The 56062-nt window shown below is 62.6% G+C and carries 52 protein-coding genes, 1 tRNA gene, 1 pseudogene and 2 CRISPR repeat arrays (2 of these 56 only partly in view); of the genes and pseudogenes, 27 read left to right on the forward strand and 27 right to left on the reverse strand.

The features are described from left to right. Window positions 1-755, forward strand: partial view of a LysR family transcriptional regulator gene (locus HFC70_RS18985; protein ID WP_168474863.1) — the 3' portion only. 163 nt of this gene lie to the left of the window's left edge; the window shows 755 of its 918 coding nt (coding positions 164-918); its start codon lies beyond the left edge, outside the window; the stop codon is at window positions 753-755. Window positions 756-921: 166 nt separating this feature from the next. Beyond that, entirely contained in the window at window positions 922-2328 is a 1407-nt protein-coding gene (locus HFC70_RS18990) for an MATE family efflux transporter (RefSeq protein WP_168474864.1), read from the forward strand. Window positions 2329-2374: 46 nt separating this feature from the next. On the opposite strand, the gene HFC70_RS18995 is transcribed toward HFC70_RS18990, so the two are convergent. Then, window positions 2375-3109: a hypothetical protein gene (locus tag HFC70_RS18995; protein WP_168474865.1), complete on the reverse strand. Its 735-nt coding sequence runs from the start codon at window positions 3107-3109 to the stop codon at window positions 2375-2377. Window positions 3110-3193: 84 nt separating this feature from the next. Next, window positions 3194-4402 carry a glutamine-hydrolyzing carbamoyl-phosphate synthase small subunit gene (gene carA / locus HFC70_RS19000; protein WP_168474866.1) on the reverse strand — a complete coding sequence of 403 codons (1209 nt, stop codon included), beginning with the start codon at window positions 4400-4402 and terminating at the stop codon, window positions 3194-3196. A gap of 326 nt (window positions 4403-4728) precedes the next feature. On the opposite strand from carA, the gene HFC70_RS19005 reads away from it, so the two are divergent. Continuing rightward, window positions 4729-5178: a GatB/YqeY domain-containing protein gene (locus HFC70_RS19005; RefSeq protein ID WP_210259344.1), complete on the forward strand. Its 450-nt coding sequence runs from the start codon at window positions 4729-4731 to the stop codon at window positions 5176-5178. A gap of 58 nt (window positions 5179-5236) precedes the next feature. Here HFC70_RS19005 and HFC70_RS19010 read toward each other — a convergent pair whose 3' ends face one another. Together HFC70_RS19010 and HFC70_RS19015 are read right to left on the reverse strand one after the other, a co-directional pair. After that, window positions 5237-5566 carry a BrnA antitoxin family protein gene (locus tag HFC70_RS19010; RefSeq protein WP_168474867.1) on the reverse strand — a complete coding sequence of 110 codons (330 nt, stop codon included), beginning with the start codon at window positions 5564-5566 and terminating at the stop codon, window positions 5237-5239. After that, entirely contained in the window at window positions 5532-5816 is a 285-nt protein-coding gene (locus tag HFC70_RS19015; protein WP_368669737.1) for a BrnT family toxin, read from the reverse strand. The genes HFC70_RS19010 and HFC70_RS19015 overlap by 35 nt, the downstream gene beginning before the upstream one ends. A 168-nt stretch (window positions 5817-5984) precedes the next feature. Between HFC70_RS19015 and dnaG the strand changes: the two genes are divergently transcribed. Both dnaG and rpoD read left to right on the forward strand, forming a co-directional pair. Beyond that, window positions 5985-7985 (forward strand): DNA primase, encoded by a 2001-nt coding sequence (gene dnaG / locus HFC70_RS19020; protein ID WP_168474929.1) that lies wholly within the window; start codon window positions 5985-5987, stop codon window positions 7983-7985. A gap of 584 nt (window positions 7986-8569) precedes the next feature. Beyond that, window positions 8570-10618 (forward strand): RNA polymerase sigma factor RpoD, encoded by a 2049-nt coding sequence (rpoD, locus tag HFC70_RS19025; protein WP_168474869.1) that lies wholly within the window; start codon window positions 8570-8572, stop codon window positions 10616-10618. A gap of 87 nt (window positions 10619-10705) precedes the next feature. On the opposite strand, the gene HFC70_RS19030 is transcribed toward rpoD, so the two are convergent. After that, complete coding sequence (locus HFC70_RS19030; RefSeq protein WP_168474870.1) at window positions 10706-10945, reverse strand: DUF2798 domain-containing protein; 240 nt, start codon at window positions 10943-10945, stop codon at window positions 10706-10708. Between the two features lie 296 nt (window positions 10946-11241). Here HFC70_RS19030 and HFC70_RS19035 point away from each other — a divergent pair, with 296 nt between their 5' ends. Then, window positions 11242-12363 carry a DUF930 domain-containing protein gene (locus HFC70_RS19035; RefSeq protein ID WP_168474871.1) on the forward strand — a complete coding sequence of 374 codons (1122 nt, stop codon included), beginning with the start codon at window positions 11242-11244 and terminating at the stop codon, window positions 12361-12363. Between the two features lie 283 nt (window positions 12364-12646). On the opposite strand, the gene HFC70_RS19045 is transcribed toward HFC70_RS19035, so the two are convergent. Together HFC70_RS19045 and HFC70_RS19050 are read right to left on the reverse strand one after the other, a co-directional pair. Then, the gene (locus HFC70_RS19045; RefSeq protein WP_168474872.1) at window positions 12647-13795 is read right to left on the reverse strand and encodes an amidohydrolase; all 1149 of its coding nucleotides are present in this window, start codon (window positions 13793-13795) and stop codon (window positions 12647-12649) included. 88 nt (window positions 13796-13883) lie between these two features. Beyond that, the gene (locus HFC70_RS19050) at window positions 13884-14486 is read right to left on the reverse strand and encodes a LysE/ArgO family amino acid transporter (protein ID WP_168474873.1); all 603 of its coding nucleotides are present in this window, start codon (window positions 14484-14486) and stop codon (window positions 13884-13886) included. A gap of 113 nt (window positions 14487-14599) precedes the next feature. On the opposite strand from HFC70_RS19050, the gene HFC70_RS19055 reads away from it, so the two are divergent. Next, window positions 14600-15493: a LysR family transcriptional regulator ArgP gene (locus tag HFC70_RS19055; RefSeq protein ID WP_168474874.1), complete on the forward strand. Its 894-nt coding sequence runs from the start codon at window positions 14600-14602 to the stop codon at window positions 15491-15493. 82 nt (window positions 15494-15575) lie between these two features. Continuing rightward, a complete protein-coding gene (locus HFC70_RS19060) occupies window positions 15576-15953 on the forward strand; it encodes a nuclear transport factor 2 family protein (RefSeq protein ID WP_246735866.1) in 378 nt (125 codons plus the stop codon). A gap of 19 nt (window positions 15954-15972) precedes the next feature. On the opposite strand, the gene HFC70_RS19065 is transcribed toward HFC70_RS19060, so the two are convergent. Continuing rightward, window positions 15973-16446, reverse strand: a complete 474-nt coding sequence (locus tag HFC70_RS19065; RefSeq protein ID WP_168474875.1) for a heme-degrading domain-containing protein — start codon at window positions 16444-16446, stop codon at window positions 15973-15975. 212 nt (window positions 16447-16658) lie between these two features. Here HFC70_RS19065 and HFC70_RS19070 point away from each other — a divergent pair, with 212 nt between their 5' ends. Continuing rightward, a complete protein-coding gene (locus HFC70_RS19070; protein ID WP_168474876.1) occupies window positions 16659-17084 on the forward strand; it encodes a secondary thiamine-phosphate synthase enzyme YjbQ in 426 nt (141 codons plus the stop codon). A gap of 145 nt (window positions 17085-17229) precedes the next feature. Continuing rightward, window positions 17230-17622 carry a hypothetical protein gene (locus tag HFC70_RS19075; RefSeq protein WP_168474877.1) on the forward strand — a complete coding sequence of 131 codons (393 nt, stop codon included), beginning with the start codon at window positions 17230-17232 and terminating at the stop codon, window positions 17620-17622. A 144-nt stretch (window positions 17623-17766) separates the two neighbouring features. Here HFC70_RS19075 and HFC70_RS19080 read toward each other — a convergent pair whose 3' ends face one another. After that, window positions 17767-18504: an SIMPL domain-containing protein gene (locus HFC70_RS19080; RefSeq protein ID WP_168474878.1), complete on the reverse strand. Its 738-nt coding sequence runs from the start codon at window positions 18502-18504 to the stop codon at window positions 17767-17769. 156 nt (window positions 18505-18660) lie between these two features. Here HFC70_RS19080 and HFC70_RS19085 point away from each other — a divergent pair. Next, window positions 18661-18736: transfer RNA gene (locus HFC70_RS19085), tRNA-Ile, on the forward strand. A 200-nt stretch (window positions 18737-18936) separates the two neighbouring features. Here the strand turns inward: HFC70_RS19085 and xerC are convergent. From xerC to HFC70_RS19100, 3 genes and pseudogenes are all read right to left on the reverse strand, one after another. Further along, window positions 18937-19914 (reverse strand): annotated as a pseudogene (xerC, locus tag HFC70_RS27300) (tyrosine recombinase XerC); the annotation flags it as partial. Continuing rightward, window positions 19880-20146 carry an AlpA family transcriptional regulator gene (locus HFC70_RS19095; protein ID WP_168474879.1) on the reverse strand — a complete coding sequence of 89 codons (267 nt, stop codon included), beginning with the start codon at window positions 20144-20146 and terminating at the stop codon, window positions 19880-19882. The gene HFC70_RS19095 and the pseudogene xerC, both read right to left, overlap by 35 nt. Window positions 20147-20156: 10 nt before the next feature. After that, window positions 20157-20375, reverse strand: coding sequence for a helix-turn-helix domain-containing protein (locus HFC70_RS19100; RefSeq protein ID WP_168474880.1), 219 nt, complete (start codon window positions 20373-20375; stop codon window positions 20157-20159). Between the two features lie 65 nt (window positions 20376-20440). On the opposite strand from HFC70_RS19100, the gene HFC70_RS19105 reads away from it, so the two are divergent. Together HFC70_RS19105 and HFC70_RS19110 are read left to right on the forward strand one after the other, a co-directional pair. Then, window positions 20441-20884 carry a helix-turn-helix domain-containing protein gene (locus HFC70_RS19105; protein ID WP_246735868.1) on the forward strand — a complete coding sequence of 148 codons (444 nt, stop codon included), beginning with the start codon at window positions 20441-20443 and terminating at the stop codon, window positions 20882-20884. Continuing rightward, window positions 20881-21234 carry a hypothetical protein gene (locus HFC70_RS19110; RefSeq protein ID WP_168474881.1) on the forward strand — a complete coding sequence of 118 codons (354 nt, stop codon included), beginning with the start codon at window positions 20881-20883 and terminating at the stop codon, window positions 21232-21234. The genes HFC70_RS19105 and HFC70_RS19110 overlap by 4 nt, the downstream gene beginning before the upstream one ends. Window positions 21235-21308: 74 nt before the next feature. Here HFC70_RS19110 and HFC70_RS19115 read toward each other — a convergent pair whose 3' ends face one another. Next, window positions 21309-21548: a helix-turn-helix domain-containing protein gene (locus HFC70_RS19115; protein ID WP_168474882.1), complete on the reverse strand. Its 240-nt coding sequence runs from the start codon at window positions 21546-21548 to the stop codon at window positions 21309-21311. A 456-nt stretch (window positions 21549-22004) separates the two neighbouring features. Here HFC70_RS19115 and HFC70_RS19120 point away from each other — a divergent pair, with 456 nt between their 5' ends. From HFC70_RS19120 to cas2e, 10 genes are all read left to right on the forward strand, one after another. Then, the gene (locus HFC70_RS19120) at window positions 22005-23327 is read left to right on the forward strand and encodes a type II toxin-antitoxin system HipA family toxin (RefSeq protein WP_168474883.1); all 1323 of its coding nucleotides are present in this window, start codon (window positions 22005-22007) and stop codon (window positions 23325-23327) included. 19 nt (window positions 23328-23346) lie between these two features. Then, complete coding sequence (locus tag HFC70_RS19125) at window positions 23347-23634, forward strand: helix-turn-helix transcriptional regulator (RefSeq protein ID WP_168474884.1); 288 nt, start codon at window positions 23347-23349, stop codon at window positions 23632-23634. Between the two features lie 1197 nt (window positions 23635-24831). Then, window positions 24832-27573 carry a CRISPR-associated helicase Cas3' gene (gene cas3 / locus HFC70_RS19130; protein ID WP_168474885.1) on the forward strand — a complete coding sequence of 914 codons (2742 nt, stop codon included), beginning with the start codon at window positions 24832-24834 and terminating at the stop codon, window positions 27571-27573. 126 nt (window positions 27574-27699) lie between these two features. Further along, a CRISPR array of direct repeats spans window positions 27700-29436; the repeat unit is 29 nt; unit sequence GTGTTCCCCGCATGCGCGGGGATGAACCG. Between the two features lie 365 nt (window positions 29437-29801). Continuing rightward, a complete protein-coding gene (gene casA / locus HFC70_RS19135) occupies window positions 29802-31487 on the forward strand; it encodes a type I-E CRISPR-associated protein Cse1/CasA (protein WP_168474886.1) in 1686 nt (561 codons plus the stop codon). Further along, entirely contained in the window at window positions 31484-32071 is a 588-nt protein-coding gene (gene casB, locus HFC70_RS19140) for a type I-E CRISPR-associated protein Cse2/CasB (protein WP_168474887.1), read from the forward strand. Before casA ends, casB begins: the two co-directional genes overlap by 4 nt. Then, window positions 32068-33132 (forward strand): type I-E CRISPR-associated protein Cas7/Cse4/CasC, encoded by a 1065-nt coding sequence (cas7e, locus tag HFC70_RS19145; protein WP_168474888.1) that lies wholly within the window; start codon window positions 32068-32070, stop codon window positions 33130-33132. Before casB ends, cas7e begins: the two co-directional genes overlap by 4 nt. 4 nt (window positions 33133-33136) lie before the next feature. Next, complete coding sequence (cas5e, locus tag HFC70_RS19150) at window positions 33137-33883, forward strand: type I-E CRISPR-associated protein Cas5/CasD (protein WP_168474889.1); 747 nt, start codon at window positions 33137-33139, stop codon at window positions 33881-33883. Next, window positions 33880-34659, forward strand: a complete 780-nt coding sequence (gene cas6e / locus HFC70_RS19155; RefSeq protein WP_168474890.1) for a type I-E CRISPR-associated protein Cas6/Cse3/CasE — start codon at window positions 33880-33882, stop codon at window positions 34657-34659. Before cas5e ends, cas6e begins: the two co-directional genes overlap by 4 nt. A gap of 3 nt (window positions 34660-34662) precedes the next feature. After that, window positions 34663-35625: a type I-E CRISPR-associated endonuclease Cas1e gene (gene cas1e, locus HFC70_RS19160; RefSeq protein WP_168474891.1), complete on the forward strand. Its 963-nt coding sequence runs from the start codon at window positions 34663-34665 to the stop codon at window positions 35623-35625. Further along, complete coding sequence (gene cas2e, locus HFC70_RS19165) at window positions 35622-35903, forward strand: type I-E CRISPR-associated endoribonuclease Cas2e (protein ID WP_168474892.1); 282 nt, start codon at window positions 35622-35624, stop codon at window positions 35901-35903. The genes cas1e and cas2e overlap by 4 nt, the downstream gene beginning before the upstream one ends. Before the next feature lie 141 nt (window positions 35904-36044). After that, window positions 36045-37965: a CRISPR direct-repeat array (repeat unit 29 nt; unit sequence GTGTTCCCCGCAGGCGCGGGGATGAACCG). A 124-nt stretch (window positions 37966-38089) separates the two neighbouring features. Here the strand turns inward: cas2e and HFC70_RS19170 are convergent. Further along, window positions 38090-38851, reverse strand: coding sequence for a helix-turn-helix domain-containing protein (locus HFC70_RS19170; RefSeq protein ID WP_168474893.1), 762 nt, complete (start codon window positions 38849-38851; stop codon window positions 38090-38092). Window positions 38852-39041: 190 nt separating this feature from the next. Between HFC70_RS19170 and HFC70_RS19175 the strand changes: the two genes are divergently transcribed. Beyond that, a complete protein-coding gene (locus HFC70_RS19175) occupies window positions 39042-40220 on the forward strand; it encodes a hypothetical protein (RefSeq protein ID WP_246735869.1) in 1179 nt (392 codons plus the stop codon). 88 nt (window positions 40221-40308) lie between these two features. Here HFC70_RS19175 and HFC70_RS19180 read toward each other — a convergent pair whose 3' ends face one another. From HFC70_RS19180 to HFC70_RS19200, 5 genes are all read right to left on the reverse strand, one after another. Further along, entirely contained in the window at window positions 40309-41835 is a 1527-nt protein-coding gene (locus HFC70_RS19180; RefSeq protein WP_168474894.1) for an ABC-F family ATP-binding cassette domain-containing protein, read from the reverse strand. Window positions 41836-42295: 460 nt separating this feature from the next. Beyond that, complete coding sequence (locus HFC70_RS19185; protein WP_168474895.1) at window positions 42296-42466, reverse strand: hypothetical protein; 171 nt, start codon at window positions 42464-42466, stop codon at window positions 42296-42298. Between the two features lie 152 nt (window positions 42467-42618). Continuing rightward, window positions 42619-44136, reverse strand: coding sequence for a tripartite tricarboxylate transporter permease (locus HFC70_RS19190; RefSeq protein ID WP_168474896.1), 1518 nt, complete (start codon window positions 44134-44136; stop codon window positions 42619-42621). A 12-nt stretch (window positions 44137-44148) separates the two neighbouring features. After that, entirely contained in the window at window positions 44149-44640 is a 492-nt protein-coding gene (locus tag HFC70_RS19195; protein WP_168474897.1) for a tripartite tricarboxylate transporter TctB family protein, read from the reverse strand. Next, the gene (locus tag HFC70_RS19200) at window positions 44637-45581 is read right to left on the reverse strand and encodes a tripartite tricarboxylate transporter substrate binding protein (protein ID WP_168474898.1); all 945 of its coding nucleotides are present in this window, start codon (window positions 45579-45581) and stop codon (window positions 44637-44639) included. The genes HFC70_RS19195 and HFC70_RS19200 overlap by 4 nt, the downstream gene beginning before the upstream one ends. Between HFC70_RS19200 and HFC70_RS19205 the strand changes: the two genes are divergently transcribed. Next, window positions 45568-45795, forward strand: coding sequence for a hypothetical protein (locus HFC70_RS19205; protein WP_168474899.1), 228 nt, complete (start codon window positions 45568-45570; stop codon window positions 45793-45795). The two genes, HFC70_RS19200 and HFC70_RS19205, sit on opposite strands and share 14 nt — an antisense overlap. Window positions 45796-45801: 6 nt before the next feature. Here HFC70_RS19205 and HFC70_RS19210 read toward each other — a convergent pair whose 3' ends face one another. Further along, the gene (locus tag HFC70_RS19210; protein WP_246735878.1) at window positions 45802-46263 is read right to left on the reverse strand and encodes a GNAT family N-acetyltransferase; all 462 of its coding nucleotides are present in this window, start codon (window positions 46261-46263) and stop codon (window positions 45802-45804) included. A gap of 129 nt (window positions 46264-46392) precedes the next feature. After that, the gene (locus tag HFC70_RS19215) at window positions 46393-47241 is read right to left on the reverse strand and encodes a sulfite exporter TauE/SafE family protein (RefSeq protein ID WP_168474901.1); all 849 of its coding nucleotides are present in this window, start codon (window positions 47239-47241) and stop codon (window positions 46393-46395) included. 400 nt (window positions 47242-47641) lie between these two features. Here HFC70_RS19215 and HFC70_RS19220 point away from each other — a divergent pair, with 400 nt between their 5' ends. Further along, the gene (locus HFC70_RS19220; RefSeq protein ID WP_168474902.1) at window positions 47642-48925 is read left to right on the forward strand and encodes an FAD-binding oxidoreductase; all 1284 of its coding nucleotides are present in this window, start codon (window positions 47642-47644) and stop codon (window positions 48923-48925) included. A 152-nt stretch (window positions 48926-49077) separates the two neighbouring features. After that, window positions 49078-50247, forward strand: a complete 1170-nt coding sequence (locus HFC70_RS19225; RefSeq protein ID WP_168474903.1) for a pyridoxal phosphate-dependent aminotransferase — start codon at window positions 49078-49080, stop codon at window positions 50245-50247. 58 nt (window positions 50248-50305) lie between these two features. On the opposite strand, the gene HFC70_RS19230 is transcribed toward HFC70_RS19225, so the two are convergent. The 6 genes from HFC70_RS19230 to HFC70_RS19255 form a co-directional block, all read right to left on the reverse strand. Further along, complete coding sequence (locus HFC70_RS19230; protein WP_168474904.1) at window positions 50306-50995, reverse strand: GntR family transcriptional regulator; 690 nt, start codon at window positions 50993-50995, stop codon at window positions 50306-50308. A gap of 122 nt (window positions 50996-51117) precedes the next feature. Then, window positions 51118-51924, reverse strand: coding sequence for an ABC transporter permease (locus tag HFC70_RS19235; RefSeq protein ID WP_210259335.1), 807 nt, complete (start codon window positions 51922-51924; stop codon window positions 51118-51120). 13 nt (window positions 51925-51937) lie between these two features. Further along, on the reverse strand, window positions 51938-52873 hold the full coding sequence (locus HFC70_RS19240; RefSeq protein WP_210259336.1) for an ABC transporter permease: 936 nt from the start codon (window positions 52871-52873) through the stop codon (window positions 51938-51940). A gap of 30 nt (window positions 52874-52903) precedes the next feature. Further along, window positions 52904-54019, reverse strand: a complete 1116-nt coding sequence (locus tag HFC70_RS19245) for an ABC transporter ATP-binding protein (protein WP_246735870.1) — start codon at window positions 54017-54019, stop codon at window positions 52904-52906. Window positions 54020-54092: 73 nt separating this feature from the next. Next, a complete protein-coding gene (locus HFC70_RS19250) occupies window positions 54093-55271 on the reverse strand; it encodes a PotD/PotF family extracellular solute-binding protein (RefSeq protein WP_246735871.1) in 1179 nt (392 codons plus the stop codon). Between the two features lie 72 nt (window positions 55272-55343). Beyond that, on the reverse strand, window positions 55344-56062 hold the end of the coding sequence (locus HFC70_RS19255) for a primary-amine oxidase (RefSeq protein ID WP_168474906.1). The gene runs 1267 nt beyond the window's last position; the window shows 719 of its 1986 coding nt (coding positions 1268-1986); its start codon lies off the right edge, out of view; it ends in the stop codon at window positions 55344-55346.

The following is a 56062-nucleotide window of genomic DNA, read 5'->3' on the forward strand; positions in this document are numbered from 1 at the left end:
CCCGCAGCGTCACCCTGACCGATGCCGGAGCCAAGCTGCTGGAGCGCCTGACGCCAGCGCTGGGCGAGATCGAGACGGCGCTGAGCGACATCAACAGTTTTCGCGATCGCCCCGCCGGGCGATTGCGGCTCAATGTGCCCGGTATCGTGGCGCGCTGCGTGCTGCCGGATATCGCCTGCCGTTTTCTGGCGCTCTATCCCGATATCAGCCTGGAGGTCGCGACGCAGGATGCGCTTGTGGATGTCCTTGGCGAGGGCTTCGACGCCGGCATTCGCTACGAGGAGATGCTGCAACCCGACATGATCGCCTTGCCGATCGGTCCACGCCAGCAGACCTATGTCGGCGTGGCCGCCCCCTCCTATCTTGAGCGCTACGGGGAACCTCTTCACCCACGCGACCTCCTGCATCACCGCGCTATCCTGCATCGTTTTGCCAGCGGCCGGGTCGTCTCCTGGCGATTCGAGCGCGACGGGGAGGTATTTGCCATCAACCCGCCGGCCGTGCTGATCGCCGACACCGTCGACATGGAATTGGCCGTGGCCAAGGCAGGACATGGCATCATCTTCAGCTTCGAGGATTTCGTGCGCGACGCGTTGCGTTCCGGCGAGTTGGTGAAGATCCTGCCCGAGTGGGAAGACACGTTTTCCGGTCCGTTCCTCTACTATCACAGCCGCAAATATCTGCCGGCGCCGCTGCGCGCTTTTGTCGACTTTGTGCGCCAGGATCGGCCGGATCGGGTAGAAAAGGCCGTTTGACCGCCGATCTGCCTCAAGTTTCATCAGTTTTGGTGAAGTGTCGACCAATTCTTTTGCAGGGTTGCCATTTCTGCTTGCGGCGCCCCGTGGTTTCTCCTAATCCGGTGTCATGCGCCGCTCGCCAGTATCGTCTGGAAGCGGCTTTTTTCGTCCTGGAACCGCTGCCATGTCCGCTTACGCGCCAACCCGTCCGAGTTTTACGGCCACCCATAGCTGGGGCGCCCATATCTGGGCGACGCTGACCCTCGGCATTCCGTTGATCGGCGCGCAACTGGCGCAGCTCGGCATTCACACGACGGATGTGGTGATCATCGGCCAGCTTGGTGCCACGCCTCTGGCCGCCATGGTTCTGGCCGGGCAGTTCTTCTTCACCATCTTCATCTTCGGCTCGGGCTTCTCGATTGCCGTGGTGCCGATGGTGGCGCAGGCCTTTGGCCGCCATGACGTGGTCTCGGTTCGCCGCTCGATCCGCATGGGCATGTGGGTGTCGATCGCCTACTGGATGCTGACGGCGCCGCTGTTCTACAATGCCGAGGCGATCCTTCTGGCGCTCGGGCAGGTGCCCGAAGTGGCAGGGCTCGCGGCGGACTATGTGGCGATCGTGCAGTTCGGTCTGCTGCCGGCCCTGCTGTTTGCCGTGCTGCGTTCGCTGGTCAGCGCCATTGGCCGGGCCGGGGTCATTCTCTATGTCACGGTGGCGACGCTGCTGCTCAACGCGCTTCTCGCCTATGCGCTGGTGCTCGGCCATTTCGGCCTGCCGGCGCTCGGCATGACGGGGGCGGCGATCGTCGCCGTCATCGTGCAATGGGCGAGCTTCCTGTTCATGGTCTTCTATATCCAGACCCGCGCGGATACGCGACGCTACGAGCTTTTCGTGCGCTTCTGGCGGCCGGACTGGCATGCCTTTCGCGAGGTCATCCATCTCGGTCTGCCGATCAGCATCACTGTCCTGGCCGAGGTCAGCCTGTTCACAGCTGCCTCGCTGCTGATGGGGCGGATCGGCACGATCGAGCTCGCCGCCCATGGCATTGCGCTGCAGCTGGCCTCGATCGCCTTCATGATCCCGCTCGGCCTGTCGCAGACGGCAACCGTGCGGATCGGCATCGCCCATGGGCGCGGCGATTACGGCGAGTTGATCCGCGCAGCGATCACGGTCCTGAGCATTGCCAGCCTCGTCTCCTTGAGCGGCGGCATCCTGTTCTTCTTCATTCCGGAACTGCTCAGCAGCGCTTTCATCGACACCTCGACCGCCGATGCGGCGGCGGTTCTGGCTTATGCCGGACCGCTGGTGGCGATTGCCGGCGTGTTCCAGCTGGTCGACGGGCTGCAGGCGATTGCCAGCGGATTGCTGCGCGGCCTGAAAGACGCCCGCGTGCCGATGCTGCTGGCGCTGGTGTCCTATTGGCCGGTCGGTTTCTTCCTCGCCTGGTTCCTGGCCTTTCCGATGCAGATGGGCGGCATCGGCATCTGGATCGGCTTCCTGATCGGACTGACGAGTGCATCCATGCTTCTCTGCGCCCGCTTTTTCCTGCGTATCAGGCACGAAATGCGGGCATCGGCAGCGTCACTCTAATTGGCTGGTTGCGGCCCGTCCCAACCGAGTGCCGGGTGCACGGCGTTCATCGGACCGCCGCCCTATAGATGACCGTTCGGTAGGCGTAATTTGATAGATACGTATCCGATGGTGCCCATCCTTCGCCAATGACTTCGCCTTTTATGTCGGCGGCGGTCTGAATGTCCACCGGCTCTCCCACCATGATAGGGAAATAGGGAACGTCGGGTTTTCGGCAGCCGACGGTGATCGGGTATTTGGTCGACCGACGTGCAAAGTCGTCCGCGCGCAGCTTGGCGAGGTCAAAGCTTCGCTCCGATCCGACGATCACAGCGAAGGTCGGATTCTGTAGCTGATTGTTGAAATAGGATTTTGCCGCCGCGTTGAACTGTCGCACAAAACTGCCCTCGTCGCAGATCAGGCCGGGAGGGTCGTTTGCCGCGTAGGCGGAGGAGATGATGCCGAAACCTAATGTCGATCCGTTCGTCGCAGGTCGCTCTGCGCGGACGTCGCTCGCCATGCTCGAAGGAATTCGTTCCGGCGCCGAAGCGGTCGATACCAGCGCTGGAAAGGCGGCGCAAAACACCAGAATGCGCCCGGGCTCCACCTCCTTCGCAAACACGCCGGAAATGCCACCCAGCATGATCGTGACGAAAGAAACCAGGGCGTAGAAAACGATTTCACCCTGATTTGCTGTCAGCACCAGCGCCTTGACGACTGCATTGTCAGGGCCGACGAATTTCACGCATATCACAGCCAGACCGGCCAGCAATCCCCATAGGAAACGGTGGAAAATCGTCATGTCGACCCCCGCTAAACATCACGGAGGCCATTCTATACTGGGGAGTGGCGAATTTAAACCCAAAAGTTGTATTCGGCTCCGCGTTCACGCCCGTTCTGACAGAGCCGGTTCGCCCTTGGTGTCGCGCACCAGATTGATGAAGCGGCGGAACAGGTAGTGGCTGTCCTGGGGGCCGGGCGAGGCTTCCGGGTGGTGCTGCACGGAGAAGACCGGCTTGCCGACCAGGCGCAGGCCGCAGTTGGAGCCGTCGAACAACGAAATGTGAGTCTCTTCAACGCCTTCCGGCAGGGACTTGGAATCCACCGCGAAGCCGTGGTTCATCGAGACGATCTCGACCTTGCCGGTGGTGAAATCCTTGACCGGATGGTTGGCGCCGTGATGGCCCTGGTGCATCTTCTCGGTCTTGCCACCAAGCGCCAGACCGAGCATCTGGTGACCGAGGCAGATGCCGAACAGCGGCAGGTTGCTGTCGATCAGCTTCCGGATTACCGGAACGGCATAGATACCGGTTGCGGCCGGATCGCCCGGACCGTTCGACAGGAAGACGCCGTCCGGGTTGAGGGCGAGAATGTCCTCGGCGGTCGTGGTGGCCGGCACAACGGTGACCTTGCAGCCAAGGCCGGTGAACAGGCGCAGGATATTGCGCTTCACGCCGTAGTCGATGCAGACGACATGGTATTTCGCGTCGCTGGCGTCGAGATCGTGATAGTCTTCGTTCCAGACCCAGGGTTCCTGGGTCCAGGTCGAGGACTGGCCGGACGAGGCGACCTTGGCGAGATCGAGACCTTCCAGCCCGCTCCAGGCCTTGGCTTCCGCCTTCAGCACGTCGATGTCGAAGACGCCGGTCGGATCATGGGCGATGACGGCATTGGGTGCGCCATGCTCGCGGATCCAGGCGGTCAGCGCCCGTGTGTCGATGCCACACAGACCGATGACGCCGCGGGCCTTCAGCCAGGCATCGAGATGCTTGACGGCACGGTAGTTGGACGGCTCCGTGATATCGGCCTTGAAGATCACGCCGACCGCGCCGTGGCGGGCCGCCGGCGTCAGGTCTTCGATATCGTCCTCGTTGGTGCCGACATTGCCGATATGCGGAAAGGTGAAGGTGACGATCTGGCCGAGATAGGAAGGGTCGGTGAGGATTTCCTGGTAGCCGGTCAGCGCCGTGTTGAAGCAGACTTCGGCCTGCACCTTGCCGGTGGCGCCGATGCCCTGGCCTTCGATGACGGTGCCGTCGGCCAGAACGAGCAGGGCGGTTGGCTTGCGGGTGGTCCATGGGGATGTGGCGGTCATGTCTTTTCCTTTTCCAGCCTGCCGCACCGGTCTTGCAAGACCGGGTGCCAAGGGCCATCTAAGTGCGTAAATCAGGGCGCGCGAAAGCGTTCGCGCAAATGGCCTCGATTGCGAATTCCGTGCAGGTGCCGGAAAATAGACAAAGCGGATCGCGCGGTCAATCGCTCCTTGTGGAAACTGTGGAATTTAATCCCATTGATTTCAATGGGTTGTCTAATTGATTTGATTGTCGGGCGATCGCTGGTTAATAGATCGTGACAATAGACAAGGAAAAGCCACAATTCAAACGGGTTCGGGACCGGCTTTCCGAGGAGAAAATGATGATGATGCGCGACAAGCTCGCCAATGTGATGAAAGACTCGCTGAAGGCCAAGGACGTGCGGCGTGTCTCGACGGTGCGGCTGATCCAGGCTGCGATCAAGGACCGAGATATCGCCAATCGTGGCAATGGCAAGGATCCGGTCAGCGATGACGAGATCATGCAGATCTTCGTCAAGATGATCAAACAGCGGGACGAATCCGCCAAGATCTACGAAGAGAATGCCCGGCCCGAGCTGGCAGCCCAGGAGCGCGAGGAAATCGCGATCATCAAGAGCTTCATGCCTGAGCAGTTGCCGGAGGAAAAGGTGCGGGCGCTCTGTGCCTCGGTGATCGACGAGACCGGTGCCCAGGGCCTGCGGGACATGGGCAAGTGCATCAATACGCTGAAGGAACGCTATTCCGGCCAGATGGATTTCGCGAAAGCCTCCAGCGTGGTCAAGGATCTGCTCAAGTAAGCTTGCCTTAGCTGCAACCGGAATGATGAAACGCCGCCTTCGGGCGGCGTTTTGCGTGTCAGCCCTTGGACTGTTTCTGTTCGGTCATGAAATGGCGCAGCACGGCATTGATGCGGGTCTGGTAGCCTTTGCCGGTCGCCTGGAAGAAATCGACGATATCCTCGTCGAGCCGGATCGATATGGCTTTCTTCTTCTGCGGGATGACCAGAACCGCCTTGGACCAGTCGATGTCCATGAAGTCCTGCCAATCGGGATCGTCGCGCATGGCGCGTTCGATATCCGCGTCGGTCAGGGCATCGACACGGGCCCAGTCGGTGCGGTCCTCGCCACGGGCGACCATCTCTCTGATTTCTTCAGCCGTATATCTGACGATATTCTCTTTGCTCATGCTTGCGTGCGGCCCGGGCCGAGATGATCCGACATGTCTCGCCGCGCATGGTGTAGACCACGGCGATGAGCTTATGGGTGTCGGGGCAAATGGCTAAAGTTCGGGTCTCTCCTTCTCGGTCAGATCTCACTTGCACATGCGGTTTCAGCAGGGCTGCGGCGGCAGCAACGAAGTCGATATTGTGCTTTTGCAGATTGCTTTGGCGCTTGGTATCGTCCCACTCAAAGGTCGGGAAGCTGGGAAACGGCACGGCCTCCATCCTGCGTCACGTGCCCCTGCTGCTGCAAACCGCCTTGCGTAGAAATGTATATACACTTGTCATTTTCGTCAAGGCTGTGAATAGTGGGCATGGTTTTGCAAAGACATGGCGCTCGCGGCGGCGGCAGCCTATATGGGTCTATTAATCCCTGAGGACATGATGCGCTTTTCCAATGCCTTTCTCGATGAGATCCGCGACCGCGTGCCGATTTCGGCCGTGCTGGCGAGCCGTGTCTCGTGGGATCGCAAGAAAACCAATGTGTCGCGCGGCGATTACTGGGCCTGCTGCCCGTTTCATGGCGAGAAAAGTCCGAGCTTTCACTGCGAAGATCGAAAGGGGCGCTATCATTGCTTCGGCTGCGGCGTGTCGGGCGATCATTTCCGCTTTCTGACCGATCTCGAAGGCCTGAGCTTTCCCGAGGCCGTGCAGCGCGTCGCCGATATGGCGGGCATCGCCATGCCCAAGGCCGATCCGCAGGAGGAGCGGCGCGAGAAGGAACGCACCACGCTCCAGGACGTCATGGAACTGGCGACGCTGTTCTTCCAGGACCAGTTGCAGACCGCCAATGGCGCCAAGGCGCGGGCTTACCTGCGCGAGCGTGGCCTTGCGGGCCGGACGATCGAGACCTTCCGTCTCGGTTATGCGCCGGAGAGCCGCAATGCCTTGAAGGAGCATCTGGCTGCCAAGGGCATCCCGAAGGACCAGATCGAGGCCTGCGGCCTGGTCGTGCACGGACCGGAGATCCCTGTTTCCTACGACCGGTTCCGCGACCGGATCATGTTCCCGATCCTGTCGTCGCGCGAAAAGGTGATCGCCTTTGGCGGCCGGGCCATGTCGCCGGATGCGCCGGCCAAATATCTCAATTCGAACGAGACGGAGCTTTTTCACAAGGGCAGCGTGCTTTATAATTTTGCCCGCGCCCGGCGCTCTATGGGCGGGGCCGGTGGTAATGAGACGATCATCGCCGTCGAAGGCTATATGGACGTCATCGCGCTCTATCAGGCCGGCGTCGAGAATGCGGTCGCGCCGCTCGGCACGGCCTTGACCGAGAGCCAGCTGGACCTGTTGTGGAAGCTGACGCCGCAGCCGGTGCTGTGCTTCGACGGCGACGGGGCTGGCCAGCGTGCCGCCTTTAGGGCGGTCGATCTGGCGCTGCCGCATCTCAAACCCGGCCGCTCGGTGCGTTTTGCCATGCTGCCGGACGGCAAGGACCCGGACGACCTGGTGCGCCACGAGGGGCGGGCGCCGTTCGACCGGGTGCTCGCAGACGCCCGTTCGCTGGACGACATGGTCTGGACGCGCGAGATCAGCCAGGGCCGGTTCGAGACACCGGAAAAGCGCGCTGAGCTGGAGGCCAAGCTGAAGCAGGTGGTGGCGGTGATCACTGATGAAAGCGTGCGCCGGCATTATTCGCAGAATGTCCGCGATCGGCTTTATGCGTTTTTCAAGCCGGAAAGCGCGCAGCGCCCGGACCGCGGCAATTTCGAGCGGGGCGGCAACAATGGCGGCGGGCGCGGCGGCAATGGGCATGGCCGGGCGCCTGGACCGAAGGCGGCCGGGCGCGGCAGCATTTCCGACCGGCTGGCGCGGTCGGGCATGGTCAAGCGCCACCACGACCAGATGAGCCTGCGTGAAAGCGTGCTGGCGCTGACCATCGTCAACCATCCGCAACTGCTGCAGGAGGAGTATGACGAGGTGTCGGCCATCGATTACGAAAGCCGCGATCTGCAGCGATTGTGGTCGGCGGTGCTGACGGCGGCGGCCGAAGCCGGCACGCAGCTGTCGCGCGAGCGGCTCCATGAACGGCTGATCGAACAGGATTTCGAGCCGTTGCTGAAGGCTCTGGACCAGCAGATCCGCAATGCGCGGCTGTGGACCGCGACGACGGTGGCGGCGCCCGAGGATGCGCGCGAGGGATATCGCCAGGCGCTGTCGCTGCACAAGCGCGCCAAGGCGCTGCGTCGCCAGCGCATGGAACTGGAGCGCGAGGTGGCCGAGGCGACGGAGGCGGAGGACGGTGACCGGGTTGGCGGCCTGATTGCAGCCCTTCAACAGGTACAGCTCGAGATCACCCGGATGGAAAACCAGGAAGCGATCATCGATGGCTTTGGCGTGATGTCGGGCCGGGTGAAGGGTGTTGCAACCGGTCACAATTCTTAAGGTCGTGGCTTTTCGTAAGGTAGTGGCTTTATCGGTCGGTTGCCGCAAGGTTTTTAGATGCGTCATACCATGCCACGCGGTGGCGGGGTGACGCCGATGAGACGGATCGGCAAACGCGCCGCAGAAATGCAGGACGGCAAGCCAGACGATGCAGCGTACACTGGCCGATCGATGCGGAATCTGCCCTTCGGGCGTCCGGCGTGATCGTCCTGCCCCTTGTTTGCCGGGCGCGACGGCCTACATTTGCACTCAACGCCGCGGATGCGAACGGAGCCTCGAAGGGTTTTTCCGGATTTTAACAGGCATTTATGCTGGAAAAGCTTGACGCCGGGAAAAATTGTGGGAATCACCATTGCAAGCAAAGAAAGATGACGAGCGCCGCGCTAGGCTGTACTAGCATGTCCGGTCATCAATATGCGCAAGGGTGCCGCAGTCTGCGGGAGCCAACGTGGTTAAGCGGGAATTAAACATCATTCCGTTAGGTCATTAACAGTGATTCGCAGCGGGCAGGGGGGCGGCAACCCAGACCCGGTTCGCCCAGCATTGTGCGAAAAATTGAAGCGCCAGGGAAAGCGACGAAATACATGGCAACCAAAGTCAAAGAAAACGAAGAAGCCGAGAACGAACGCGACGGCGCTACGGACGGTCCGCTTCTCGATCTTTCGGATGACGCTGTCAAGAAGATGATCAAGGCCGCCAAGAAGCGCGGCTATGTGACCATGGACGAGCTGAATTCGGTTCTGCCGTCGGAGGAAGTCACCTCCGAGCAGATAGAAGATACGATGGCCATGCTCTCCGACATGGGCATCAATGTCATCGAGGACGAGGACGCCGACGAACCGGCAAGCCCCGACGACGACGACAGCGACAGTGAGAGCGAAAGCGAGGGCGGCGAACTTGCGCCTTCCGCCGGCACTGCGCTGGCCGCTGCCAAGAAGAAAGAGCCGACCGACCGTACCGACGATCCTGTGCGCATGTATCTGCGCGAAATGGGTTCTGTGGAACTCTTGTCGCGCGAAGGCGAAATCGCCATTGCCAAGCGCATCGAGGCCGGCCGCGAGACGATGATCGCCGGGCTCTGCGAAAGCCCGCTGACGTTCCAGGCGCTGATCATCTGGCGCGACGAACTCAACGAAGGCACGACGCTGCTGCGTGAGATCATCGATCTCGAGACCACCTATTCCGGCCCTGAAGCCAAGGCTGCGCCACAGTTCCAGAGTCCGGAGAAGATCGAGGCTGACCGCAAGCTGGCCGAAGAGAAGGAAAAGACCCGCCGCGCCCGCTCCAGCGAAGACGATGTTACCAATGTCGGCGGTGACGGCGCGCCTCCGGAAGAAGAGGAAGAGGACGAAGACGAGTCCAACCTGTCGCTGGCGGCCATGGAAGCGGAACTGCGCCCGCAGGTCATGGAAACGCTCGACACCATTGCCGACACCTACAAGAAGCTGCGCAAGCTGCAGGACCAGCAGGTCGAGGCGCGTCTGGCCTGTACCGGCACGCTGTCGTCCGGCCAGGAGCGTCGCTACAAGGAGCTGAAGGATCAGCTGATCACGGCGGTCAAGTCGCTGTCGCTCAACCAGAACCGCATCGACAGCCTTGTCGAGCAGCTCTACGACATTTCCAAGCGCCTGATGCAGAACGAGGGCCGTCTGCTGCGTCTGGCCGAATCCTACGGCGTCAAGCGCGACAGCTTCCTGGAGCAGTATCAGGGCGCCGAACTCGACCCGAACTGGATGAAGTCGATCGGCAATCTGGCCGCCCGCGGCTGGAAGGATTTCGCCCGTGAGGAAAATGCGACGATCCGCGATATCCGCCAGGAGATCCAGAATCTCGCCACCGAGACCGGCATTTCCATCGCCGAATTCCGCCGCATCGTGTCGATGGTGCAGAAGGGCGAGCGCGAAGCGCGCATCGCCAAGAAGGAAATGGTCGAGGCCAACCTGCGTCTCGTGATTTCCATCGCCAAGAAGTATACCAACCGCGGCCTGCAGTTCCTCGATCTCATCCAGGAAGGCAATATCGGCCTGATGAAGGCGGTCGACAAGTTCGAGTATCGTCGCGGCTACAAGTTCTCGACCTATGCCACCTGGTGGATCCGTCAGGCGATCACCCGCTCGATCGCCGACCAGGCCCGCACGATCCGTATTCCGGTGCACATGATCGAGACGATCAACAAGATCGTCCGCACATCGCGCCAGATGCTGCACGAGATCGGCCGCGAGCCGACGCCGGAAGAACTGGCCGAAAAGCTCGCCATGCCGCTTGAAAAGGTCCGCAAGGTCCTGAAGATCGCCAAGGAGCCGATCTCGCTCGAAACCCCCGTGGGCGACGAAGAGGATAGCCATCTCGGCGATTTCATCGAGGACAAGAACGCGCTGCTGCCGATCGACGCCGCCATTCAGGCGAACCTGCGCGAGACGACGACCCGCGTTCTGGCATCGCTGACACCGCGCGAAGAACGCGTGCTGCGCATGCGCTTCGGCATCGGCATGAACACCGACCATACGCTCGAGGAAGTCGGCCAGCAGTTCTCGGTCACCCGCGAACGTATCCGCCAGATCGAAGCCAAGGCGCTCCGGAAGCTGAAGCATCCGAGCCGTTCGAGGAAGCTCCGGAGCTTCCTCGACAGCTGAGGCATTCGCAGGCAATCGGATCAGAATAGCAAAACCCGGTCGGATCGCTCCGACCGGGTTTTGTTTTGGCTCCGTTCCTGCCGTGGATCAGTTCGGTCTGACCATGGACATCACCACGCGCCGTGAGATGGGCAGGGCGCAAAGGAGGGTCGGGAAGGCGATCAGCCAGGAAAGAATCCAGGCGGACATCCAATTGCCCAGAAAACGAGGCCCTATGCCCAGATTCGTGATGGTGGCAACGGCCGAGACCACGAAGGTCATGATGATGGACAGGACCAATGGCATGAGAAGGCCCGCCGCGCGTGCGGGAAGTCGTTTGATCTTCATATCAATTCTCGTGTTGAGAAGGAGCGGCACTGTGAAGGACATGGCACCTCGCATCTGCATGCGTGACACCTTCGTCCAGTGACGGTCCGAAGGTTACGGTGCGTTGCTTCTCGTTAGACGCTTACGGCCGATGGAAGATCGACATTTTGTTGAATAGCGCAGCATTTCAGGATTGGCAAGTCGGTCGGCACGTCTCTGTCGACGGCATGTCGGCAGGCCGTGTCGGGCCGGAATTGCCGTCTTCGGTGATGGAATTGCTGTGGTGCGGGCGGGCGCCTGCGTGTATGGACTGAGGAATGCAGCAGGAAACGGGACGACTGAAAAAGACCATATCGTGGGGCGTGTTTGCCTCGCTTTTGCTGCATGCCGTGCTCTTTGCAGCCTTTCTCGTGCATTTTTCGCCTGCACAGCCGGAGCCGCCTGCCGAGGAAAGTGTCGCGGTCGAGCTGGTGCCGCCGCCGGAAGAGCCGGTGGTCGAGGAACCGGAGCCCGAGGCGCCGCCGGAGCCGAAGGCCGAGGAACCTGTGAAGCCGGAGGAGGCCGAAACCCCCGAACTGCCGCCTCCGCCGCCGGAAGAAAAGCCCGAGGAGAAACCGCCTGCGGAACAACCGCCGGAGCCGCCGCCTGCCGAACCGCCCCCTGCCGAACCGCCGCCGGTGGAGGAGCCCGCGGCCGAGGAGCCGCCACCAGCCCCTGCGCCCGCCGAAGAAGAACCGCCGGCGGGCAATGAGGACGAGGGACGGTTACGAGTGCTCGATCCTGTCGTGCAGTTCGGCGAGAAGGACACCGGTCCGCGCCAGTCCGAAGAGGGCGAAGTCGTGACGGATGCCGGAACGCCGCCGCCCGATGCCCCCGAATTGCCTGAGGTGCCCGAGGCGGAGCCGGCTGCCGCCACGCCGATGCCCGACGATATCGCCTTGCCGGAGGTGGAGTTGGGAGCCAACAGCTCGCAGGAGCCCGGACCCGAGGCACTGTCGGATGCCGCAAAGACCGAGATCATCGCCGCCGTGCCGAAGGAGAAACCCTCCGACACGCCGCCGGTGGAGGCGCCACCTGCCCTGACCGAGGCGAAGACGCTGTTTTCGCGCAAGGACAGAGACGATCCCGTGGCGATGCGGGACATGACCAATCTGTCGCGTTCGGCGCGTGCCGACCGGCTGTGCCTGACCGAATTGCGCGAGCAGTTGCGCCACGCCTCTCCGCCCTACGATCCCGAGCTGTTGCCGTCCTTCGGCCTGAAGGAGGGCACTGTCCTCGACATTCCCACGGCAGCCTTTCGCGCCGATGGGCAATGGTACAACCTGAGTTTCCGCTGCGAGGTCGACGAGGAGGTCACCAAGGTCATGACCTTTGGCTTCAACGTCGGCACCGCGGTGCCGCGCCGCGACTGGAAGAGCCGCGGTTTTCCGTCCTTCTGACGACGATCGGGCCTAGAGCGTTTCCTGGTTAGATTGAAGCATTCTGCCGGAGCAGGTTTTCGTCAGGGCAAAGGCGATTGGCGAAGGGCATACCCGAAGGTACGTCCGAGCCGATCGCCTTTGATCCTGGCGGGAAGATGCCCGGCCCTTCGGGTTGGCTGAAACGGGCCGCCTGATCGCCCGGCCGGCTTGGCCGTAGGGCGTGGCTACGACGCGCGCCGGCCGGGCGATCATCCGACTCCGTTTGAGCCAACAGAATGCTTCAATCTAGCCAGGAAACGCTCTATCCCAACATATCCCGAACGACGCGCATGAACACCCGGGCGCCGATGTCGATCAGCGCGTCGGGGAAGTCGTAGTCGGGGTTGTGCAGGTTGGGGTGGCGCTCGCCGGCGCCGAGGAAGAACATGGCGGCCGGCGCGAAGCTGCGGAACCGGCCGAAATCTTCCGACGCCCGCATCGGCAGGTTGCCCTTGTCATGGGAGATACCTTCCGCATCCAGCGCGCGCCGCAGATGCTCGACGGCTTCGGGTGCGTTTTCGCAATGCAGGAAGATGTCGTGATAGGTCCAGGCGAAGGCCAGCCCGTGGCGTTCGGCGGTATTGCGTACCAGCGTTTCGGCGCGGTGGCAGAGCTCGGCCATGCGGTCGTCGGTCAGGGTTCGAAGTGTCACCCAGATCTCGCCATCGGCCGGCGCGATGCCGAAGGCGGCCTCGCCAAGGGCGGCATGGGTAACGGTCGCCATGGTGAAATCGGCGGCCGGCGGCGCGCTGTGTCCAAGGGCTGTCAGGGCCGGCATCAGCTCGGCCATGGCCTGCATCGGCGACAGGCCGTGTTCCGGCGACGAGGCATGGGCCGTCTTGCCGGAGAGCGTGATCTTCAGGCCGCGCGAGGCGCAATTGACCGGGCCGTCGGTCAGCGCCACATGGCCGAGCGGCAGGCCGGGCAGATTGTGCAGCGAGATCGAGAGGTCCGGCGTGATCCCGGCAAAACGCGGATCGGCGATGACGGCGGCGGCGCCCGAGCCGTCCTCTTCGGCCGGCTGGAACATCAAGACGACACGGCCGCGCTTCGGCCGCTGGCGCGACAGGCCGAGGCCGACGGCGGTGAGGATGGTCGTATGGCCGTCATGGCCGCAGAGGTGACCCTTGCCGGGCACGGTCGACCGGTGGGCGATCTCGGTCTTTTCCTCGATCGGCAGGGCGTCGAGCTCCGAGCGGATCAAAAGCGTCGGGCCGGGTTCCGCCCCCTCGAACACAGCCGCCAGTCCATGGCCGCCGAGACCGGTCAGCACCTTGTCGGGCTTCATCGGCCGAACAAAGGCATGGACGCGAGCGGCGGTCTTCTGCTCCTCGCCGGATATCTCGGGATGGCGGTGCAGATCGTGGCGAAAGTCGATCAGGTCGACCATATCCTGGTTCGTCAGAAACATAAGCGATGTCCGGTTGCGGGCCCTGAGGGGATCAGACTTAACATAACTCCGGTTCGGCGAAACAGCTTTGGCGTTTTTTGTCGGGCTTCTATGCCCAGACCAGTCGCCCGGCAATGGTCCACATCACCACTGCGATCAAGCCGTCGAGCAGCCGCCAGGATTGCGGGCGGGCAAAGAGCGGCCGGGCCAGGCGGGCGCCATAGCCGAGCGAGAAGAAGAACAGGAACGAGGCGCAGGCTGCGCCAATGCCGAAGGCCCATTCGCGGCCGGGATATTGGGTCGAAATGGCGCCGAGCAGCATGACCGTGTCGAGATAGACATGCGGGTTCAGCCAGGTAAGAGCGGCGCAGGTGGCAAGAGTGGACGTCAGGCTCTGGGCCTGCATTTCGGCAGGCTCCAGTCCGGAACTGCCGGCGAAGGCGGCGCGCAGGCTTCGGAGGCCATAGAGCAGCAGAAAGGTGGCGCCGCCATAGCGCAGCACCGGCTCCAGCCACGGCAGAACCGTTGCCGTGCCGCGAAAGCCGCTGACGCCGACCGCAATCAGCATGGCATCGGAGGCAGCGCAGACCAGGCAGACCCAGAACACATGCTCGCGCTTCAGCCCCTGGCGCAGCACGAAGGCGTTCTGGGCGCCAATGGCGACAATCAGGCTCAAGCCCAGGAAAAATCCGGCGATAGCGGCGGTCGGCATGCTTCATCTCCTTGGCCGGCACCGGAAACAGGGCGGGCGTCGGCATTTGACTAGCAGGAGCATAAGGATTAGAGAAATTAACTTACCTTCATCCAGATTAGAAAAAATCATCCATGCTGGACAATGCGCAGATTGCCGCCGTGGCCGCCGTCATCCGGACGGGAGGTTTCGACAAGGCCGCCCAGCAATTGAGCCTGACGCCTTCGGCGATTTCGCAGCGGGTCAAGCTGATCGAGGAGCGGCTTGGCGCCGTGCTGATCGTGCGCGGCCAGCCCTGCGTGGCGACGGAGGCTGGGCAACGGCTGTTCCGCCATGCCGAGGAGGTGGGTCTGCTTGAGCAGGCGCTGCGCTCGGACCTCGGCATTGCCGATGCGCGCGGGCCATGGCCGAGCCTGCGCATTGCGGTCAATGCCGACAGTCTCGCCACGTGGTTCGTTGCGGCGATCGCTGCCACGGAGGGTTGCCTGTTCGACCTCGTGCTGGATGACCAGGACCACAGCGCCGACTGGCTGCGGCGCGGCGAGGTGCGGGCCGCCGTCAGCGGCGACGGTGACGCCGTCCAGGGTTGCGACTGCCGCCCGCTTGGCGCACTTCGCTACATCGCCACCGCCAGCCCGGACTATATGCGCCGCTGGTTTGCCGGTGGCGTGACGCGCGACGGGCTTTCAGTCGCGCCGTCGCTCACCTTCAACAACAAGGACCGGCTGCAGGAGCGCTGGATCGAGCGGCATTTTGGCGGCGGCGTCGCGCCGCCGACTCATTGGCTGCCATCGGCCCACGGCTTTGTGGACGCCACCCTTGCCGGGATAGGCTGGGGCATGAATCCGCAAACGCTGGTGCAGCCGTGGATCGACGCGGGGCGGCTGGTACCGCTGGTGGCCGACAGCCCGTTCGATGTGCCGCTCTTTTGGCACTGGAGCCGCTCGGTGCAGACCGCGATGAAGACGGTGACGCCGGCCGTCTGCGCGGCGGCGGCTGCCGTGCTCCGGCCGCTGCCGCCGCCTTGATGTCGTCAGCGGCGGTCCCGGCCTTGCCGCTGCCGGGCTGAGCCCTACCTTAACGCTTGGCCTGGGGCCGGAGGAGATCAATATGACCGACAGTGCAATGACCACGCAGATCACAGCCGCTCTGGAGGCGCTCAACCAGCGCGACATGGAAAGCTTCATGGCACTGGTCGACGAAGATGCGGCGCTCGACATGCCGGATGGCAGCCGGGTGATCGGCGCGCAATCGCTGCGCGATACGCTATCGGCCTATCTCCTGCGCCATGACCTGCGCTTTGCCGATGCGGTGATCATGGTCGACGCGGCGGGCCTGCGCGGCGGCGCCGACCTGACCGTCAAGGGTAAGACCTCCGATGCCGATGGCTCGGCGACCAAGGCCGTTTCCCTGCCGGCCGTGATCGTCTTCGAGCGCGAGGCGGAAGATTTTTCGCGCATCAGCCTCTATCTCTCGACGCTGCTCTGATCCGGTCGTCGCCTGGCGCTCAGTTTTCGGCCAGGTAATCCTCGATGACGGTGACGATCATCTGATGGTCCTCATGGGAGGCAAGGCCCGACACGGTGATGGCGGCGACCACGCCGACGCCGGCGACGCGGGCCGGAAAGCTGCCGCCATGGCTGGCATAGTCCAGCGGATCGAGGCCGATCTCCGGCCCGATGCTGCGACCCTTCAGCCGCAGCGATTCGCCAACCCGCATCGACGACTTGTGGAAGCGCAGGGTGACATTGCTCTTGCGCCGCGCCCAATGATCGTTGTCGGGCGAGGAGCCGGGCAGGGCGGCATGAAACAGCAGCCGGTCGGCCGTGCGAATGTTGATGACCACAGGCGCGTGCTGATCCGTGGCCACCTCCACCAGTCGCTCGCCGATCTCGAGCGCGGTGTCCTCGTCGAAGGAGGAGAAGACCAGCGTCTCCTCCTGGCCGATCAATGTTTCCATGGAAATGGTGGTAGCGGTCATGGGGCATGTCCTCCCTTGGGTTAGGGCGACCCTATCCGTCTCCGGCGGCGGAGAGAAGCGCTTGTTTTGCGAAGGTAGTATCTCGCATCGACCCGGCAGGGCTTGCCGCCGCGCCGGCACAGACTACATGCTTGCCGTGTGTGCCATTGTCGAGCCGGGCCGGATGCATCGACATCCGCGACCGCCCGGCCAGATTTTTTGGGAGAGGCTTGATGCCGCAAACCGTCCTGTCGATCGAGACCCGTGGCCAGGGGCTCTATGAATTCACCGAGGCGGCCCGGCGTTTCGTGCGCGCCAACAGCGCTGACGGCGAGGGACTGCTGACGGTGTTCGTGCGGCACACGTCCTGCTCGCTGCTGATCCAGGAGAATGCCGATCCGGATGTGCGCCGCGACCTCGACGCCTTCTTTGCACGGCTGGTGCCGCCGGCCGATCAGGCGTCGATGGCATGGATTTCGCACCGCGACGAGGGACCGGACGATATGCCGGCGCATATCAAGGCGGCGCTGACCGCGACATCGATCGGCATCCCGGTGACGGCGGGCGCGCCCGTTCTCGGCACCTGGCAGGGGCTCTATCTGTTCGAGCACCGCGACCGGCCGCACCGCCGCGAGATCGTCCTGCATCTGGGGTCATGAACCGCGTCCGGGGACGAGCCGTCGCCGGTGAACGGTGGCTGAATGGCGAGTTCGGAAGCCGTTCAGGTCGCCGGCGTTAACCTCTTTTCAATCGCTGATGTCGGCGGGACTTCCCAACCCAACGGATCACTTGAGGAGAGAGACCATGACCAGCATGATTGCAAAAGCCGGCATCGCCGCCCTGATCGCCCTTGGCGCGATCTCCGCCACGGCCAGTTCTGCGGCCGCCGGGCCGGATATCGGCTTCGGCATCTATATCGGCGGTCCAGGCTATGACGATGGCGCCTACTATGATGACGGCCCGCGCTATGGCCACGGCCCGCGCCATCACCGCCGGCACGAGGAGTGGAGAGCCCCGCCGCGTCGCGTCGGCTGCGCGCCGTTCCGCGCTGTGGAAAAGGCCCGCTGGAGCGGGTTGCACCGCGCCCATGTGCAGGACGTGACGCCGCGTCGCGTGGTGATCGGCGGCTATCGCCACTACGGCTTCGACCGCATGGTGTTTGCCAATGCGCCCGGCTGCCCGATCATTCGGTATTGATTGTAACCTGGTTGGCCGGCGCCGCATGTCGGCGCGGCGGACTGGTCCTGCCGGATTGGCCGCTGCTGGATTTTTTCGGCGGCTTCAGGACATGTAGATCTCCCGCCCGCGCCTGGAAAAGACGCGGGCGGGCTGCGTTTCGGCCTATTGATCGATGGCGAAGGTGACGTTGACGGTCACCGAATAGCTGTTCTCGCCGCTGGCCACCGGGGCGGCATCGGCCATTTCCTTGGACATGGCGGCGCGATAGAGCGTCTGCGGCATGGGGCGAGAATAGTTCTCGCTGATCTCGATGATCCGGCCGAGCCGCACGCCGGCGGCTTCCGTCAGGGTGCGGGCCTTGGCCAGCGCATCGGCGACGGCCTCCTTGCGGGCCTCGGAAATGGCCGCCTCCGGCTCGTCATTGGTAAAGGCGATGTCGCCGCCCTGGTTGACGCCGAGCTTGACCGAGCGGTCGATCAGCGCGCCGAGCTTGGAGAGATCGCGCAGCCGCACCGTCAGGGTGTTCTGGACGGTGTAGCCGATGATCTCAGGCCCCGTCTCGCTGTTCTCCCCGTCCGGCACCGGGCGATATTGCGGCATGACGGCAAAATTCGAGGTCTGCAGGTCGCGTTCGGCAAGACCATCGGCCTTCAGATCGGCCAGGACCTTGGCCATGGCGGCATTGTTGGCCGACAGCGCTTCTGCTGCGGCCGGTGCCTGGCTGACGACGCCAAGGCTGAGCACCGCCATATCGGGCGCCAGCGTGGCCTCGCCTTCGCCTGAGACGATGATGGTCGCCTCGCGCGGCTTGGTATCCTCGGCGATCGCTGGCAGCGGGGCGAAAGCGGCGGTTGCAGCCAGCGCCAGCAGCGCGAAGACGGGGCGGTTGTGAAGATGCATGCGTGTGGTCCTCCGGTGAGATTGTCCCTTCGGATACCCTCTTGGCGTTTGATTGTGTAGCGAATACGGCAACGGCTTGTGGGTTTTGACAAATTGGGCTAGAGCGAACCTCGCGACGCGGGTGCCATTGCCCGAACGCATGCCGTTCACACGGCCGGGCCTGTAGCTCAATGGTTAGAGCCGGCGGCTCATAACCGCTTGGTTGGGGGTTCGAGTCCCTCCGGGCCCACCATTTCTGTCTTCGGACGTTGTTTTTCCATCATTTTTTCCTCGATTTGTCTCACCGGAATTGCGGTTCGACGAAAGTGGGACATTTTTGCGGGCCACATAGGTCTTGCGGCGCTCGAAACCGGCATCGATGATGCGCTTGGACTGGGCGGCTTTGGTGTAGTGCTGCGCCATCTTGGAATCAGACCAGCCAAAGATCGCCATCAATTGATGTTCGGTCGCGCCGGCCTCGGCGAGGATCGTCGCGGACGCCTTTCGGAGGCCATGCGACGAGCATTCCGGCAAATCAGCATCATTGCACCACTGTCGCATCTTGTTGCCGAAGCCGTTCCCGCTGAACGCCTTGCCATATTCGGTGATAAGGAAGGTCGGCTTATCGTGCGTAATAGCGTCCAACGCCTCGCGAAGCTCGTCCGTGACCGGCAGGCTAAGCGACTGCGCATATTTGCCGGAACCCTTCTCCGGCATGAATTCGATACGGTCGCCGACCAGGTTCCGCCAGCCGAGTTTGACGAGGTCGGAGCGTCTGACGCCCAAATTCAGCATCAGGTCCATTGCAAGCCGGGCCATGGAGCCCAGCGGATAGGCTGCACGATAGCGCGCCAGCTCCGCTTCGCTCCAGGTGTGGAAGCCGGGCGACTTATGAATTTTGGTGACGCCGTTCGCGGGATTGAACGTCGCCAGTTCGGCGCTGATAGCCCAATTGAAGAGCGCCTTCAGATACTTTACCAGTTTGTCAGCCGCGCCCGGCGTGCCGCTGCGCTTCATCTGACTAGCTTCAATGTCGGATTTGCGAATCTTCTTGAAGGGCAGCTCGCCCACATTGCTGCAATAGCGATTGAGAACGCTCTTCTTGTCTTTCTGCGTGGCCGGAGACTGGCTTTGAAACGCCTTGGACCGATAATAGGTCTCGACAAGCCAGCAAACGGAGCCGGGCTCCAGTCTTGAAATAGGGACCGTCTTTTCACCACGATCGCCAGCCAGCACGCGATGATATTCCTCGGTAAATGCCTGGGTGACGCTGCCCGCCTCGTCCAGATAGGTAGACGTCATACGATATTTCGGCATGCCTGGCAGGCGGAGATAGAATCGCTCGTTGCCGTGCCGATCGATATCCCGTGAGCAGTATTTGAAGGGGACGCGCCGATCACCCGACCGCGTAATCAAACGGGTTTTCGCCATCGTCTTCTTCTCCGCTCAAGCCCTGTTCTTTGATGTCGTACCAGGACGCGCGGATTTCCTCGGCATCCCAACGGCGCAACGCGCCGATCTTCACGCCTTTCGGCATAAGGCCACGGCGAACCCAGTCGTCAAAGGTGCCCGTCGAGACGTCGAGAAGTTCCGCCGCTCGGACGCGGCTGACCGCGAATTTGTAGAGCGGTCGTGGGGTTAGCGCTTCAGCTTGCTGCTTCATGTGCTGCTCCTCAGGCTCTGGAGGCGCTATCAGCAAACGCCAAAGCCTTCTGCTTGGGCTCGACCATATTCGCCGCAAGATACTCATCAACGGCGTTTTCTGGCAGGAACAAGCTACCTCCGATCCGCACATGCCGGATTTCCTGCTTCGCAATCAGATTGCGAATGCGTGCAACCGGCCATCCAGAGCGGTCAGCGAGTTGTTTGGGGGACAAGAGTTGCGCCTGCATTGGAAATTCACCTCCAACTGATGATAGAATGATATGAACCCGAAAGAATCACATCAAGCTCAAAAATGCAACGCGATTATCAGAAAAATAATAACTCAGCGCAAGACACGCTGCTCATTCAGATGGGCAAACGTTTGGCGATGATCCGGGAAAACTCGGGATTGAAGCAGATCCCGTTTGCGGAAGCGCTTGAGGTCTCCCAGGGCGGCTACAATACCTATGAGCGAGGCCAGCGAGAGATACCCGTTCGCGTGCTGCGCGCGCTCTACACGAAGTTCAACGTCAATCCAGTCTGGATGATGACCGGGGAAGGCCGTCCCTACAATCGAGACACGGTCGATCTCTATCACGAGGTCACGAACCAAGTTGATGCCTTTATCGTGCGGGAAAACTGTCAGGTGGAACCGGACAAGCGCTTGAAGCTCATCCGGTTCCTGATCGACTACGCCGAACAACACGGCGAATTCACAGAGGAAATTGCAGAGAAATATCTGAGGTCAGCGATATGAGTAAATCGAGCTTTGAACAGAAAATCGAACAGGGTTTTTACACGATCGGGCGCCAGCGCGATCAATTGGCATCCGAAAAGCGAAAGTTGGCAAGGCAATTGCGCTATGCCCAGCATTCGGCCCGGCTTACGAGCCTTTCAAAGCAATACGATTTCGGGATGGTCTTCTTCGCAGCGATGGGGGCCGTTTCGCTCATATTGTTCGATGCAAACAGCGGCTCCGATGCTTGGTTGACGCCCGTGCTAGCCGTTTCAATGATGCTGCTTGGAGGCGCTATTGCCTTTAGAGGCAGGAAGATGCTCAATCGAATCCGGTATTTCCAAGAGCGCTTCGGCAACTGGCAATTTTGAACGGATGCACATTTTTTCACCCGATACGGTTGCCATTTTCCCGCGTCCTACCGGGGCTGATTATGAAGCAGCAATCAGAGTTTGGGTTTTTCTGCTTCCCGCATGATAGCACCGGGATCAGCGCCGATTGCTCTCGCGATTTCGATAAATTCAGCAGCATCCAGTCGACGCTCTGACGTTTCAATTTTGGAAACAAAAGTCTGGCGCTGACCAATGCGTCGCCCAACGTCAGCCTGAGTAAGGCCGGCACTCTTCCTTGCCGAGATCAATAGCTCGACAATGCGATGATAAATCTCAGGTGAAAATGAAGGCAAGGTGGGCGCCAGTCCAACAATAGGTGGCACCTCTAATAAAACCGACTTTCGGATACCCCAAAATCGGGTATTATGCTCTTAGATGTTTCGAGCCCGCCTTTCTATCTCGTGGAACCACACCGAAGGCGGCTAAGAAAGAGGAGAGTTTGGTGTCGGATAACGATCGTTCCCCTAGTTGCTGCTCGACGCTTGTCGCTAACAGTGTGGATTTCAGGACGGTGGACGATGTTACGGAGTTGGCCAGATCAATCTTTGGAAGTGAGGCCGCAACAGCGATCGCCTTTTGCGGGATTGATGCTTACCTCAACGATGAGGAGCTAAATTTTCGTACGTATGTGAGAGTATTCCGCAGGTTGCAAAACTAGGTGGCATGCCTTCGGTGAAAAAATTGCCCCATTATAATGGATTGAAAATTGGGATTATTGGTGTTAATTGATCCATTGAAAGGGTCGATTAATGCGCCTAACGCTCCAAATCCATTTTGATGATGAGTGGCATCACGCTGCGACGCTAGAACTTAAGAACGACGCGGCCGGCTTCCAGGGCGCATCGATCGTCGACTACGATCTTGACTACTTCGTCACTGTGGCATCGGCGGAGTTTGCGGCTGGAAAGACGGTTCGTGACCATCGCGCCTTGTCAGTCCGCTATCCCGTTGATCTCGAAAATCGATATAGCCGCAGCTGGCCGCCGTTCCTCTTGGATCTCATGCCACAGGGACATGCAAGACGGAAGCTTGCCGAGCACCTCGGGCTCGCTGAAGGATCGCGCGCTTCTGATCTCCCGCTGCTTCTGCGATCGGCGACGGGCGGCATAGGCAACACCCGCATCAAAGAAGCGGCAGAGGCCGAAACGGAACGGCTGCGCGGGGTTGAGCGCCAAGGGGTTACAGAGGCGGAAATCCTTGAGCGGTCGGATCGCTTCATGGAAGTCGCCGATCGCTTTGGAATGCTCGCCTCCGGCTCAAGCGGCTTGCAAGGCGAATGGCCGAAGGTCTCGATGACCCAGGCGAATGACGGGCTCTATTATCCTGACAGTTTCGTGACCGATGGTGAGGCCGTGCGCCATGTCATCGTCAAGCTGGTACGCAGCAACGAGCCTGTGGACCGCCTAATTCTCGAAGGCGAATCCCTCTATTCGCGTATCGCTCAAGAGATCGGTCTGAATGTCAGCGAGCCTTCGACCTATGCCGAAGGCGTCCTGATGATTCCCCGTTTCGACCGGAAGAAGAAAGAAAGCGGCGGAACCGTCCGGCTGGGCCAGGAAAGCCTCGTGTCCGCGATAGGCGTTGCCGATTTCGGCCATGTCGGGACACATGAGGTCTATATCGACGTTTTGCGCCAGTATTCGGCGGATCCACTCTCGGACATAGTCGAATACCTAAAGCGCGACATCGCCAATCTGGCGCTCGGCAATCCCGACAACCACGGCCGAAATTCAGCTCTCAGCAAGCATCAGGACGGGACGACCCGACTGTCTCCACTCTTCGATTTCGCGCCTATGCGGCTCGCCAAGGAAGGGATCGTTCGCTCCACACGATGGGCCATCATGCGTGACGGTGGTCGCGATCATCTTCCCGACTGGAAGCAGATTTGCGCTACACTGATGCCTGATCCTGCAGAGCAGAAAGCGCTTATAGCTGCGCTTTCTGCGTATGCGGAACACGTACGTCGAGCGCCGGATATAGCGAAAGACATGGGCGCATCTTCGGAAATTCTGGAGCGTGCCATGGCGCGCTGCATTGAGATTGCAGACAGCGTCTCGTCGGCGTGTGCGTAATATGGAACGGAACTGACATATGGCACGCTGGAAAAAGCCTACCAAAGAGGAAATTCTGGAGAACCGTCGAAACCTGTCGGAGCGAGCGCGCACTGGCGATTTGCAGTTACCTGGAGCCGTCGTGGAAATCCGTAGAAGCTTCGGGATGACACAAGAAGAGTTTGCGAAGACGCTTGCACTGACGCGACGGCAAGTGGCTGAAATCGAAGCCGGCACGGCGAACCCGACGCTTGAGACGTTGGATAAGATCGGGCGGCTATTTGGTTTCGGGGTTGGCTTTGTTCCTCGGATCAGAGGACCTCGATAGCGCGCGCAGAATAGCTGAACGAATTGCGCGAGCGTGTTAGGCCCCGGTTGAACCCCAGAGATATAGCGACGAGCTATCGTTACAAAATTCGTCAATCAACCTCTTCGCCTCTAAACTCAATTACCCGCATTTCGACGTTGCGATTAAAGGTTTTGGAAAATGTGTCTCGTTCCACTGTTTCTTCGTCGCGCGATGAGCAGATAGCCTTTGTCGGAGATCATGCTCCAATGCTGCAATGGGGACGCCCTGGGCAGAGACATGTTGATCTGAATACCATACCGTCTAACAGCTTTTGGCCGCCGGACTAAAGGCCTTCCCGGTCGACACCGGTGGACACTTGGCTCAGCCTTCTACGAGCTGGCACAGAAGGTAACCGGGTCCATTATCCCGGCCGTTCCGAAGGAGCGATCTAAGGGGGCGCACTTATACGTCGCTAACGCGACGTCCTTGCTTGAACCGTCTAGTGGCCATCCCCTCCGCCGAAACAAGCGTTCTTGTGCGAAATCGGGAAGGAACTCCGCCGTTGCCGTCTCACGTTTTTCCGCCAGCATTGTCGGCCGTGGTTCCGGCGGTAGCGCCGTGATGTTGGCGGCCCACCGGCACTGCGCGAAAATGGAGTATGAGCGGGAAGACCGCACGATCGACTACGCGCAAATAGGGCTTTGGATCTGAGGCGTCCGGTCCCATATGACAAGACGTTGAGAAACGATGCTGGCAAGATCTGTTTATATACTTTGGGCAGGAAGCGCTGACGACAGAAGCGTGAAGACTGAATTGGGCGACCTTGCCGCGGAGAGATTTGGTGAATGCACCTGTTGCCAATTGTGGGGGGAGGCCGGTCGGCGTTCCTGAATATTACCGGCGACATGAGCGCGACTTAGAGGAGCGAGGTCAATCCGCCTGAATACCAAGCGCACCGTAAAGGTGTTCAAGCATGCCGAAGCCCTGGGCAGACGAAAAGCCAGGGACTCAGGCTCTTCCCAAGGTGATCTGTGAGAGCGGTTCAGAGAAACGGCAAACCCAAATTAGCTCACGTTTCACTAGCCTATTGGGATCTGCGATCCTCATCATAAATATGTTCTCGTCAGTATGAACCTGCGCAGGTATTCATATGGTTGCGAGTGTCAAAGGCCTATCCTTGACGTCTTGTGGTTTTCAGTCGGAAAGCAGCTGACGGTTGTGTGAGGAATGGTCGAGATGGCAACGCATAGTTTGTTCTGGGCCAAGACGCGTCTCTGCACACCGTTTGCGGATGGGCCGCATGCGCCTTACAAACCAGTCGGCCACCATCTGTTGGATGTGGCGGCGGTGGCGGGTCGGTATCTGGTGCTCAATCCGGGGCGGTTGCGGCGCGAAAGCGCGATATCAGGGCTTTTGCCGGACCAGCACGTCCTGTTGTGCACGGCGCTGGCCGCATTGCACGACCTTGGCAAGATTTCCCCGTGGTTTCAGGCGCAGTCGCCGTTATGCTGGCCGGCCGCCGCACTCGGCGCCATGCCTGCTGCTGGTCGGCCGATCAGCCATTGGCAGGCGACTGCGGTGCTTTTCGGCGATGTGCAAATACGCCGGACGCTGCAGACGAAGCTGCCGGAATTCGCGCTTGGCGACCAGATGATCGCGGCCGTCGCCGGCCACCATGGCAAGGCGCCGGATAGCAACTATCTCGGCGGCAATGCAGGTTTCCATCGCGCAGCTATCGGCGAGCCGTGTGTTGCCATAGCCGACGCGCTTTGCGAGGAGATCTTGAAACTTTTGCTGCCTGCGCCGATCAATGAGCCGGCCGCGCTGCAGATCGAGACGTTTTCCTTCAGCCTCAATGGCCTGATCACGCTGGCCGACTGGGTTGGCTCGGACAGTGAAGCTTTTCCCTTTGAAGATCCTGCTATGCCGCTTGCGGACTATTGGCTGCTGGCTCTGACACGGGCGGATGCGGCGCTGCGGTCGAAGGGCCTTGTGCCGGCCAAACCGATGGCGACTCCGGTTCTCTCCCATCTGTCGCCGCGCGCAGGAAATAATCCGAGGCCGATGCAGAGGAAGGCGGCCGAACTGGTGATCGGTGATCGGCCGCAGCTGATCCTGATCGAAGACGGTACAGGGTCCGGCAAGACAGAGGCCGCTCTGCTGCTTGCGGCGCGGATGATGGCGGCCGGGCAGGGCGAAGGGGTCTATGTGGCGCTGCCGACCATGGCGACCGCCAATGCCATGCATGAGCGGCTGGACGCCGCTTTGGCGGGATTGTTCGACGAAACAGGAGGACGATCGACCTCGCTCGTGCTGGCCCATGGCAAGGCTAGCCTGGCCATGGCGCTTGATAGCCTTGCTGCCGGTGGAGACGCTGGCCAGGGGCGGGAGGAAGCGGTCTCGCAGCGTTTCAACGCCTGGATCGGCGACAGTCGCAAGAAGGCGTTTTTTGCCGATGCCGGGGCAGGCACCATCGACCAGGCCTTTCTGGCTATCCTGCCGAAAAAACACCTGACTCTTCGCCAATATGCGCTGGCCGGGCGAATCCTCATTGTCGATGAGGCCCATGCCTGTGATGCCTATATGGGTGAAGAGCTGAAGACGCTGGTAGAGATGCAGGCGCGGTTCGGCGGCTCCGTCATAATCCTTTCGGCGACGCTGGGTGAAATGATGCGCCGCCAGTTGATTTTAGCATTTGCGCGCGGCAGGGGGATAAAAAACCGCCATATCGGGCCGCTTGAGCGCTGGGCTCCCTCACAGGCCTATCCGCTGCTGACCCGCTATGCCGGGGGCGAGCGGATCGAAGAGATGCCGGTGGAGGCGCTCGCTTCGCTGTCGCGTCGCGTCGGCATCGCGCGGCTCCCGGATCGCGAGGCGAGCCTTGCGCTGGCACTTGAGGCGGCCAAGCGTGGCGCCTGCGTGGCCATCATCTGCAATGCGGTCGATTCGGCGATTGCTGTCCATGCGGCGCTGGCATTAGCCGGCCACCCGGCTGACCGGTTGACGCTGTTTCATGCCCGCTTCGCTGTTGGCGACCGTATGGCGATCGAGGAGAGGGTGTTGCAGCTGTTCGGGCCTAAGAGCGGGCTTGAGAGGCGCGCCGGCCAAATCCTGGTTGCCACCCAAGTGGTCGAGCAAAGCCTCGACCTGGATTTCGACGTTATGATTTCCGATCTGGCGCCCGTCGACCTGATGATCCAGCGCGCCGGGCGCTTGTGGCGCCACAGCCGAGACGGGCGTCTGGTTCCCGCACCCGTCCTGCACGTCGTCTCGCCCGAGCCCTTGATGGCGACCGATGCCGATTGGCTCAAGGAGACGCTCGGACCGGCGGCCTATACCTATGATCTGCCCGGTGTGCTCTGGCGCACGGCGCGTGACCTCTTTGCCCGCGGACGGCTGGACACGCCGGAAGACCTGCGGCGGTTGGTCGAGGCGGCCTATCGGCCGGAGGGTGATGACCTGCCGGATGGCCTTCTCAAGGCCCATGATGCATCGCTTGGCAAAGGCCTGGCCGAAAAATTCCAGGGCCAGCACAACACGATCGATCCACGTGCGGGTTATGCCGGGATGCGCGAGGTGTCCGCTGACGAGGAGATCGGCACGCGGCTCCGCGAGAAAAGCGTCACGCTGCGGCTGGGGAAGAAGGCCGGCTCGACGCTTGCGCCACTCGTCTGCCGGCAGGGGGCCTCTGAAGCGATGAACTGGGCGCTGAGCGAAATTTCCGTCCGCCACCGATGGCTGGCTGGCAAAGGCAACTCCGACCACTCCGCTCTGCCGGCCTCCGCCGATCCGGCGGCTGTTGATGCCGTGCGCGCAGCTTGGCCGGAATGGGAGCGGTGTATGCCGCTTTACGTGGTCGGCGAGGATGGCGGGTTGATGACCGTTGGACAGGATGGGCTGGACTATGATGCGCAAACCGGCTTGAGGTGGCTGGAGGAACATCAGGCGCCGGGGGATGGTCATCGAACCGCCAACTAAAGGCCGGCGAACAGCCCCATTAGCCGCCCGATAAGAGCCTACTGAGGCAGTAAAACAGGGGGCCGAAAAATTGGTGGACAAACCCATGGGGAAATTGTTCAACGGATTCATTGGTTTCCAGGAAGAGTGTTCCCCGCATGCGCGGGGATGAACCGCGATGTGCAGAGCAATATCCGGCAGGAGATTTGTGTTCCCCGCATGCGCGGGGATGAACCGCCTGCTTTAGCCACCGGCGGCCCTGCCCATTTGTGTTCCCCGCATGCGCGGGGATGAACCGGTCAATCGGGATATCCGCATACTTGACGACGAGTGTTCCCCGCATGCGCGGGGATGAACCGCTTGCAAGCGTGGTCGGTGACCGTGATGGACGGTGTTCCCCGCATGCGCGGGGATGAACCGGTCAGCAGATAGACGGCACCGATCTCGAATTGGTGTTCCCCGCATGCGCGGGGATGAACCGCAACCGGATAAACAGGCACGCCGTCACGTAGCGTGTTCCCCGCATGCGCGGGGATGAACCGCCGACGCGGTGTTCATCGACGCGGGCTATGGCGTGTTCCCCGCATGCGCGGGGATGAACCGAAAACAGGCGAACCATCGTGGGTGTGGCGCCGGTGTTCCCCGCATGCGCGGGGATGAACCGCGCTGGGAGATCCTGGCCGACAACCGCAACAGGTGTTCCCCGCATGCGCGGGGATGAACCCCGCTAGGCGTGCGCCCGACCATCGCCTCAGCGGTGTTCCCCGCATGCGCGGGGATGAACCGCGCTACCCGGCACCTTAAGCTGCAGAACCGTCGTGTTCCCCGCATGCGCGGGGATGAACCGCGTGCCGGTGCAGATCAGCCCCAGATGCCAGTGTGTTCCCCGCATGCGCGGGGATGAACCGTTGGCGTTCATGCTGCGCCGCCCATTGCAAAAGTGTTCCCCGCATGCGCGGGGATGAACCGGCAGGCACAGCCGTGTGCAGGCGACAGCGACTGTGTTCCCCGCATGCGCGGGGATGAACCGGCGCAACGTCGCGCGCCAAGATCATTGACAGCGTGTTCCCCGCATGCGCGGGGATGAACCGTTTCCGGGCCGGTCTTGCAAGTGACGGTCAGCGTGTTCCCCGCATGCGCGGGGATGAACCGGTTCAATCCGTCAACATCGCTGAATTGCACGTGTGTTCCCCGCATGCGCGGGGATGAACCGAAATGAAATGACCGACAAACTTTCACCAACAAGTGTTCCCCGCATGCGCGGGGATGAACCGGGAAACACTCATGTTTGTTGTCTACACCGTCAGTGTTCCCCGCATGCGCGGGGATGAACCGGGGTAGGCCGTGGCCACTTTCATCAACCAGCCGTGTTCCCCGCATGCGCGGGGATGAACCGCCGCCAGACCCTGAGGACGGGAAGTCACCAAAGTGTTCCCCGCATGCGCGGGGATGAACCGGACGCATCCATCTCGATCACAGTCGATGCGTCGTGTTCCCCGCATGCGCGGGGATGAACCGTCGGAAGACAAAGGCCGCAGCCTAAGCGAAGCGTGTTCCCCGCATGCGCGGGGATGAACCGGCATAGAGGCAGCGGTCAAAGTGGCCGACCGCGTGTTCCCCGCATGCGCGGGGATGAACCGACCGATAACTTTCTGGAACTTTGCATAATCGCGTGTTCCCCGCATGCGCGGGGATGAACCGCTCACGACGAGAATATTCTTCTGCGCCTTGCCGTGTTCCCCGCATGCGCGGGGATGAACCGGGTGGGCCTGCGCGTCCTGTGTTTGACACCACGTGTTCCCCGCATGCGCGGGGATGAACCGGATCATCAGGTCCAGTAATGTCGCTCCTCGTCGTGTTCCCCGCATGCGCGGGGATGAACCACCGCGATGGATGCCGGGCATAGCGATGGTCAAATGTTCCCGGCGTGCGCCGGGACAAGCTCATTGTGAAGCCACTCTTTTCGTGGCAGGTCTGGTGTTCCCCACATACGCGGGGATGAACCGATGTGACCGTACACGTCCGCAAGCGATCCGAGGTGTTCCCCCATGTGCGGGGATGGGCCGTTTGTTAGCCGAAGGCGTTGACCTTGGCCGTGGCGTTACCCGCAAACGCGGGTGCTAAATTTGTAAGCCGTAGGCTAAAAAGGCCCCTTGACACCTCGCAACCCAGGCGGATAGTCTTTGCGGGTATTCAATTAAAACTATAGTATTAGCATCAATACTGAACACTTCGGGGGGGGTGTCTTCATGTCCGATGAGTCGTGCGCTTTTAATCTTATCGCCGATGCTTTCTTTCCGGTCGCCACCGTGTCCGGCGCCCGGCGCTGGCTGACATTTTCCGAGTTGCGGCAGGAGGAGGGCGATTATCCCGTCGCTTTCGACTGGCCGCGCGGCGATCTGAATATCGCGGCCTTCGAATTTGCCGTTGGTGTGCTGGCGCTGGCCTACCAGCCGGAGGACAATGCCGACTGGACGGCGATCTGGCGCGGGCGCAGCGATATCGATCTTGACGAACGGCTGGCGGCGCTCGCCTTCGCCTTCAACCTGACCGGCGATGTTGAGGGCATGGGGCCACGCTTTCTGCAGGATTTCGGCGCCATCGATGGCGAGGCCAATGATATCGAGGCGCTGTTCATCGATACGCCCGGCGTCAACGGCCAGAAGAAGAATGCCGACCTCTTGACCCATCGCGGCCGGTTTCCGGCGCTGGGACTGAAGGCGGCGGCGATCGCGCTCTATGCGTTGCAGCAGTTTGCGCCGTCGGGCGGCAACGGGCATCGCACATCGTTGCGCGGCGGCGGACCGATGACGACGCTGGTCTGGCTCGACAGTTTGGACTCTTCGATTCCTGCACCGCTGTGGCGGGTGTTGCTGGCCAATTTACCGTTGTCGAGCAAAGGGGCTGGCTATCTTGATGATACGTCACTTGAACGTGCACTACCTTGGTTGGCCGCGATAATCACCCCACCAGGGAAAGAGGCACCAATGGTTCCTCAGATGGATGATAGGGTGCATGCGCTGCAAGCGTTTTTCGGCATGCCGCGCCGAATCAGGCTGGATATCGCTGGCCATGGTACTTGCCCTTTGACGGGTGAGGCTGGGCCCTTGGTCACTGGATTTTTCCGTAGCGTCTGGGGCGTGAACTATGACTCAAATGCTTGGCGCCATCCCCTTACGCCGTATAGGCAGAAGGAACCAGGGCCTACCTATTCTGTAAAGGTGAAAACCAGCCGCTTTGGTTATCGCGACTGGGTGGGCGCCGTGATAGGGCGTAGGCAGAAGCTTAATGCGTTTCCAGCTGAGCCGGTGGCCTCGCTCCTTATCCGCTCCGAAGCCTTTCGGCAGAGTGGCTTCAAAGCCTCCCGCATAGTTGCCGCCGGTTGGGCGGTGAGTAGTGCGGAAGCGAATTGCTTCCTGCAATCCGCACAGCCGCTGCATCTGGCCGAGGATGCCGCCACAGCCGACGAACTCGCTAGGCTGGCGATCGCTTTTGCCGATGCAGGCGATGCGGCGGCGGGCATCCTGCGGGGTAATCTGAAGCTTGCCTTGTTTGGCGACGGCGCCAAGACCGCGACCGACAGCGGCGTGTTCGAGGAGGCGAGTGACGCGTTTTTCGAGCGCACCGAGGATGCCTTTCATGCGGCGCTTGAGGCAATCGTCTCTGATCATCCACCGGATGGGCAGGTGAGCCGCAAGCGTTGGCTGATGTTGATCCGCCGCAAGGCGCTCGATCTGTTCGACCTGCATGCAACGGTGCTTCTGGCTGAGACCGCCGACATCAAGGTGGCGATGCGCGTGACCGAGGCCTATCGGCGGCTGCGCGGCGCGCTTGGCGAGGTCGGCAAGGTTGCAACGGCGTTGGGGATCGATCAGCCGATCGCGCCGGAAAAACCGAAGAAATCCCGCAAGGCCGCCGAGGAGGCACGCGCATGAGCAAGACGCCCGATCTGGATATTGAAGTGCAGGCGCTCATGACGTGGTGGCGGTCGCTTTATCCCGATGCGCAGACGGGGCGCCGGGGCGATGCCGGTGCGCGCGCCGCCATGCGCCGGGCCGACAGCCCGTTCCAGGCGCTGCTGCTGCCGGCCTGCCATGATCTTCTGAGGCTTTTGCGCGACAAGGGCGTTTCGCCGGGCCGCATGAGCGATGCGCATTTGAAGCGCATCGCCATGGCTGCGGCGGTGATCTGCGAATGCCGGGACGACCGGACCGGCCCCAAATCCTTTGCCAGCGCGCTGGGTGCTGCATCGGAGGGCGAACGGGCGCCCCTATCGCCGCTCCGGTTCCAGGCCCTGATGGCCACGATGGACCGCGCTGACGGCACCGAGCAGATGACGGCGCTGCGCCGGGCGCTCGCCCATGCGAAGGACGCGCCGTTCAATGTGCGCGGGCTCGTCAGGGATCTGCTGGTGTTTTCGAACGAAACCCGCATTCGCTGGACCTTCGACTATCACGGCACGAACCGCGAGGTACTGCCCGCCGATCCCATTTCCGAGGCCGAGGAGACCCTGTCATGAGCCGCTTCCTGCAATTGCACATCCTCACCGAATATCCGGTGTCCAACCCCAATCGCGACGATCTCGGGCGGCCGAAATCGGCGCTGATCGGCGGCGTGCCGCGCCAGCGTATCTCCAGCCAGGCGATCAAGCGGGCAATCCGCATCCACCCGGCCTTCGAGGCGGCGCTTTCCGGCCATACCGGCAAGCGGACGCAGCGCATGGGTGAGGAGATCATCGCCCATCTCGAAGGGCTCGGCGCCGACACCCAGCGGGCCGTTGCCATCGCCAAGGAACTCGTGCCGGTGTTCGGAGCGATCGAGGACAAGAAGGATGTCGACAAGGCCCGCACCAAGCAGCTTGCCTTCGTGTCTCCGGATGAGCGGGCTGCGGCCTTTTCACTGGCCGAGAAGGCGCTTGCCGGTGGCGATCTTGCCAAGGACAAGAAGGACCTGGCCAAGCAGGTGATGCGGGCAGCCGATGGCGCCGTCGACATCGCCATGTTCGGCCGCATGCTGGCCGACAATGCCGATCTCAACCGCGATGCCGCCGTGCAGGTGGCCCATGCGATCACCGTCAACCGGGTGACGATCGAGGACGATTTCTACACCGCCGTCGACGATCTCAAGACGTCCTCCGAGGATGCCGGCGCCGGCTTTGTCGGCGAGGCGGGTTTTGGCTCCGGGGTCTATTATCTCTATGTCTGCGTCGACCGGCCGCTCTTGGTGCGCAATCTGGCCGGAGATACGGAATTGGCGGCGCGCGGGCTCGACGCACTGGTGCATGCGGTCTCGATGGCGGTCCCGGGCGGCAAGATCAATTCTTATGCCAACCACACACGCGCCAAGTTCATGCTGGCCGAAAATGGTGACGGCCAGCCGCTCAACCTGTTCGGCGCCTTTACGAAGCCGATGGCAGGCCCTGATTTCGTTGGTCAGGCGATTGAGGCGCTGCTCAAGGAGCGCAATGCCTTCGCGGCGGCGTACGGGCAGACCTGGGCAGAGGAGAAGAGGTTACAGGTCGGGCAGAACGACACCGCGACGCTGGCCGAGGTCGCAGCCTTTGCCGCGGCGGGACTGTGATGCCATGCGGGAATGGCTGGTCATCTGCCTTCGGGCACCGCTTGCAAGCTTCGGCGACAATGCCGGCAATGCCGAGCGTGATACGTCCGACCTGCCGACCCGTTCGGCGCTGATCGGGCTGGCGGCAGCAGCTCTCGGCATCGAGCGCGAGGACGGACCGGGGCAGACGCGGCTGGCACGCGAGCTGGTGACCGCGGCGGGTCTCTACGAGCGCGGCCATCCGCTCGCCGATTTCCACACCTTCCAGTCGCTCAACCAGGCGGGGAAGGGGGCTGCCACCCGGGCCGAAGCGCTCAGCAAGACCGCGCATCTGGAGACCTCGATCTCGCGGCGCCATTACCGTGCCGACGGTCTGTGGCAGGCGGCCTATCGCCTGTCGGGGAACGCTGACGATGGGGTGACGCTCGAGACGCTTCGACAGGCTTTTGAGGCGCCGCGTTTCGCCCTCTATCTCGGCCGAAAGTCCTGCCCGCTGTCGCATCCGCTGGCGCCGCGGATTCTCGCGGCAGACACAGTCGTGTCAGCGTTCCGGGCGCAGTTTGAAGCTGTCTCGCAGACGGCGGCGCGGCGCGGCACGCGGTTGCAGGTGGTCAGCGTCGAACAGGAAAATGATGGTCCGGCCAGCAACCGGTCGCGCGTCCACACGCGTCACGACGATCCGCGCGACCGTTCGAAGCGCTGGACGTTTGGCGATCGCCCGGAATGGCGTTTCACTATTGCGCCCGACAATCCGCAGGAGGGACAGGCATGACGGACACCGAACTGTGGTTCACCCGCGCCACTTTGCGGCGCGACGCGCCGGACCTGGCGCCGCTGGTCGGCCGCCTGCTGCCGGAGGACGGTGAAGAAGGGGAGAAACTGAACGCCGCGCACCAGTTGCTCTGGACGCTGATGCCTCAGGCGATGCAGCAGGCCGGCAAGCCCGGCCGTGCTGATGGCGGCGAGAAGGCCGCCTTTCTCTGGCGCGAGGCGGAACAACTGAACAGCTGGTACTTGCTCGGGCCGATGCCGCGCGACGATTCGCCGTTTTTTACCGTGGAGCCAAAACCCTATGGGCTTGCCCTGCAGGCGGGCAACCGGCTGTCCTTCGATCTGGTGGCCAACGCCACGGTCAATCGTCTGGTGGACCCGGAAAAAGGCCGCGACGGGCGAAAGCGCTGCGATGTGGTGATGGACGCGCTGAAGGCGCAGGAGAGGGCGACCGGCACCACGGGCGACCGCGCCGCGCGCCGCCAGAGCGTGGCCGCCGAGGCCCTGGCCGGCTGGCTTGCCGAACAGGGCGGACGCAACGGCTTTGCCCTTAATGGCTTCGATCTGGTGTCCTACCGCACGGTCGAGATCGACCGGCCGCGCGTCGGCCGCGGACGTGCCTCGCCGGCCAAGAAAGGGCCGCTGATGGGGGTTGGACGCATGCGCGGCCTGATCACCGTCACCGATCCGGCGGCCTTTGCTGCCAAGGTGGCGACGGGATTCGGGCGGGCCAAGGCCTTCGGTTGCGGGCTGATGCTGCTGCGCCAGGTGGAGTGAACCATGGTGGAGCGTCCGCCGGGAACGTCATTTATGCCGGGTGCCGCGCCGCCGCGGCCCATTCCGCTCAAGGATCGCGCCTCGATCGTGTTCGTGGAAAAGGGGCAGCTCGACGTTATCGACGGCGCCTTTGTTCTGGTGGATGCCAATGGCGTGCGCACGGTCATCCCGGTCGGCGGACTGGCGGCGATCATGCTGGAGCCGGGAACGCGGGCCAGCCATTCCGCCGTCGCGCTTGCAGCGCGCGCCGGAACCTTGCTGGTCTGGACCGGTGAGGCCGGTGTGCGCCTCTATGCCACCGGCCAGCCGGGCGGGGCGCGTTCCGACCGGCTGCTGTGGCAATGCCGGCTGGCGCTCGATCCGGACGCGCGGCTGAAAATCGTCCGGCACATGTTCCAGATGCGTTTTGGCGAGACCGCACCGGAGCGGCGCTCCGTCGACCAGTTGCGCGGTATCGAGGGTGTCAGGGTCCGCACCATATACCAGGGCCTTGCCCGACAATTCGGCGTCGACTGGAAACGTCGCGACTACGATCCCGGCAATTTCGACATTTCCGATGTGCCGAACCGCTGTCTGTCGGCGGCGACCTCCTGTCTCTACGGCATCACCGAGGCGGCCGTGCTTGCCGCCGGCTATGCGCCGGCCGTCGGCTTCCTGCATGCCGGAAAACCGCTCTCCTTCGTTTACGACATCGCCGATATCTTCAAATTTGAGACTGTCGTGCCGGAAGCCTTCCGCATCGCTGGCCTTCAGGCCAGGGGAAAGCTCGACAAGCCGGTGGATATGGCGGTGCGGCATGCCTGCCGGGACGCCTTTCGCCGGTCGAACATCCTGTCCCGTCTGATCCCGGCCATCGATGACGTGCTGCAGGCCGGCGAGCTTCCGCGCCCCGACGTGCCGGACGATGCCGTCGGACCGGCATTTGCCGATGCGCCGCCATTGGGGGATGAGGGGCAACGCGGATGATCGCGGTCGTGACCAACAACGCACCGCCACGCCTGCGCGGCCGACTGGCTGTCTGGCTGCTGGAGGTGCGCGCTGGGGTCTATATCGGTGTCTATTCCGCCCGGACGCGCGCAATGATCCGCGACCAGATCGAAACGCTGATCGAAGACGGTGATGCCGTCATCGCCTGGAGCGCCCCGACCGATGCCGGTTTCGATTTTGAAACATTCGGTCAGAACCGGCGGGAGCCGGCTGATTTCGACGGGCTGAAATTGGTTGCCTTCAAGCCACTGCCTTGACTGGAAGGCCTCAACACCCCGCCGAAATTACCTAGCGATAGGATGTGGGACTCCATATTTGCCGCCTATTTCCCGCTCTCACAACTCGGTGGACAAATGCCTGCGGGAATTCTTCAATAGAGTCATAATGTTCCAGGAAGAGTGTTCCCCGCAGGCGCGGGGATGAACCGATGACCGATCTGCAAACCGGCGCGCTCACTGAGTGTTCCCCGCAGGCGCGGGGATGAACCGATCGTCTTCAGGTCGCGAAGCCTGTCAGCGGCGTGTTCCCCGCAGGCGCGGGGATGAACCGACCATCGTATTGGCCTGGATGACGATCTGCAGGTGTTCCCCGCAGGCGCGGGGATGAACCGGAACCGGAACGATATATTTACCGCATCGTTACGTGTTCCCCGCAGGCGCGGGGATGAACCGCCGTACCTGTCGAATTACTGGATCGACGCGACGTGTTCCCCGCAGGCGCGGGGATGAACCCTTGTAGGCGGTCGTATAGGGGTGACAGTTTAGGTGTTCCCCGCAGGCGCGGGGATGAACCGCCAGTGCGACAATTCATGTCTCGCACCCATCGGTGTTCCCCGCAGGCGCGGGGATGAACCGGAGGAGAAGCTTCTAGCGCTCGGCCCTGTGCTGTGTTCCCCGCAGGCGCGGGGATGAACCGTCGTAACGGTCCTCATTGTTGAGCGTGACGCCGTGTTCCCCGCAGGCGCGGGGATGAACCGTATTCTGATTGGTCGTCAACCGAGACGGTAGAGTGTTCCCCGCAGGCGCGGGGATGAACCGGCGCAAATTCGCACGCTGTTAACGTCTTATGAGTGTTCCCCGCAGGCGCGGGGATGAACCGTGCAGGCCAGCCGAGCCTGTCGTTCCGGTGTGGTGTTCCCCGCAGGCGCGGGGATGAACCGCTGCTCGACGGCCGCTTGCTCGTCCAGGGAACGTGTTCCCCGCAGGCGCGGGGATGAACCGATGTAGCGCGGCGCATGGTGCGCTATCTGGGAGTGTTCCCCGCAGGCGCGGGGATGAACCGCAGGAAGCAGAGAAGGCCGGCAAGGTGGCGAGTGTGTTCCCCGCAGGCGCGGGGATGAACCGCACCACCTCGCCCCCATGCAGGCCATGTGGGAGTGTTCCCCGCAGGCGCGGGGATGAACCGGGCCGCGACGCGTCAACGGTCGGGAACTACATGTGTTCCCCGCAGGCGCGGGGATGAACCGTTTGCCGGGACGCCCACGACAACGCCAACATGGTGTTCCCCGCAGGCGCGGGGATGAACCGCCTAGACAATTTGTAAAGTTCGAGGCGCTGACGTGTTCCCCGCAGGCGCGGGGATGAACCGGAACCGTTCCAATTCGGCACTCTCAAGCGTTAGTGTTCCCCGCAGGCGCGGGGATGAACCGTCATTCGGAGCCGGCGTAGCGGTCGCGGCCAGGTGTTCCCCGCAGGCGCGGGGATGAACCGTCCCGTCCGGCGGGCTGTCGATCATCCCCAGCGTGTTCCCCGCAGGCGCGGGGATGAACCGCTTTTGTCGGCGTCGGGATCGCTCAGCCATTGGTGTTCCCCGCAGGCGCGGGGATGAACCGCCTCGCCAGCATCCGGGTCAGACCACTTCCGCGTGTTCCCCGCAGGCGCGGGGATGAACCGGTACGGCCTCTTGAGTAGACCAGTCCGTCTTCGTGTTCCCCGCAGGCGCGGGGATGAACCGTACAATAGCGGCCTGAAGACGGCCCTCAATCTGTGTTCCCCGCAGGCGCGGGGATGAACCGGAGACCAACGCCAACAACTCGAAAGAGACAGCGTGTTCCCCGCAGGCGCGGGGATGAACCGAGGTTGCGCAGCAATTTCTGTTCGCCATGGACGTGTTCCCCGCAGGCGCGGGGATGAACCGCGATCGACGTCCTGGGCGGGGGCGCTTTTGGCGTGTTCCCCGCAGGCGCGGGGATGAACCGGCGACCCATGCCGCTGGCACGTCCAGCTCGCTGTGTTCCCCGCAGGCGCGGGGATGAACCGCCGGTATCCCCGGCGATAACCGACGTTGACCAGTGTTCCCCGCAGGCGCGTGGATGAACCGCACTCGCAGCTTCCGCCTATATGGTGGGGCTTGAAGGGGAAGCTTACCTTCCCTCACAATGCTCCCTGTCGGACGGCTCGCTGTATGACAGGGGCCCGCCTTGCTCCCTTCAAATCGCCAGCCGTCATGACGCCCTCCGAAAATCGGTCTGTCGGGCGGTTTCATCGGCGATGTGGTCACGGCGACGGCTGAAAAATACGATCCAATCGAGTGCGCTCGGGTTTGCCTCGTCCGGTGGCCAATAGCCCGGCAAGGCATAGCCGGGCTTTCCGGTTTTCACCGTTCGCAAGCCCAAGATTTCGATCGATGGGAGCCCGTGACGGTGCAACCAAGTGCGCCATTGCTCGACCTGTTCCTCCTTGGTCTCAGGGACGAAAACGAGCGGGATGGCTCGCCGCGTCTCGACGCGCGGCGGGGCGTCCTCGCGCGGGTTAGGTTTATTTATTTTTTCTTTCTCTGGGTTTGGTGGACATATTTGTCCCCCTTCACCGGACACATCTGACCGCCTTGCCGGACGATTCTGACCGCCTTTCTCGGGGTAAAGGGTGACAACTTTGTCCGTCTTTTCGCGGGCGTCCGATGCGCGTAAAATCGACATCGCTGAGGGACGATATTCCGTGTTGTGCCCGACGCCATTTCCGCGCTGGACCTCGAACCATCCTTTGACCTCAAGTTCACGGACGGCGCGCTGAATGGTCTTGACGCTCTTGCCGGTCGCGTCGGCAATCGTTTGATAAGACGGCCACGCCTTCTCGGTGTGGCCGTTCAAATGCGTGGTGATGATGTGGAGCGCCACGGACCGCGCGCTGTCGCTCAAATCCTTGTCGCAGCTCAACTGCTGAAGCCATTGCAGCTTCACGTCCCGAAACGGCCGCGCCCCGCTCATGCGCGCCTCCCTAGTCGCAATATGACCGGGAAAGAAGGTGCGGAAACGGCGGGAAAAGGTGGGACGGCGGCTTTACTAAGCCATTGATTTTTATAAAATGGGGTCTTCGTCCCACACGGGGTTAAGCTGCTGATTTTCTTGGAATTCGGCAGGCCCTCCGGGCCCACCATTTCTTTTTTTACAGGCCGATATGAGTGAATGCGTGAATAAGCGGGTGGTGGTGCACTTCCCTGGGTTTGAACCGTTGGATGCACAAGCGCACTATGGCCGGTTCACGAGAACGGTCGAGTTTTCCGGGAAATTGTGGGATTTCTCCGCGGAGGCGGGAGCCTTCAATCCGGAAGAGGCACAGTCGGGTTTCGAGATCCTGTGCCAGGGGGAGGGCTGGAGGACGTCGAGCCGGATCCATATCTGCGACCACAATGCCCTTGTGCAGGACCTTAGCGACCGGCCGCTCCTGCGGCGGCTTGCCTGCGGCTTCCTGAGTGCGGCGCGGGTCGTGGGGCAAGGCGGGCTGTTTGGCTATTTCCGGCATGCCTGGCGGTTCGGCCTGTTCTTCGTGTTTCCCTTCCTGCTGGTCGCAATTGCGTTCGCCATCAGCCTGGGGCTGGCAGCGCTGCCGCAATGGCTGGGGCTGTCCGCCTGGCATTACTTGTGGAGCGTGCCCTTGGCGGGCGCGTTCTTTCTCGGCGCGTTCCTGCCCTTTTCCGAGCGCTATCATACGCTGCACCTGTTTTCCGACTGGGAGCTGGCCGTTGCCGTTGGCGGGCTCACCAGCCCGTCGTTGACCCGCTGGCTGGAGGAGAGCGCCGATCGGATGATGGGGGCGCTGGACGAGGCGGCGGATGAATATGTCATCACGTCGCACAGCATGGGATCGAGTCTCGCAGTCCATGTTCTGGGCATGGTGCTGGAGCGCAATCCGCAAGCGCTGGCCGGCAAGCGCGTCGTCTTCGTGACGCTCGGCGGCGCCATCCTGCAATGTGCCTTGCTGCGGCCGGCGGTGGTGCTGCGCCGGCGCATCGGCGCCATTGCCCGTTGCCCTGAAGTCACCTTTCTGGAGGTGCACTGCCTGACGGATGTCATTCATTTCTACAAGTCGCGGGTCGTGGCGCTTGCCGGCCACCCCGACGCGCCGCAGGCCGGCCTCTTGTTCATAAGGGTCCGGAAGCTGTTGTCGGAGGCGCGCTATAAAAAGATCAAGCGGGATTTCCTGCGGGTTCACCGCCAATATGTGCTGCATGCCGACCGGCGCGGTTCCTTCGATTTCGCCCTGCTGACGACGGGACCGTTTCCGGCCCACTTGTCGGTCGACTACGCCGAACGCGGCTTCGATGGCCGGGCGGCAGGCGTCGCGACGGCCGGATGAAACGACGCGGTCGAACGCGAGGCCCAATCGACGATGGCATGGGGCCGGAGGGGGCCGGGCAAGGTTGATCCGCTCAGGGCAGAAGAGGTTACCGGCCGATGGCGGCCTCTTCCAGGAACGGTTCCGGGCTTTCGACCTCGATCAGCCGTTTGCGTTCGATCACCCAGAAGCGATTGCCGACGGCGCGTACAAAGCTGCGATCGTGCGAGACCAGAAGGCAGGTGGCCTGGTGGGCCATCAACTCGCTTTCCAGCGCCTCCTGGCCCTCGATGTCGAGATGGTTGGTCGGCTCATCGAGCAGGTAGAAATTCGGCTCGGCCAGCCGCAGCACCAGCATGCCGAGGCGCGCTTTCTGCCCGCCCGAAAGCCGGCTGATCGGGCGGGACTGCATGTCGATGGTCATGCCGGCGCCGGCCAGTAGGGTGCGCGCCCGCTGGTCGCCCACATCGAACCGGCGGATGACCGTCTGTAGCGGCGTCTCGGCGTCGTTGAGATCGGCCAGCGCCTGATCGCCGTAGCCGAGCGCCAGTGACGGGGTAGCCCTGATGCCGACCTCGGCATTGTCGGGCGTGTCGATCGCCTGGCGCAGCCGGGTGACCAGCCGAGATTTGCCGGTGCCGTTCTGGCCGAGCAGGACGATGCGATCGCCCTGGCAGATGAATTGCTTGCCGGTCTTGAACAGCAGGGTGCCGTCCGGCGTTTGCACCGCCGCGTCATCGAGCGTCACCAGAACCTTGGTATGGGTGCCGCGATTGGCGAGCTTGATGGCACCGGCCGAGCGTTCCCTATGGGCCGGCTTTGCCGCGTCCTCCAGCCGTTCGGCGCGCTCTTTCAACTGCTTAGTCTTGACCACCAGCAGATCGCTGCCGGAATTGATGCCGATGTTCTTGAGCTTGGAGGCCTGCCGTCGCAACTGGTCGGCGGTCTTGATGTCGCGTTCATAGCGCCTGGAATCGGCGGCGTCGGCCTCGGCCAGCGCCAGGCGCGCCCGGGAATAGGGCAGGGCGAAGACCGGCGACTGGTCCGGCCGCAGGAAGAGCGTGCGGTGGGTGACGGCATCAAGAAAGGCGCGGTCGTGGCTGGCGACAATGACCGCCATATCGCGCGGCAGCATGTTCAGCCAGTCCTCAAGCGCTGCGAGCCGGCCGAGGTCGAGATGATTGGTCGGCTCATCGAGCAGCAACACATCGGGCTCGGTCACCCAGGCGCGGGCGAGCATGGCCAGCCGCTGCCATCCGCCGCTCAGCGCTTTCAGCGTGCGCCGGCGAAACGCCTCGGGCACGTCGAGCGATTCCAGCACGACGTCGACCCGCCAGCCTTCCGAGCTTGCGGCCTCCGGCGAAAGGGCATCGAGCACGGCATCGTAGAAGGAGAGATCGAAAAGGCCCAGTGGCACGTTCTGCTCGACATGGCCAAGGGTCAGGCCGCGCGCCTTGGTGATGTCGCCCTCAGTGGCGTCGAGCGTGCCGGCGATGCAGCGGAACAGCGAGGATTTGCCACGCCCGTTCGCCGCCACCAGACCGATACGGTCTCCGGCGTTGACGACAAGATTCAGATTGGCAAAGAGCGGGCTCGACAGGGTGATGCCGAGATTGCGGATATTAATGAGGCTCATGGGTGTTCTCTGGTCTTGACCGCACGATTGTCCGATGTCGGCACCTGGCCTGCATCGAAGAGACAATCGGGGGCGGATATCTACATTCGCAGCAACGCGAAGCCCAAAGGCTCGGTGCTGCAGGCCACGAAGGGCAGACCAGAAGGAAACTGTTGCGAGAAACGCTCTTCGGTCAGCCCTGCAAACGCATCTGCAGGGCGTTGACGGGGCCACGCTGCCGGTTGAACCGGAAATAATGATTGCGCACGTGACCCTCCTTTCTCGTTGAGTGCAGGCGCTAGGATAACCTCGCAGATCAAGGTCTGCAAGAGGTGCCTGGGCTGCGTCTCGTGGAAAGGAGGCGAGGGGCCGTCTGTGGGGCGGAACAGTGTGTTTTATGTCGGGGAGATATTCGGCGCTGCGCTTGTTTCCGGCAGCGCCAGGGTCTTCTGACGCCCCAGGTCAGGGCGTCGCGACAGGCTTAGAACTTGTCGGCGGACGGGAAGTTGACCGGGTCGATGCCGAGCGTGCGCAGGTGGCGGTCGGTCGGGCGGCGATGGCCTTCGACAGCCGCGGCGGCAGCCGATGCTGCGCCCAGAATGGCAAAGGCATGGCCGACAAAGGCGAAACGGCTCTTGGTGCGGGTAGACATGGCGTATTCTCTTTCTCGTACATTCGGACACGCTTAAAATGGGATTCCGTCCGGTTTTTTGCAATGCACAAGAGGGCAGGCCAGCCATGCAAATAGAAGAGGCCGGACTTTCGTCCGGCCTCTGGTGACTGTTGCATAAAGTCTGTCGCGTCCTAGTCTTCGTCGGCTGCCAGTTGCGACAGCACTTCGCCCTTGCCGCGGGCTCTGAGGATGAGCGGAATGATCAGTGCTGCGGCGGCGATGGTGAGCAGCACGGCGGCGACCGGCGAGGTGAAGAGCACGGTCCAGTCGCCCTGGCTGATCGCCAGCGCGCGGCGCAGCTGCTGCTCGGCCAGCGGCCCGAGGATCAAGCCGACCACCACCGGGGCGATTGGATATCCGAGAACCCGCATGACATAGCCCATGATGCCGAAGGCCAGCAGCATGCCGAGCTCGAACACCGATGGATTGGCGCCGATCGTGCCGAGCGTGGCAAACAGCAGGATGCCGGCATAGAGCCAGGGTTTCGGGATGGTCAGCAACCGCACCCACAGGCCGATCAGCGGCAGGTTCAGCACCAGCAGCATGAAGTTGGCGATCAGCAGGCTGGCAATCAGGCCCCAGACGAGCTGCGGATTGGTGGCAAACAGCAGAGGGCCGGGCTGCAGGCCATATTGCTGGAAGCCGGCGAGCATGATGGCGGCCGTCGCCGTGGTCGGCAGGCCGAGCGTCAGCAGGGGCACCAGCGTGCCGGCGGCGGAGGCATTGTTGGCGGCTTCCGGTCCGGCCACGCCTTCGATGGCGCCATTGCCGAACTCTTCCGGGTGCTTCGTCAGGCGCTTTTCGGTGGCATAGGACAGGAAGGTGCCGATCTCGGCACCGCCGGCCGGCATGGCGCCGATCGGGAAGCCGATCGCCGTGCCGCGCAGCCAGGGCTTCCACGAGCGCGACCAGTCGGCGCGGGTCATCCACAGCGAACCCTTGACGGCCTGCACGGTTTCCGGCCCGCGATTGCCCTGGGCGGCGATATAGAGCGTCTCGCCGATGGCGAACATGGCGACGGCCAGCGTCGTCACTTCGATGCCGTCCAGCAGGTCGGGAACGCCGAAGCTCAGACGCGTCTGGCCGGTCAGCTGGTCGATGCCGATCATGGCCAGCGCAAAGCCGATGAACAGCGATGTCAGGCCGCGTAGCGTCGAATCGCCGAAGGCCGAGGAGACGGTGACGAAGGCCAGCACCATCAGCGCGAAATATTCGCGCGGACCAAACACCAGCGCCAGCTTGACGATGAAGGGGGCGATGAAGGCGAGACCGACGGTGGCCAGCAGGCCTGCGACGAACGAGCCGATGGCAGCGGTTGCCAGCGCTGGTCCGCCGCGTCCGGCCCTTGCCATCTTGTTGCCCTCGAGCGCCGTGACGATCGAGGCGCTTTCACCCGGCGTGTTCAAGAGGATCGAGGTGGTCGAGCCGCCATACATGCCGCCGTAATAGATGCCGGCGAACATGATCAGCGAGCCGGCCGGATCGAGCTTGTAGGTGACCGGCAGCAGGAGCGCGACCGTCAAGGCCGGGCCGATGCCGGGCAGGACGCCGACGGCGGTGCCGAGCGTCACGCCGATCAGGGCGTAGAACAGGTTGATCGGCTGGAGGGCGACCGTCAGACCCTGCAGGAGAAATTCGAAAGTGCTCATGGCAGGTGCCCCTTACAGAACCAGTCGTTCCAGCGGTCCGGCCGGCAGCGACAGCTGCAGCAGACGCGCGAAGACAACCCAGACGACGAAACAGAGCACGATGCCGACCGGCAACGAGATCCACAGTTTGCGCTTGCCGAAGGCATAGGCGGTGGCGGCGAAGAGCACGCCGGTGGCGATCGAAAAGCCGGCGATCTTCAAGAGCAGCATCTGGGCCGCCAGGCCGCCGATGATCCAGACGACCGGGCCGAATTCCTGATGGTCGCGCGACGGAAAATCGCCGCGCAGGGCTTCTACTACCGTCCAGGCAGCCAGGAACAGCAGGCCGAAGGCGACAACGTAGGGCACGGTGGCCGGGCCGACCGGCGAATAGGCGGTCAGCGCTGCCAGATGGGAGGCATCCCACAGGATGACGCCGGCAATGGCTGCCAGCACGGCGGCGACGGCAAGCGCCGCCCCATCGGGGCGGCGTGGCGATGTGTTGGGGCGCTTCGTCCCTGTCATTTCACCAACCCGATCTCTTTCAGGATCGTCTCGGTGGCGGAGATATCCTTGGCGAGCTGTTCCTCGAAGGCAGCACCCGACAGATAGGTATTCTGCCAGCCCTTGGTCTTCAGGGTTTCCTGCCAGCTGGCCGATTTCACCAGCTTTTCGACATCACCGGAGATCGCGGTCTTCTGCTCGTCGGTCAGGCCGGGAGCTGCTGCGACCATGCGCCAGTTCTGCACCACGACGTCGAGGCCGGCGTCCTTCAGGGTCGGGGCGTCGATGCCGTCGATCTTGCTATCGCTGGAAATCGCCAGGATGCGCAGCGTGCCGGCTTTCACCTGGGCGTCGAATTCGCCATAGCCGGAAATGCCGGCCGAGACCTGGCTGCCGAGGATGGCGGCCAGTGCTTCGCCGCCGCCGGAAAAGGCGATGTAGTTGATCTTGGTCGGGTCGACGCCGGCCGCCTTGGCAATCAGGCCGACTGCGATATGGTCCGTACCGCCGGCCGAACCGCCGCCCCAGGATACCGAGCCCGGATCCTTCTTCAGCGCTTCGACGAGGTCGCCCATGGTCTGGAAGGGCGAAGAGGCGGGAACGACGACCGCTTCGTATTCGCCGGTCAGGCGGGCGATCGGCGTCACGTCCTTCAGCGAAACGGGCGACTTGTTGGTCAGGATGGCGCCGACCATGACATAGCCGCCGACGATCAGCGCATTGGGATTGCCGGCCGACTGGCTGGCAAACTGGGCAAGGCCGATCGTGCCGCCGGCGCCGGGCACGTTCTGCACCTGGACATTGCCGGCAATGCCTTCCTGCTGGAGGGACGTCTGCATCGAACGGGCCGTCTGGTCCCAGCCGCCGCCTGGGGCCGCGGGTGCGATGATGGTATAATCGGCAGCCAGGGCCGGCAGCGACAGGGCGCCGGCGATCAGGGATGCGAGAATGATTCTTTTCAAGGTTTTGTCCTCCGTTGTCGCGTCGGTGACGCGCGATTTGAAACATCGGGAGAGACTTGGCAGACAGGCCAGCGTGATCATGTCTTGGATTGGCTCCTCCCGAACCGTCTCGTTTATCCGCCTCCACGGATCACGAGATGGCACTATGCATCACATCAACCTGTCAGCAACCTGTCATTTGATTTTAATCGCAGGCCAGATCGTCGATGCATGACGATTTTTACCCGATCACCTTCTCGAAGAACAGGCTGATCGGCGACGGCTGGTACGAGCCGAATGGCCCGCGTTGCGTGTATCCGGCCCTGAGGTAGAGCGCCTGGCCATCGGTGTTCCTGGTGCCGACTTCCATGAGGAGGCGATCCATCCCGCGCAACGACGCCGTTGCTTCCACGGCCTGCAACAGAGCCTGCCCGACGCCGCTCTGCCGGAAGCGCGGATCGACGATCATGCGTTTCATTTCGGCCGTGCCGTCGTCGTTGTCGAACAGCGCACAACAGCCCGCCGCGATACGATCCCCAGTGCGTGCGACGAAGAGCGAGATATGGGGTGCCGACAGAGTCTGCGGATTGAGCGGTCGGCGGTAGGCGCCGGGGTAGAGCGCTTCGGCGACCTGATCTGAGAGCCGGAGGAGGGCCTCGACCTCCGTCTGCCGCGCATCTTCGATGTTGACGCTCAGTTCCATCGCCACCTGCCGAATCCAAGCCTGTGCCGAAACTATGCAGCTGTTGCCTCGCCGGGGGAAGCTCCGACGAGCTGTCAGTACCGGCTTCATCCAAGTGGTCGCCGAGGCTTGTGGCCGGGCTTTGCCGGCTCAGAGCGAGACGGCAAAGCGGATGCAGATCGCCAGCAGGAACAGGCCGAAGGCGAGTTCGAGTGTCCGGCGGGACAGACGATGGGCAAGGTTTGCGCCATAGGAGGCGCAGAGCACGCTGGTCGGGATGAAGAGGGCGGCGCCGATCAGCGACACGAAGCCAAGTGCCAGCGGGAATTGCACCGCGGCGATATCGGGATAGGCGGTAGCGCGGCCCCAGCCGGCATAGATGTAGCCGAACATGCCGGGAATGGAGACCAGCAGGCCGATGCCGGACGAGGTGGCGACCGCCTGGTGGATCGGCCGGCCGTAGAAGGTCAGGAACAGCGTCGAGAGCTGTCCGCCGCCGATGCCCATCAGGGAGGACAGCACGCCGATGACGATGCCGTAGGCTTTCATCAGCATGCCCTTCGGCAACTCGTTGCCGAGGCGCCAGCTGTCGCGGCCGAACAGCAGACGGATTGCCGAGAATCCGGCCACGGCGATGAACACGACCTTGAAGACCTCCGGTGGCGCATAGCGCGCCGCAACGCTGCCCAGAAGGACGCCGATCACCACGAAGGGTCCCCAGGTCCGTAAAACCGCGCCGTCGACCGCGCCTTTGCTGCGGTGGGCCAGGTAGGATCGCAGCGATGTCGGGATGATGATCGCCAAGGAGGTGCCGACGCAGAGCGGCATGCGCATCTCCTCCGGCACGCTGATGATGCGGAAAAGTTCGTAGAGGATCGGCACGATGACGGTGCCGCCGCCGACGCCGAACAGTCCGGCCAGAATGCCGGTCAGGCAGCCGGCAGCCAGCAGGGCGACGACGAGAAAAACAAGGTCGGTGATGGTGACGCCAGGAAACATGGGACTCGATCGATTTCAGGAAGCGGTGGAAGACGGATGGATGCGGGCAGTCGCCGCAAGGGACGGTATTCGACTTTATTGCGACTCAGGCCCGAGATGGCGCTGCGGCCGGTTGCCGCAACTGCGGTGGGGAGCCCGGTGGGCGAGCATGGCGGGGAGGTTTGCAGCTGTCGTGCAGCGAGAGCATGTGGACGCCTTTGCCGTTATGGTCTTGTGCGGATGGACAAACGCCAGACGGAGCTCGACTATCAGGTTCGTCCGATCGAAGAAAGCCGACGAGGCCATCCGCAAAGCAGTCTTCAGAGATATGTTCGCGGCCTCGCCTTGATGTTTGATCAAATGATCTTTAGTTGGTAGGACTCACGATGACAAGGCAGACTGGCATGAAAGCGGCAAGCAGATGACATGCGTTCGACCCGACACGCTGTGGACGAGAACCGGGGCGGTGGCACCAAATTACAGCGCGACGCCGCTGCCGGCGCGGGTCGATACGGTGGTGATCGGCGCTGGGTTTGCCGGGCTGACGGCGGCGCGCGAACTGGTGCGGGCAGGGCGGAGCGTCGCGGTGCTGGAAGCCGGCCTGCTCGGCAGCGGTGCGAGTGCCGTCAATGCCGGCTTCGTCGTGCCGAATTTTGCCAAGGCCGATCCGGCGGCCGTGCGGCGCCGTCTTTCACCGGCCAAGGCGGAGGCGCTTCTGCACCTGGTTGGAGCGGGTGCCGACAAGGTCTTCTCGATCATCGCCGAGGACGGCATCGATTGCGACGCGGCCCAGACCGGCTGGCTGCAGCCGGCCTATGGCGCCGAGATGGCGGAGGTGCTGCGCAAGCGTGCTGCGGACTGGGCGGCGATGGGCCGGCCGGTGCGGTTTCTCGATGCGGACGCGGTGCGCCGCGAAACCGGCATGGCGATCTATTCCGGCGGATTGCTCGACCCATCCGGCGGCACGATCCATCCGCTGAACTATCTCTACGGCCTGGCAGCCTCGGTCACCAAAGCCGGCGGATCGATCCGCGAAGGGGCACTGGTCGAGACCGTGCGCCGCAGCGGGGCTGGCTGGACGGTTGGCTTTGCTGGCAGCAGCATCGACGCCGAGAGTGTTCTGATGTGCACCAACGCGTTTACGGCGGGGGCGGCCGGCCGGATCGGGCGCACGGCGGTGCCGCTGCGCGTCTACCAGATCGCCACGAAACCGCTGGCGGCCGAAACGGTGGCGCGCATTTCGCCGCATCGCCTGCCGGTCGGCGACACCCGTTCGAACCTCTTCACCTATCGGCTGGATCGCGACAACCGGCTGATCAGCGGCGGCATGGCGATCATACCCCTCGGCGCCTTCGAGCGGGTCGGCAAGGCCGTGGTCGACCGGCTGGCGAGCGAGTTGCAGCTGGAAACCCATCCGGGCGTCGAGGTCGTGTGGACGGGCGTGGCGGCGATGACGCCGGATTTCCTGCCGCGCATCTATGCGCTGGGCGAAGGATTTTATGGCGGGATCGGCTGCAACGGCCGCGGCATTGCCATGACCGCGCAGCTTGGCCATGTCCTGGCCCGCATCGCCCTTGGCGATCCGGCGGCAGAGACCGCCATTCCGCTGGTGCGCCCGCGACGCCTTCCGTTTCACAGCCTCACGCCGCTGGTCGCCTCCGCGGCGCTGGCTGAGGCGCGGTTCCAGGACTGGCGGACGCGGTGAGCGGATCTGTGCTCATGAGCTGCCCCGTCAGGCCCGGGCAGGCAGTTCCGTCATGGGCGGCTGTCGATGAGGCTAGGAGCGACCTCCTCTTTCTTCGCGTTCGGGCTCGCTGAGCACGGTTCCGCGACCCCTTTTCCAACAGGACCTTCATCATGACATATCTGGCAAAGCGCATTACCACCGGCTCGAAGAAATCCTTCGGCATGTATGCCAAGGCCGCGGCGCTGGACGGCCGGGCCGGCGACCTCATCCATATGGAACTGGGCAGCCCGCATGCCGATACGCCGATGGCCATCAAGCAGGCGACCATCGATGCGCTCTTGGCCGGGCAGGTGCATTATTCGCATTTCCAAGGCTTGCCCCGGCTGCGCGAGGCGCTTGCCGCCAGGCTTCGCGACCGCAATGGGCTCGACGTCACCGCCTCGCAGATCGTCGTGACCAATGGTCTTACCCATGCCTCCTTCGCCTCCTTCATGGCGCTGCTCGATCCGGGCGACGAAGTCATCCTGCTCGAGCCCTATTATCCGCAGCATCTGGGCAAGATCGAGCTGGCCGGGGCAAAGCCGGTCTTCGCCAAGCTCGACGCGGCCAACGGCTTCTCGATCAAGGCCGAGCTGATCGAGGCGAAGATCACGCCAGCCACCAAGATGATCGCGCTGGTCAATCCCTGCAATCCGACCGGACGCGTCTATAGCCGCGATGAGCTGCAGATCCTGGCCGATATCGCCATCCGCCACGACCTCGTCGTGGTGTCCGACGAGGTCTACGAGGATATCCTGTTCGACGGTGCGCAGCATATCTCGATCGCATCGCTGCCGGGCATGCAGGAGCGCACGGTGTCGATGTTCGCGTTTACCAAGAGTTTTGCCATGGATGGCTGGCGGCTCGGTTATCTAGCCGCCCCCGCCGAGATGATCGACGGCATCCTGAAGATCACCGCCAATGACGTCACCCATGTCAACACCTTTATCCAGGCGGGTGCCTATGCGGCCGTCACCGGGCCGGCCGAAACGCTGGCGGAGCTCGTGCAGGAAGACAAGGTGAAGCGCGACATCGTGGTGACGCGGCTGAACCAGATGTCGGGCGTGACCTGCGACTGGCCGGAGGGCACGATCTACGCCTTCCCGAAGATCAGCGGCCTGGGGTTCACTTCGCAGGAACTGGCGGAAACGCTCATGGAAAAGACCGGCGTCGTGGTCGAGGCGGGCAGCTTTTACGGGGCGGCCGGCGAGGGGCATTTGCGGGTATGTTTCGGTTCGCAATCGACAGAGCGGGTCACCGAAGCGATGGACCGGCTGCAGCGTTTCTTCGGATCGCTCTGAGCTTTTCAGAGGTCTGGTGGATCAGAGGCTTGGCGGAGAGACCTGTCGCCGCTAACCTCTATTCGGTGCACATGTCCTGCAGCAGTTTCTGGGTGGCGGCGATGTCGTGCACCATCAGCTTGCCGGCGCGCGCCGCGTCATTGGCCCGGAACGCCTCGATCATCTCGTAGTGATAGGTGGAATAGGGGTGGATGACGCCGGCGCCGAGCTGCTGCTTCACCAGATCGGACAACAGCCGCATATAGGGTCCGAAGCGCAGCCACAGGGTGGCGATGAACTGCGGCAGGGCCTCGGAGCCGGAGATCTCGTAGATGGCGAAGTGGAATTCCTGGTTCTTGCGCAGCATTGCGTAGACCTGGCCGGTGCGGCCGAGTTCCTCGTGCTCCTGGGCAAGCTTCAGGCATCGGTCGATATCGGCGGCCGACATGTTCGGCGTGGCCAGTTCCGTTGCCAGTCCTTCGAGCGCGATACGGATCCGGCAGAGATCGTCCAGCCGCTTGCGCGAGATCGCCGGCACGCGCGCCGATCCGTTGCGGGCGATTTCAACGCCGTTTTCGGCCGCCAGCCGTCTCAGCGCCTCGCGCACCGGCATATGGCTGGTGCCGAATTCGGCGGCGAGCGAGGAGATCGTCACGACCTGGGAGGGCTCGAAGGTTCCCCACATCAAGGCGTGCCGCAGCTGTTCGTAGACGCCGTCCTGTACAGTGACGCGCGACGATACTTTCGACAGCCCAGCTTCGGATACCATGGTGTTTCTCCCCATACGACGTACCGTTCCTTGGTTAAGGTCACGGATGACGGATGGCAAGACTTTGGCTGCGCAGATTGGCCATGACGCTTGAAAGGGGGGCGAAGGCGTCGGTGACGGCTTTAGCCGGCCTTCATTTGGCGCCGCTTCATGAAGGCGGAGATCTGCTGGCCCAGTGCCATCACCACGGCGGCGGCAAGGATGGTCAGGGTGCCGACGGCCGGCACCTGCGGCGTGTAGCCGGATTGCAGCTTGGCGCTGACCCATTCGGGAATGGTCGAATCGGCGCCGGACGACAGCATGGACAGCGGGAAATTCGCCCAGGACAGCAGGAAGGCGAAGGTGAAGCCGGAAAAGATGCCCGGAGCCAGCAAGGGCAGGGTGATTTCACGCATCACCTGCCAGCGGCTCGCTCCCAGATCATAGGCGGCCTCCTCCACCGCCGGATCAAAGGAATAGACCTGGATGGCGATCACCAGCGTGGCGATTGGCGCGATCCAGACCAGATGGGCAAAGACGGTCGCCTGCCAGGAGGGCGTGATGCCGAGCGCCGTGAACCACAGCAGCAGGGCAAGGCCCAGCACGGCCTGCGGAAAGAGGATGGGCAGCAGAATGATCTTCTGGAACAGACGCCGGCCCTTCCAGTCGTAGCGGGCAAAGGCGAGCGCGCCGAAGAAGGCCAGCACTGTCGACAGGCAGGCGACGGCCACGGCAATGATGGTCGAGGTCCAGAAGAAATCGCGGATCGACAGGGACTGGAAGACTTCAAGATACCATTTGTCGGAATAGTTCGGCACCGGGAAGCTAAAATATTTGGAGCGCGAGAACGAGGCGAGCGCCATGGTGATCATCGGCAGATACATGAAGAGAATGAGGGCGGCCATGGCGCTGCCATAGGCGATGGTGGCGCGGCGGCTGAAATCGTTCATGGGCGTGTTCCTCTCATCCCTTGCGGCCGAAGATGGCGTCGAGATCGACGCGCTTGAACATGGCCAGTGCCAGCGAGCCGGCCAGCACGATCATCAGCATCGACAGGGCCGAGCCTTTCGGCCAGTTCTGCGCAAAGGTGAATTCCTTCTGGATGTCCTGGGCGATCATCACCACGGCCGTGCCGCCGAGCACCTTGGCCTCGGTGATGGCGCCGGCGGCGAGGATGAAGGTGATCAGCGCGCCGATCATGATGCCGGGCATGGCGAGCGGTATGTCGACTTCCTTCATGACCTGCCAGCGGCTGGCGCCGAGATCGAAGGCCGCTTCGCGCATCTGGGGCGGAACCATGGAGACGCCGAGGATCATCGGGAAGAGCATCATCGGCAGGTTGATGTAGACGAGGCCGAACAGCGTGGCGCTGAAAGTGTAGAGCATGGAATCGACCGGGATGCCGAAATAGGTCTGCAGGGTGCCGGAGACGACGCCGCCTTTGACCAGGAACAGCATCCAGCCCATCAGCCGCAGATTGTCGGCAACGAATAGGGGAGCGGCGAGGACCAGCGCCAGAATACCGGCCTTGCGGGTAAACACCCGCACCATGGCGATCGCCAGGGGATAGCAGATCACCAGCAGGATGGCGACGGTGGAGGCGGCCAGCTGCAGGGAAGCGAGAAAGGACAGGTAATAGCTGTCGGCAAAGATCGTGCGGAAATTTTCAAGCGTCGGCATCTGCAGGACGGAGAAGGTCTGCGGCGGCATGAAGGCGAAGACGAAGACCAGAGTCAGAGGTCCCAGAAAGCCCAAAAGCAGCAGAAGGCCGACCGGCAGGGCTGCCAGGAAACCGGGTTTCATCATGCCGCGGCCCAGCCGCACCGGCCAGGGCTCGGCCCGTGAGACCTTGCGCGGCAGGGCGGCATTGTGGCTGAGCGTTTCGCTTGCATCCGTCATACGCGACGTCCTTCGTCAATGCTGCTCATATCAATTGGCAAAACGGGCGGTCGGGAAGATGGTCGAGTCCTTGGCGTCCCAGGCGATCGTCACCCGACCGCCGCGGGCACTTGCCAGTTGCTGTTCGCGCAGTTTCTCGACCAGGAAGACCTGGGCATCGCCGACACGCACTTGATACTGCACTCGCGATCCCAGCAGATATTCATTGTAGACCACGCCTTCGAGCTTGTTGGCGGCCGGGGAGGCGGGGTCGTCGAGAAAGCGGATGTCTTCGGGGCGGATGACCAGCGAACCGCCGGCAAAGGCGTCGGCCACCGGCGGCGCGTGATAGGCAGCACCCGTTGCCTGGTCGATCACGGTGCCGTCCGGGCCGGGGCCGACGTCGAGAATATTGACCTCGCCCATGAATTCCGAGACGAAGCGGGTCGAGGGATTGCCGTAGATCTCGTTGGGCGTGCCGATCTGCACGAAGCGGCCCTTGTTCATCACGCCGATGCGGTCCGACATCACCATGGCTTCCTCGAGCGAATGGGTGATGTAGACGAAGGTCTTGCCGGTCTCGCGATGGATGTCCTTCAGTTCCTTTTCGAGGATCTTGCGCAGCTTGTAGTCGAGCGCCGACAGCGGCTCGTCGAAGAACAGGATTTCGGGATCGAAGGCCAGTGCCCGGGCGAGCGCGACGCGCTGGCGCTCGCCGCCGGAGCATTGCAGCACGCCCTTGCCGTAATAGCTGTCCGGCAGGCGCAATTGCGCCATCAGTTCCAGCGCCCGTTCCTTACGGGCGGCGGCTTTAACGCCACGGATCTTCAAGGGGAATTCGATGTTCTGGCCGACGGTGCGATGGGGAAACAGCGCCAGGGACTGGAAGACCATGCAGGTTGGGCGCTTGTTGGCCGGCACGTCGTTGATGCGTTCGCCGCGCAAGAGGATATCGCCATTGGTCGGCTTGTCCATGCCGACCAGCATGCGCACCATGGTGGTCTTGCCGCTGCCGGACGGGCCGACGATGGTGAAGAACTCGCCCTCGCGGATATCCAGGCTGATGCGGTCGACGGCCGGGAATTCGCCGAAGAACTTGTCGACGGCACGCAGCTGGAGAATGGGCAGGGGCGTTGCGGATGCGATGTCGGCGGTGGCTGCTGTCATCATGCGGTCCCATCGGTCTGTTGAGCAGGGTCAGAACGGTGGGGAGGCCGGGAGCGCCGGCCTCCCGTCCTTGTCAGGCCTTCTCGCGCACGGCGGCTGAGAAGATCTCGTGCAGCTTGGTGTAGCTCGGGATGATGTCGAAGTCGGCGCATTTGGCCATGTCGGCGGCCAGCGTGTCGTACTGAAAGGCGTCGAGTTCTTCCGTGTTGAACAGCGCCATGACCTTGGGATCGCCCATCTGGCCGACCGGGTTGTAGGTGCCTTCGGCGAACGAGACGTTCTTGGCGGTTTCCGGGCGGAAACAGTATTGCAGAAAATCCTCGGCGCGCGGCGAGAGCTCAGGATTGTTGACCAGCGAGGTCAGTTCCATCCAGCAGACGCCGGCCTTGCCGCCCATTTCCTCCGGTCCCTTGTTGGGCACGACGCAGCGCAGGTTGGGGTTGCCGTCATAGCGCGCCGCCGAAACCGAATAGACGCTGCCGGGGAAGGAACCTTCGATCGAGCCGTTGATCATGCCGAGCGCAATGGCGTTCATGTCGTCGGACAGGAAGGCGGCGTTGTTGATCAGCTTGCGCATCACCACTTCGTACTTGGCGATTTCCTCGTCGGTCATTTCGCGGAACGGGTTGAAACCGGCGGCGATCACCACATGCATGATCACCCAGTCGTCATACATCAGCACGGCATATTTGCCCTTGTAGCTATCCTGCAGCATCAGGTCGTAGCCCTCGTCTTCAAGGGTGGCGGCCGACACCTTGTCGGTGTTGATCAGCATGCCGGAGGGGCCGTAGCGCTGGATCATGCCGAGCAGGGAATTGCCGTCGTCGGACATTGCCCAGTGATAGGGCCATTTGAATTCGGGGATCATCATGTCCCAGAGCGGCTCGAACTTGGCCTTGTCCAGCGGCTTGATCAGGTTTTCCGGATAGAGCTGTCGGCGGCCCCAGGCATTGTTGAGGTTGATGATATCCCAGACCTTGGTGTCGCCGGCGCGCAGCTGGTTGACCGCTTCCGGGTCGGAGATCAGCCCCTGCGCCTTGACGTTACAGTCGAACTCCTTGCGGAACGGGTCGAGCACCTTGTCGGAATTGTAACCCTCCCAGCAGTAGATGTTCATTTCCTTTTCGCGCGCAGCCCAGGCGCCGCGCGGCATCATGGCGGCGGCGGCGATGCCGGCCGAAATCGAGACAGTGTCGCGCAGGAAAGCGCGCCGCGACTGGCTGAAGGATTGCAAGAGGTTTCTACGCTTCATGGATGGACCCTCTGGTTGGACATCGACAATCATTGCGAGATAGGCGCGTGGCGGGCAGAGCCCGCCACGCGGTCAGCTGTGGCAGCAGGCAGCGCCTTGCGTATTGGACTTGCTGGCCTTGTTGGTTTCCGGCGGCAGGTTGATCAGTGGATTGCCGTTGAAGAAACCGACCGGCATCAGCTTGAAGCCGCACAGCACGCAGGGCTGCACCGGATGGTCCTCGACGCGCGGAATGTGGTGCAGGCCGAAGGAGTGCCAGACGACGATATCGGTATTGTCGGTCGGCCGATCCTTGGCGGTCCAGGTGGGCAGGCCGTCATTGCCGCTGGAATGGTTCATGTATTCGCCGGCCGGGAAGCGTTCCTCGGGATCGTAGGGCGTCACCCAGAGATGGTTGTAGATGAAGCCGGCGCGCTTGCCGGACGGGCCTTCCGGTTGGGTATAGGCCTGAATGGCCGAAGGGGTTTCCAGCTTGTAGGCCGTCGGCTTGCCGACCCAGTTCTTGACATTCGGATTGGTGATCTTCCAGTAGCGCGACTTTTCGAAATCGACCCGGCGCCGCGCCTTCAACTCGCTGGTGAGCGGTGTCTGCTCGACATAGAAGGCATTGCCCATCGGATTGTCGGGGCCGATCGGCGGGGCTACCGTGTCGCATTCGACGACGGTGTTGTCGGGGCCGTCGACCTCCATGTCGAGGCGCATGCAGAAGACGTGCTGGTGGATGTGGCCGACCACGCCGGGAGCGACCTCGGTGCCGTATTTCTGTTCGGCTCCGGGAATGCAGGCGGCGG

This window comes from Agrobacterium sp. a22-2, assembly GCF_012276985.1.
Classification (GTDB): Bacteria; Pseudomonadota; Alphaproteobacteria; order Rhizobiales; family Rhizobiaceae; genus Allorhizobium.

Coding starts and splice junctions, on each gene's coding strand:
- HFC70_RS18990 (WP_168474864.1), top strand. CDS start 922: ATGTCCGCTTACGCGCCAACCCGTCCGAGTTTTACGGCCACCCATAGC.
- HFC70_RS18995 (WP_168474865.1), bottom strand. CDS start 3,109: ATGACGATTTTCCACCGTTTCCTATGGGGATTGCTGGCCGGTCTGGCT.
- carA (WP_168474866.1), bottom strand. CDS start 4,402: ATGACCGCCACATCCCCATGGACCACCCGCAAGCCAACCGCCCTGCTC.
- HFC70_RS19005 (WP_210259344.1), top strand. CDS start 4,729: ATGCGCGACAAGCTCGCCAATGTGATGAAAGACTCGCTGAAGGCCAAG.
- HFC70_RS19010 (WP_168474867.1), bottom strand. CDS start 5,566: ATGAGCAAAGAGAATATCGTCAGATATACGGCTGAAGAAATCAGAGAG.
- dnaG (WP_168474929.1), top strand. CDS start 5,985: ATGCGCTTTTCCAATGCCTTTCTCGATGAGATCCGCGACCGCGTGCCG.
- rpoD (WP_168474869.1), top strand. CDS start 8,570: ATGGCAACCAAAGTCAAAGAAAACGAAGAAGCCGAGAACGAACGCGAC.
- HFC70_RS19030 (WP_168474870.1), bottom strand. CDS start 10,945: ATGAAGATCAAACGACTTCCCGCACGCGCGGCGGGCCTTCTCATGCCA.
- HFC70_RS19035 (WP_168474871.1), top strand. CDS start 11,242: ATGCAGCAGGAAACGGGACGACTGAAAAAGACCATATCGTGGGGCGTG.
- HFC70_RS19045 (WP_168474872.1), bottom strand. CDS start 13,795: ATGTTTCTGACGAACCAGGATATGGTCGACCTGATCGACTTTCGCCAC.
- HFC70_RS19050 (WP_168474873.1), bottom strand. CDS start 14,486: ATGCCGACCGCCGCTATCGCCGGATTTTTCCTGGGCTTGAGCCTGATT.
- HFC70_RS19055 (WP_168474874.1), top strand. CDS start 14,600: ATGCTGGACAATGCGCAGATTGCCGCCGTGGCCGCCGTCATCCGGACG.
- HFC70_RS19060 (WP_246735866.1), top strand. CDS start 15,576: ATGACCGACAGTGCAATGACCACGCAGATCACAGCCGCTCTGGAGGCG.
- HFC70_RS19065 (WP_168474875.1), bottom strand. CDS start 16,446: ATGACCGCTACCACCATTTCCATGGAAACATTGATCGGCCAGGAGGAG.
- HFC70_RS19070 (WP_168474876.1), top strand. CDS start 16,659: ATGCCGCAAACCGTCCTGTCGATCGAGACCCGTGGCCAGGGGCTCTAT.
- HFC70_RS19075 (WP_168474877.1), top strand. CDS start 17,230: ATGACCAGCATGATTGCAAAAGCCGGCATCGCCGCCCTGATCGCCCTT.
- HFC70_RS19080 (WP_168474878.1), bottom strand. CDS start 18,504: ATGCATCTTCACAACCGCCCCGTCTTCGCGCTGCTGGCGCTGGCTGCA.
- HFC70_RS19095 (WP_168474879.1), bottom strand. CDS start 20,146: ATGAAGCAGCAAGCTGAAGCGCTAACCCCACGACCGCTCTACAAATTC.
- HFC70_RS19100 (WP_168474880.1), bottom strand. CDS start 20,375: ATGCAGGCGCAACTCTTGTCCCCCAAACAACTCGCTGACCGCTCTGGA.
- HFC70_RS19105 (WP_246735868.1), top strand. CDS start 20,441: ATGCAACGCGATTATCAGAAAAATAATAACTCAGCGCAAGACACGCTG.
- HFC70_RS19110 (WP_168474881.1), top strand. CDS start 20,881: ATGAGTAAATCGAGCTTTGAACAGAAAATCGAACAGGGTTTTTACACG.
- HFC70_RS19120 (WP_168474883.1), top strand. CDS start 22,005: ATGCGCCTAACGCTCCAAATCCATTTTGATGATGAGTGGCATCACGCT.
- HFC70_RS19125 (WP_168474884.1), top strand. CDS start 23,347: ATGGCACGCTGGAAAAAGCCTACCAAAGAGGAAATTCTGGAGAACCGT.
- cas3 (WP_168474885.1), top strand. CDS start 24,832: ATGGCAACGCATAGTTTGTTCTGGGCCAAGACGCGTCTCTGCACACCG.
- casA (WP_168474886.1), top strand. CDS start 29,802: ATGTCCGATGAGTCGTGCGCTTTTAATCTTATCGCCGATGCTTTCTTT.
- casB (WP_168474887.1), top strand. CDS start 31,484: ATGAGCAAGACGCCCGATCTGGATATTGAAGTGCAGGCGCTCATGACG.
- cas7e (WP_168474888.1), top strand. CDS start 32,068: ATGAGCCGCTTCCTGCAATTGCACATCCTCACCGAATATCCGGTGTCC.
- cas5e (WP_168474889.1), top strand. CDS start 33,137: ATGCGGGAATGGCTGGTCATCTGCCTTCGGGCACCGCTTGCAAGCTTC.
- cas6e (WP_168474890.1), top strand. CDS start 33,880: ATGACGGACACCGAACTGTGGTTCACCCGCGCCACTTTGCGGCGCGAC.
- cas1e (WP_168474891.1), top strand. CDS start 34,663: ATGGTGGAGCGTCCGCCGGGAACGTCATTTATGCCGGGTGCCGCGCCG.
- cas2e (WP_168474892.1), top strand. CDS start 35,622: ATGATCGCGGTCGTGACCAACAACGCACCGCCACGCCTGCGCGGCCGA.
- HFC70_RS19170 (WP_168474893.1), bottom strand. CDS start 38,851: ATGAGCGGGGCGCGGCCGTTTCGGGACGTGAAGCTGCAATGGCTTCAG.
- HFC70_RS19175 (WP_246735869.1), top strand. CDS start 39,042: ATGAGTGAATGCGTGAATAAGCGGGTGGTGGTGCACTTCCCTGGGTTT.
- HFC70_RS19180 (WP_168474894.1), bottom strand. CDS start 41,835: ATGAGCCTCATTAATATCCGCAATCTCGGCATCACCCTGTCGAGCCCG.
- HFC70_RS19185 (WP_168474895.1), bottom strand. CDS start 42,466: ATGTCTACCCGCACCAAGAGCCGTTTCGCCTTTGTCGGCCATGCCTTT.
- HFC70_RS19190 (WP_168474896.1), bottom strand. CDS start 44,136: ATGAGCACTTTCGAATTTCTCCTGCAGGGTCTGACGGTCGCCCTCCAG.
- HFC70_RS19195 (WP_168474897.1), bottom strand. CDS start 44,640: ATGACAGGGACGAAGCGCCCCAACACATCGCCACGCCGCCCCGATGGG.
- HFC70_RS19205 (WP_168474899.1), top strand. CDS start 45,568: ATGATTCTTTTCAAGGTTTTGTCCTCCGTTGTCGCGTCGGTGACGCGC.
- HFC70_RS19210 (WP_246735878.1), bottom strand. CDS start 46,263: ATGGAACTGAGCGTCAACATCGAAGATGCGCGGCAGACGGAGGTCGAG.
- HFC70_RS19215 (WP_168474901.1), bottom strand. CDS start 47,241: ATGTTTCCTGGCGTCACCATCACCGACCTTGTTTTTCTCGTCGTCGCC.
- HFC70_RS19220 (WP_168474902.1), top strand. CDS start 47,642: ATGACATGCGTTCGACCCGACACGCTGTGGACGAGAACCGGGGCGGTG.
- HFC70_RS19225 (WP_168474903.1), top strand. CDS start 49,078: ATGACATATCTGGCAAAGCGCATTACCACCGGCTCGAAGAAATCCTTC.
- HFC70_RS19230 (WP_168474904.1), bottom strand. CDS start 50,995: ATGGTATCCGAAGCTGGGCTGTCGAAAGTATCGTCGCGCGTCACTGTA.
- HFC70_RS19235 (WP_210259335.1), bottom strand. CDS start 51,924: ATGAACGATTTCAGCCGCCGCGCCACCATCGCCTATGGCAGCGCCATG.
- HFC70_RS19240 (WP_210259336.1), bottom strand. CDS start 52,873: ATGACGGATGCAAGCGAAACGCTCAGCCACAATGCCGCCCTGCCGCGC.
- HFC70_RS19245 (WP_246735870.1), bottom strand. CDS start 54,019: ATGACAGCAGCCACCGCCGACATCGCATCCGCAACGCCCCTGCCCATT.
- HFC70_RS19250 (WP_246735871.1), bottom strand. CDS start 55,271: ATGAAGCGTAGAAACCTCTTGCAATCCTTCAGCCAGTCGCGGCGCGCT.